This is a genomic window from Bradyrhizobium sp. (assembly GCF_004799405.1).
In the GTDB taxonomy this organism is placed as follows: Bacteria; Pseudomonadota; Alphaproteobacteria; order Rhizobiales; family Xanthobacteraceae; genus Bradyrhizobium.
This window is the reverse complement of record NZ_SSMW01000001.1, coordinates 1-47835: the sequence shown is the minus strand read 5'-3', so window position 1 is coordinate 47835 and position 47835 is coordinate 1. Positions and strand designations below refer to the sequence as shown.

Below are 47835 nucleotides of genomic sequence, written 5' to 3'. Positions count from 1 at the left end.
CTCCGACATCGAGAAAAACATTGCGGAAGCTCAGGCCATCATGCAGAAGCTTGGCTATAGCGATGCCAGCCCGCTGCAGATCAAGATTCAAACCAGAAATCTTCCAACCTATCGCGATCCCGCCGTGATTCTGACCGATCAACTCAAGAAGATCTACATCATCAGCGAACTGGACATTCTCGATACGCCGCGATGGTATGCCAGGCTGGCCAAGAAGGATTATACGATCGGGTTAAACGTGACCGGCGTCAGCGTCGACGATCCCGACGGCAATCTGGTCGAGAACTATTCCTGCAAATCGGAGCGCAATTATACCCAGTACTGCAATGCGGAGGTCGATAGACTGCTTGCCGTGCAATCGAGCGAACTGGACAGGGAAAAACGCAAGAAAATCGTCTGGGACATCGAGCGGCTGCTGGTGGACGACGCGGCGCGTCCGAGCATCCTGTTCGGTGCGGCGGGTAACTGCTGGCAACCCTATGTCAGGAACTTCACCCCGCACGATAACAGCCAGTACAACAATCTACGGTTCGAGGATGTCTGGCTGGACAGGTAGATTGCGTCCTGTTGAAAATCCGCCACCGAAAGGCGATGCCTTTCGGCGCTTTACGACTGCGACTGGATCTGGCGTCCGGCCTGATCGACCTTGACCGCTACCGACAGGGTTTCCATGCCGCCGCCGTAGCGGGTGCCACGCACCGGTGCCGCGCCGAGATAATCGAGACCGATGGCGACACGGGCATGCGCATCGGTGGTGCAGATGGCGTTGGCCGGATCGAACCCGACCCAGCCGAGATCGGGCACAAAAGCCTCCGCCCAGGCGTGACCGGCCTGCTGGTTGACCATGCCGTCGGCGCGCAGGAAATGCCCGGCGACGAAGCGGGCGGGAACGCCGCCACTGCGCGCGCAGGCGATAAAGATATGCGCGTAGTCCTGACACACGCCGCGCTTCAATCCGAAGGCTTCCACCGCCGAGGTGCCGCTGTTGGTGGGGTCTTCGTCGAACATCATGTGTTCGTTGATCTGCATCATCAGCGCATGCAGGAACCCGAGCACGTCGCCTTCGGATTCCGAACTCAGCTCGCGCGAAAATGTCGCCATCGCCGGGTTGACCTCGGTCAACGGCGTCGAGCGCAGGAACAGGCTCGGCGGAAAGCGCTCGTCGGTGCCCTTGAGCACGCCGCCGGTGTCATGGGTCTCGATCAGGCCTTCGACATTGATGGTGAGGTCGGCGATCGGCCCGTAGGTCAGGACATGCGTGACATTGCCGAAGGCGTCCTGGTGCACGTCGAGCCGCGAATCGGTCGAGACATCGATCTGCCACTCGACGACGTATTGCCCGTCATGGCTGCCGGGCGTCATCCGCAGGATTTGAATGACGCCGGAAGCCGGCGGTTCGTAGCGATAGTTGGTGGAATGGGCGATTCGCAGGCGCATGGAGTTTCCGAATCCGATATGGGCGAAGGCTAGCTTTAAATCAGATATTGTTTGGTGATGATTTCGCCGAGCCTTGAGTTATCCGCAATGAATTCCTGGATGAATTCATGCACGCCGTGCTGGAAGATGTCATCCATGTGGCTGTGCTCGAGGCGATTGCGGACGCCGCGGGCGTGGCGCTGCGCGGCGCCCTGGCGACCATAGGCGACGCCGATCTGATCGAGATTGCGCACGAGGTTGCCGTAACAACTGGCCAGCGACCGCGGCAGGGAATCGTTGAGGATCAGAAGGTCGGCGATCAGCCAGGGTTTCAGGGTTTCGCGATAAACCCAGTGATAGGCGGTCAGCGCCGAGACCGAGCGCAGGATCGAGGTCCACTGATAATAATCGAGCGGGCCGCCGACATGCTCGTCCTCGGGCAACAGCACGTGATACTTCACGTCGAGAATGCGGGCTGTGTTGTCGGCGCGTTCCAGATGCAGTCCCAGCCGCGAAAACCAGTAAGTGTCGTTGCGCAGCATGGTCCGGTAGGCCGAGCCGTCGAACCGCAGCGAGGTCTCCTGCACGAAGCGCAGGAATCTCGTCAACTCCTCGCGGGTCGTGGTGCCCTTGCCCCAGGTTTCCTGCAGATCGATCCAGGCCGAGTTGATGGTGTCCCACATCTCGCTGGTCAATGCGGTGCGGACCGAGCGCGAGTTAAGCCTCGCGTTTTCGATGCAGTTGCGGATCGAGGACGGATTGGCCGACGAAAACGACAGGTAATCGACAACGTTGCGCTCGTCGGCTTCCTCGTAAATTTCATAGAAGCTTGCGCTGACGCCGGCGGTCATAAGCGCCGAATCCCATTCGTTGGTCTTGCCGATATAGGTATTCGGCAGCGCGGTGACGCGCAGCGTCGCCTCGATCGTGCGCGCGAGATATTCGGCGCGTTCGACATAGCGGGCCAGCCAATAAAGGTTTTCGGCGGTGCGCGACAACATGCGGGGGTGGTGCTCTCTTGAGGCCTAATCTGCTTGTGCGTCGTCCAAAGTTATTCGTCCAGAATCCACGTGTCCTTGGTGCCGCCGCCCTGGCTTGAATTCACCACCAGCGATCCCTCTTTCAGCGCTACGCGCGTCAACCCGCCCGGCACGATGGTGACATGATTGCTTCCGGTCAGCACGAACGGCCTGAGGTCGACGTGGCGCGGCGCAAGGCCGGCTTCGGTGCAAGTCGGGCAGGTCGATAGCGCCAGCGTCGGTTGCGCGATGAAGCCTTCGGGCTCGCGCTTTAACTTGTCGCGGAAAGCCTCGATCGTCGCCTTGGTGGCGGCGGGACCAATCAGCATGCCGTAGCCGCCGGAGCCGTGGACTTCCTTCACCACGAGCTCAGCGAGATTATCCAGAACGTAGGCCAGATCCTTCGGCTCGCGGCAGCGCCAGGTCGGGACGTTTTTCAGGACCGGCTCTTCGCCGAGATAGAACTTCACGATCTCCGGCATGTAGGAGTAGACCGCCTTGTCGTCGGCGATTCCGGTCCCGACCGCGTTGGCCAGGGTGATGTTGCCGGCCGCATAGGCCGACATCAGCCCGGGTACGCCAAGCGCGGAGTCGGGACGGAAGGTGAGGGGATCAAGGAAATCGTCATCGACCCGGCGATAGATCACATCGACGCGCTTGAGGCCCTCGGTGGTGCGCATGAACACCTCGTCGTTCTTGACGATGAGGTCGCGGCCTTCGACCAGTTCGATGCCGAGCTTGTCGGCGAGAAACGAATGCTCGTAATAGGCGGAATTGTAGACTCCGGGCGTCATCAGCGCCACCGTCGGCTCGGCGGAGGCGCTGAGCGGCGCCACCGAGCGCAACGCCGACAGCAATTCGTTCGGATATTTTTCCACAGGCGAGATGCGGTGGCGGGCAAACAGGTCCGGAAACAGCCGCATCATGATTTCGCGGTTTTCCAGCATGTAGGACACCCCGGACGGGGTCCGTGCATTGTCTTCCAGCACGAAAAAATCTTCCGGATTGACGCGGACGATATCGATGCCGGCGATGTGCACATAGACATCGTGCGGCACGGCCTGGCCGTTCATCTCCGGGCGGAATATCGGATTCTGGAAGATCAGGTCGTCGGGAATGATGCCGGCGCGCAGGATGTCGCGGCCGTGATAGATGTCGCGCAGGAACATGTTGAGCGCGCGTACCCGCTGTTTTAAGCCTTTTTCGAGGATGGCCCACTCTTTTGCCGATATGATCCGGGGGATCACGTCGAAAGGAATCAGCCGTTCCTGGGCTTCGGCGTCGCCGTAGACCGCAAAGGTGATGCCGATCCGGCGGAACAGCAGTTCGGCTTCCTGACGGCGATGTTCAAGGGCGTCCGGAGGCGTCTCCTTCAGCCACCGGGAGAGCTCCTGATAGGCCGGACGGAGATCGCCGTTTGGCCCATTCATTTCGTCGAACGCAACTGCCATATATCCCGACTGCTTTTCGAAGCCACGCAGGACAGTGCATGACCAAAAGGGATGGTAGCAAGGGCCGGGCCAGCGCGATATGCATTCGCCGGGAGCATTTGCTATGGGACGACGGGGGTGGTGCCCGAAAAAACGGCGGCCAGGTGCTTATTTCGGCAGCAAAACCCCGTGACTTCAATGTGTTGCCCGGGCAAGGCTGCGCCTGCGCGTTTTCCGGCGAAATGGAATCCGGTTAACCGCGCCAAACGGACTTATTCGGCGGGGAGAGGTCTATGAGCGATATCGTCACGGCGGGAATCCTGGTGATCGGCGACGAGATCCTGTCCGGGCGGACCAAGGACAAGAACATCGGCTTTATCGCGGAATACCTCACCAATATCGGGATCGATCTCAAGGAAGTGCGCGTCGTCGCCGACGAGGAAGCCGAGATCATTGCCGCGCTGGACGCGCTGCGTCATCGCTACACCTATGTCTTTACTACCGGCGGCATCGGCCCGACCCATGACGACATCACCGCCGACAGTGTCGCCAAGGCGTTCGGCGTCGGTATCGATCATCATCCCGAAGTGGTGGCGCGGTTTCGCGAGCGCTTCCAGGGCGCCGGTGAATTGAACGAGGCGCGGCTGCGGATGGCGCGGATTCCCGATGGCGCCGAACTGATCCAAAGCGCGACCATCCTCGCGCCCGGCTTCAAGATCGGCAATGTCATCGTCATGGCCGGCGTGCCGTCGATCATGCAGGCGATGATGGATATCGTTGCGCCGAAGTTGAAATCCGGGGTGCGGATGTTGTCGGAATCGGTTCGCGCCAACGCGAGGGAAGGCGATATCGGCGGCCCCTTGCGCGAAATCGCCAAGGCTCACCCGGACACCGTCATCGGCAGCTACCCGTTTCAGGACGAGGACAAGAAGCCCAACACCAATCTCGTGGTCCGTTCGCGCGATCCCGACAAGCTCAATGCCGCGATGAATGCGGTGAAGGAAATGCTGGCGGGATTGAACGTGGTCCGCTAGCGGATCGATCGTCGAAGCAAAGCGAGAGCAGCATCGTGGACAAGAATTCTTTTTTCTGGAAAATGGCCGACGGCCGGATACCGCCTCCGCCATGCGCCAAGACGCTTGGCCTCGAGTTTGTCGAAATCGACGGCGAGCGCGGCACCATTGAAACCCGGTTTGAAGCGGTCGAGATCCTGCTCAATCCGGCCGGCAACGTGCAAGGCGGATTTCTCGCGGCCATGCTCGACGATACCATGGGAACGGCACTATCGGCGACGCTCGACCTCGGCCAGTTCGCGCCGACCGTCAATCTCAATGTGCAATTTCACCGGCCGGCGGTGCTCGGTCCGCTGAAGGGCCTTGGCCGCGTGGTGATGCGAGGCCGTGAGATGTGTCATGGCAGCGCCGAACTCTGGCAAAACGACAAGATCGTCGCGACCGCCACCGGCACATTCGTCATTCGCAAGATGCAAGACTAGGGATGCAGGACCAGGAGAGAGATATGGCAGCGGAGGTTCCGGAACTAAGTGCGCAGGAGCGGGCGGGCAAGGCCTTTCCGGTGTCGTGGGATCAGTTTCATCGCGACTGCCGCGCGCTGACCTGGCGGCTGAACGAGGTCGGCCCGTTTCACGCGGTGATCGCGATCACCCGCGGCGGACTGGTACCGGCGGCAATCGTGGCGCGTGAACTCGGCGTTCGCGTCATCGATACCGTGTGCATCGCCAGTTACGATCATACCAAGCAGGGCGAGCTGAAGGTCCTGAAAGGCGTTTCAGCGGACACCGCCAAACTCGGTGGCGGCACCGGCAAGGGACTGTTGATCGTCGACGATCTCGTGGACACCGGCAAGACCGGGCGGCTGGTGCGCGAGATGCTCCCCGACGCGCATTTCGCGACCGTCTACGCCAAGCCGATGGGGCGTCCGCTGGTCAATACCTTCATCACCGAGGTGTCGCAGGACACCTGGATCTTCTTTCCGTGGGATACCGCGTTGTCGTTCCAGCCGCCGATCCGCGACGGCGCGGCGTGAATTCCGGGTGAGGGGGAGCCTCCGCGAGTCGGCGTGCTGAGAAAGCCTCTCACCCCGACCCTCTCCCCGCAAGCGCGGGGCGAAGGAGCAGAGTATAGCGCATGCCGCTGCAAAATCGGGTCACGCCTTTGGGCGAGATTATTGCGACCCCGCATCGTGGGTTGTTCACCGGCAATCGCGGCATCATCCACGATCCCGCGACCAAAACCCTGCTGAGCAAGCGCTGGTCGAGCCCGGCGTGGCTGACATGCGTCTGCGAATTCAGGGGACGTCGGCGCGAGGTGATGGGCGGGCGAAGCTGGACCGAGCTGTTTTTTCTCGATGAGGCGACCGCGTTCGCGGCGGGGCATCGCCCATGCTTTTTCTGCCGCCGCGATGACGCCAACCGGTTTCGCGCCGCGTGGGAACGGGGCAACGGCGTCACGCATGTCAGCGCGCCGGACATCGATGCCGTGCTTCATCGCGAGCGGCTCGCAGGCAGAAAGAAACGGCTGCATGCGCTTCCGACGCCGCTTGGTAAATTGCCTGATGGCGCGATGGTGCAGCAGGGAGCGGAGAGCTACCTGATCGCGCAAGGCCAGGCGTTGCTGTGGTCGCCGGCGGGTTATCGCAAAGCGCAGAACCCGATCGAAGATGCCATGCTGCTGACACCGCCCTCGACGCTGCGCGCGCTGGATGATGGGTATCGGCCGGTGCTACATCCCAGCGCGGTGGCTTAACCTCACCCCAACTTCTGCCGCGCCAGCTTCGCCCCCGCCCCAAGCGCCATCAGTTTCGCTTCGGCGATATCGCGATGCATCGGCGCCATGCCGCAATTGGTGGTGGCGACGATACTGCTCTTCGGCACGAATTTCGAGACCTCGTCGATCACCCTGACGACATCTTCCGCGGTCTCGACGGTGTCGCTGGCGACGTCGATCACGCCGGCCTGAACGATCTTGCCCTTGAGCAGGCCGAGCAATTCCAGCGGCACCCGCGAATTGCGGCATTCGATCGCAACCTGCTGGATCGGGCTCGCCGCAATCGCCGGGAAGATTTCCTCATACTGCCGCCACTCGCTGCCCAGCGTCTGTTTCCAGTCGGCATTGGCCTTGATGCCGTAGCCGTAGCAGATGTGCACGGCCGTGGCGCAGGTCAGCCCTTCGGCGGCGCGCTCCAGCGCCTTGATTCCCCAGTCGCTGACCTCGTCCATGTAGACATTGAAGGCGGGCTCGTCGAACTGGATCACATCGACGCCATCGGCCTGCAACGCCTTGGCCTCCTCGTTGAGAAGCCCGGCAAAGACGAACGCCATCTTGACGCGGTCGCCATAGTATTTGTCGGCGATGGTGTCGATGATGGTCATCGGGCCGGGAAGGGTGAATTTCAACTGTCTCGCGGTGTGGATGCGGGCGACGCGGGCCTCGTCGGTATGGACCCGGCCCTTTAGCCGCAGCGGCGCCACCACCTGCGGCACCATCGCCTTGTAGCGGTCTTTGCGGATTCCCATCTCGACCTTGTGGGCGAAGTCGATGCCTTCGACCTTCTCCAGGAAGCCGTGAACGAAATGCTGGCGCGCCTGCTCGCCGTCGGTGACGATATCGATGCCGGCATCCTCCTGCAGCTTCACCGCCAGGATGGTGGCGTCGCGCTTGGCGCGGGCCAACTCGTCGCCCCTGGATTTCCAGGGTGCCCACAGCGTATTGGGTTCGGCCAGCCATTCCGGCTTCGGCAGCGAGCCGGCGATCGTGGTTGGAAACAGCATGCGCGTATCCCCGGGTTTTCTTGATTGGACGGTCTATCTGCCATGTCCCGAGCACCGCGTACAGGCGATGGCATGGGGTAGAATGCGACGAAAGCAGGGGATAGGATTACCCAGCCTCCCTCCGCGGATGATCCCATGATCGACCTCTATTACGCGCCGACGCCCAATGGCTGGAAAATCTCGATCATGCTGGAGGAACTCGGGCTTCCCTATAAAGTGTTTCCCGTCGACATCCGGGCCGGCGAGCAATTCAAGCCGGAGTTTCTCGCCATCAGCCCGAACAACCGGATTCCGGCGATCGTAGACCAGGCGCCTGCCGATGGCGGTGAGCCGTTTTCGGTATTCGAGACCGGCGCGATCCTGATTTATCTGGCCGACAAGACCGGCCGTTTCCTGCCAAAGGAAACGCGCGCGCGGTCCAACGTCATGCAATGGCTGATGTGGCAGATGGGCGGGCTCGGTCCCATGCTCGGCCAGCACGGGCATTTCGCGCTCTACGCGCAGGAGAAGATCCCCTACGCCATCGAACGCTACCGCGACGAGGCCGCCCGCCTGTATCGCGTGCTCGATGTGCAACTGGGCAAAACCCGGCGCTATGTCGCCGGCGACTATTCGATTGCCGATATCGCCTGCTTTCCGTGGACCATGACCCACAAGGCGCAGGGTTTTACCCTCGACGACTACCCGAACGTCAAGCGCTGGTATGCCGAGGTGCGCGCCCGCCCTCAGGTGCAGGCGGGGCTGGCGATCGGAAAATTCGAGAAGAAGCCGTTCGACGAGGAGGCTCGAAAGAACATGTTCGGGCAGAGAGCGAAGGAACTGAGATCCTAATCTCTCCCCGCGTGCGGGGAGAGGTCGGAATTCGCGGAGCGAATTTCGGGTGAGGGGGACTCTCGACGAGTACGCCTGTTGAGACAGCCCCTCACCCCAACCCTCTCCCCGTAAAGGACGGGGAGAGGGAGCAAGAAAGACAAGGCAACAAAAGGAAACGCCATGATCGAATTCTTCTTCGACTGCTCCAGTCCCTGGACCTATCTCGCCTTTCACAACATCCAGCCGCTGGCAAAGGAGTTTGGCGCCGAGATTTCATGGCGGCCGATCCTGGTCGGCGGCATCTTCAACACCATCAATCCCCAGGTTTATGCCCAGCGCGACAATCCGGTGCCGGCCAAGCTGAACTACCAGAAAAAGGACATGGCGGACTGGGCGCGCTCCGCCGGGCTTGCGATCAAGATGCGGCCGACGGTATTTCCAGTGAACAGCGTGAAGGCGATGCGCGGCTGCATCTGGCTTGGCAAGGAGAAGGTGGTGCCGTTCGCGCGCGCGGTGTTCGAGATCTATTGGGGCGAGGACAAGGACATTTCGCAGGATCCGGTGCTGGCGGAAGTCTGCAAGCGCGTCGGCGTGGACTCGCAAAAATTCTTTGCGGGGATCGCCGAACAGGCGGTCAAGGATCAACTCAAGGCCAACACCGACGAGGTGATGGCGCGCGGCGGGTTCGGTTCTCCCACCATTTTCCTCGACAAGACCGATATGTATTTCGGCAACGACCGGCTGCCGCTGATCCGAGAAGCGCTGCAACGGCGACGGGCGAGCGCGGCCTGATGCCGAAGGCCGTCGTCTGCTGCGAACTCGGGCCGCCCGAGAGTTTGCGTCTGGAAACGTTTACCTCCGCGCCGCTGGCGCAGGGCCAGGTGCGGGTCGCCATTCATGCCGCCGGGATCAACTTTCCCGATATTCTGATGGCGTCCGGCCAGTATCAGTTCAAGCCGCCGCTGCCATTCACGCCCGGGGTGGAAGCGGCCGGCGACGTGACCGAGGTCGACGCTGCGGCAAAAGATATCGCGATCGGCGACAGGGTGATCGTCAAGCTGCGTCACGGCGCTTACGCCGATGAAGCCGTCGTTATGCCCTCACAACTCCACGCGCTGCCGTCGACCTTCGACTATGCCGAAGGCGCCACGTTTCTCGCCGCCCACGGCACCGCGTATCACGCGTTGATCGACCGCGGCCAGGTTCGGCGCGGCGAGGTGCTGCTGGTGCACGGTTCCGGCGGCGGCGTCGGTCTTGCCGCGGTCGAAATCGGCAAGCTGCTCGGTGCGATCGTGATCGCGGCGGCATCGTCGGAAGACAAGCTCGCGGTGGCGCAGGCGAAGGGCGCCGATCATCTGGTGCTGTATGGACGCGAGCCGTTTCGCGACGCCGTCAAGCGCATCACCGACGGCCGCGGCGCGGATGTGGTGTTCGATCCCGTCGGTGGCGAGATTTTCGAGAACAGCCTGCGCTGCATCGCGTGGGGCGCGCGCCTTCTCGTGATCGGCTTTACCGGCGGCATTGGGCTCGCCCGCACCAACCTATTGCTGATGAAGGGCTCCAGCGTGCTCGGCGTTCGCGCGGGCGAAGCGGTGCGGAAAAACCCGGCACTCGGTCAAGAGCGCATGAGAGCGCTGATGGAATGGGCGGAAGCCGGAAAGGTCCGGCCCAACGTCTCGCATCGGCTGCCGCTTGAAGACTATGCCAAGGCGATGCGGCTATTGGTCGATCGCAAGGCGATCGGACGCGTGGCGCTGATGGCGCGCTGAAGGCGGAAAGCCGAATCCTACTTGTACTCCCGCTCATCCCACCACGGGAAATAGTCCGGCATATCCGCCGACACCTTGTTCCTGAAATTCGCCGGGCGTTTTTCCAGAAACGACACCACGCCCTCTTTCACGTCTTCGGAACGCCCGCGGGCATAGATGCCGCGGCTGTCGACCTTGTGCGCTTCCATCGGATCGTCCGCACCCAGCATGCGCCACATCATCTGCCGGATTAGCGCCACCGACACCGGCGCGGTCTTGGCGGTGATTTCGCGGGCCAGCGCGCGGGCGGCCGGCAGCAGTTCGTCCGCCGGCACCACCTTGCTGACGAGACGGCCGGCCAGCGCTTCCAGCGCCGGAAATACCCGCCCGGTGTAGCACCACTCCAGGGCCTGGGAGATGCCGACGATGCGCGGCAGGAACCAGCTCGAGGCTGCCTCCGGCACAATGCCGCGCTGCGAGAACACAAAACCGAACCGGGCATTTTCGGATGCGATGCGGATATCCATCGCGAGCTGCATGGTGACGCCGATGCCGACGGCCGGACCGTTCACCGCGGCGATCACAGGCTTCAGGCATTTGAAGATGCGCAGCGTCACCTGGCCGCCGCCGTCGCGCACGTTCGGGTCGCTGTAGTCGACCTTGCCATTGGCCAATCGTTTCACCGGTCCGCGCCGGGCGTCGCGGTCGAAGGTGTCGGCGCCGGAGGAAAGATCGGCGCCGGCGCAGAACCCGCGTCCGGCACCGGTGACGATGATGGCCCTGACGTCGTCGTCCTTGTCGGCCTGATCGAACGCGTCGATCATTTCCCTCTGCATCGCGGCGTTGAAGGCGTTGAGCTTGTCGGGTCGGTTCAGTGTGATGGTCAGGATTTGTTCTTCGACCTCGTATTTGATGGTCTCGTAGGCCATGGCGATCCCTCCGTCGTTGTTTCTTGGTTGATGCCCGTCATTGCCGGGCCTGGCCCGGCAATCCATCCTTGCGAAGAAGATGGATGCGCGGGTCAGGCCCCGCGCATGAACCGCTGGTTTATGCCGCGCCGTTCTATTACTTCGGCGGCTTCGGCCACGGCTTTTGCGGAACACGCAGGCCCTCGAATGCTTTGGCCATTCCGAGCACCCCGATGTCGTCGAAGCGGCGGCCGACAATTTGCACGCCGATCGGGAAACCCGTTTTGTCGTAGCCGCCGTTGATCGAGATGGCCGGATTTTCCGCCATGTTCCAGGGCACGGTGTAGCAGATGTGCTCGAACGGCCGGTCGGGATCGTTGATCGGTGCTGCCAGTTCGGCGGCGAACTTCACCACCGGCGAGACCGGCGAGACCACATAGTCGATATCGGCGAACAGTTTCGCCGCGGCCGCGCGGATCGCCATGGTGGCGTTGAAGCCCCTGACCACGTCGACGCCACTCAATTTCGCGCCGCGCTCCGCCCAGCTGTGGATATAGGGCAGCGCCTTGACGCGCACGGCCGGTGTCAGCTTGGAAAGATCGTCCCACATCCGCGCGCGCCAGAAATTGTCGAGCCCGTCGAGCATCTCGCGCGTCAGCACGCCGGATACCTCCGTAACGACGGCGCCGGCCGCTTCGAACGCCTTCGCGGCCTTGACAGCAACCTCGCGCACGTCCCGCTCCAGCGCCTGGCCGACGCCGAGGTCGAGCATCAGGCCGATGCGCAATTTGCGCGGGGATTTGTCGAGCGCCTTCCAGTTGATGTCGTTTGGCGGAAGGCTCATGCCGTCGCGGCGATCGGGCTTCGACAGCACGGCCATCATCAGTGCGGCGTCGTCGACGGTCCGGGTCATTGGGCCCGCGACGCGGCCGACATAGGGCGGGTCGATCGGAATTCGCCCGAGACTCGGCTTCAGCGCGACGAGACCGCACCAGCACGCCGGCAGCCGCACCGAACCACCGATGTCGGTGCCGAGATGCAACGGGCCGTAACCTGCCGCGCCTGCCGCGCCCGCGCCGGAGCTGGAGCCGCCGGGATTCTTGCTGAGATCCCAGGGATTGCGGGTGAGGGGGTGAAAACTGGAGAGGCCTGACGACAGCATGCCGTAATCCGGCATGGTGGTTTTGGAGAAGATCACGGCTCCCGCTTCGCGCAGCCGCGCCGCCGGCGGCGCATCCGCCGTCGCCGGCACCAGTGGCGTGCTGGCAGCGCCGAGCGGCACTGGCACGCCCCTGGTGGCGATGTTGTCCTTGATCGTTACCGGGACGCCGTCCAGCAGACCCGTCGGCTCGCCGTTCTGCCAGCGTTCGGTCGATGCCTTGGCGACCGCCCGCGCGCCATCCCGATCTAGGGCATACAGCGCCTTGAGATGCGGCTCCCACGTCGCGACATGTGCCAGCACGTCCTCCAGCACTTCGGACGGCGAAAATTGCCGGGCGCGAAAGCCGGCGACCAGGTCGACGGCGCTAAGGTCGTGTAGCGGCGTGACCGCCTGCTCCGGTGCGGATTTATGCATGGGCATTCACCGGCAGGCGGGTTTCGATGATCCGCGCGAACACGCTGGCCCCGATCGGGAGAACCTTGTCGTCGAAGATGTAGCCGGGATTGTGCACCGGCACCGAGCCGTCGTGGCCGATCCAGAAATAGGCGCCGGGCACCGCCTGCAGCATATCGGCGAAATCCTCGCTGCCCATCCTCCGCTGCGGCAAGGTGGTGACCTTGTCAGGCTTGACCACGGTGCGCGCCACTTCCGCCACCACATTGGAGTGTTCTTCCTGGTTCACCAGCACGCTGAAGAGATCGCGGATATCGACCGCGATCTCGACCTGGAACGCGCTGGCTATGCCGGCGCAGATCGCGCGCATCCGCTCGCGGATCAACACCCGGACCTCGTCGGAAAAAGCGCGGACGGTGCCGCAGAGTTTGGCGTCGCCAGGGATCACGTTGTAGGCGGAGCCGGCATGAATTTGCGTGATCGACAGCACCGCCGGATCGGCAGGGGCGACATTGCGGCTGACAATGGTCTGCAGCGCCTGCCCGAGCGTCATCGCGATCACCACGGGGTCCTTCGAGAACTCCGGCCGCGCGCCGTGTCCGCCATAGCCCGTGATGGTGATGTCGAAGAAATCGGCGCCGGCCATTGCCGGTCCGGGAAGGATCGCCACCTCGCCGAGGTTCAGGTTGGGAGCATTGTGCAGCCCATAGATCTCGTCACAGGGAAATTTTTCGAACAGCCCGTCCTTGATCATGGCGCGCGCGCCGCCGAGGCCTTCCTCGGCCGGCTGGAAGATGAAATGCACGGTGCCGTCGAAATTGCGGGTCTCGGCGAGATAACGCGCGCTGCCGAGCAGCATCGTGGTATGGCCGTCATGGCCGCAGCCATGAAAGGCGCCGGGAACGGTCGAGCGCCAGTTCAGGTTGGTGTTCTCTTCCATCGGCAGCGCGTCCATGTCGGCGCGCAGGCCAATGCGCCTGCCGCCGCTGCCCTTGCCCTTGAGCACCCCGACCACGCCGGTGCCCCCAACGCCGCGGTGTACCTCGATGCCCCATTGCGCGAGCTTGTCGGCAACGATCCCCGAGGTCCGGATTTCCTGAAAGCCGATCTCGGGATGGGCGTGAAGATCCCGCCGGATCGCAGTCAGTTCGTCGGCAAAGCCTTCGATACGGTCGATATTGGGCATGTCTGTTATCCGATGGCAGGAGAGGGGGGGCGAGATCCGACGGCGGGATTGAAGGCGGGTCCGTTCGGCTTGATGCGCAGGCCCGGACGCAACCGCGTCCACGGCAATGCGGCGGCGTCCGCAGGCATCGCGCCGGGTGCGGCGCAGATCAAGAGCTTTTCGGCGATCGGCTCGAAGTCGGCGCGGAAATGCACCGAGCTCTTGTTGACAAGGATCGACTGCTCCGTCGGCTCGATGCCGACATAGCGGTACATCGACTGATCCGCGAGCTGCGCCTTGTGCGAGCTTACGACCACCCTGACATCGCCGATCCGCAAGGCTGCCGACGGTCCCATGTCCATGTCCCGACCGCCGTAATAGGGGCCGGGTGCCACGAATTGTCCGTCGGACAATTTTTCAACGATGAAGGTTTCCTGGTAGGGCGCATCACCCGGGATGCCGGACTTGCCACCGAGTGCGAGCGCGACGGTCGCGCCGACGCCGGCGGCATGCGCGGCCTTTGCCGATTGCGGATCATAGATCACGCCGATCGCAGCTTTGGTTGCTTTATTACGTACCAGAGCCCGCAGCATGCCCGTGGTGTCGGAATCGCCACCGGCGCCGGGATTGTCCTGGGTGTCGGCGATGATGACGGGCTTGCTGGCGTGCTTCGCCAACTCCATCGCGTAGCGCACGCCTTCGTCGGGCGTGTAGATGCGGCCATCGAAATCGTTCTCGTGGCTTTCGACCAGCGCGGCCATCGTATCCGCCGCGGCATCGGCATCGGCTTGCGTCCTGCCATAGGCGAATACGCTCGGCCCGCATCCCGGAAAATCCGCTGCCGGAAAGCCCGGCGCAAACGACAGCGTCGGCACCCGATCGCTCTCCAGCGCAGCGAGCTTGCGGTAAATGCGCCTGGTCGGCTCATCATTGGTGCATTGCCAACTGATCGGAATCAGAAACGGCAATTGCCGGAATGCCTTTGCGAAGCGCTGCTTGGTGTTGAGCAGCAACGCCAGATGCTTGGCGGCGGCGCGGCCGGTATCGGCCATGTCGACATGCGGATAGGTTCGATAGGCGATCAGCGCGTCGGCGTGTTCCACCATCTCCGTTGTCACGTTGGCATGCAGGTCCAGACTGACCACGAGCGGCAGGTCCTTGCCGATCACCCGGCGCACGCGCTTGAGAAGTTCGCCTTCGCCGTCGTCGAGATGTTCCGCCACCATCGCGCCGTGCAAATCGAGATAGACCGCATCCAATGGTCCGGCGGCCGCAATGCCGTCGATCATGACCCTGACGACGCGTTCGTAGGCATCCCTGGTCACGTGCGCGGAAGGGCTGGCGGCGCAGGAAATGGTCGGCACTATTTCCCAGCCATTGATCTCGGCCTGTCCGACAAAACCGGCCAATCCGACATTTATGTTGCGCATGACCCTGAGCACGTCGGCGCCCTGCGCCATCGCAGGCCAGCCACCGCCATGCACGAAATCGCCGTAAGTCGCCTTCGTGGGCGCGAAGGTGTTGGTCTCGTGCAGGAAGCCGCCAACGGCGATACGGGTCATGGATCGCATCTCAACTGAATTTCGCAAGAGAAGTCAAAGCGGCGAGGCGGCAGCCTTGGGTCCGGGCGCAACCGGGCGGAAGTTCGCGAAATCCCACCCCCGTCCGGGAGCGGCGTCAAGCAGTTGTCTCGTATAGGCCTGTTGCGGATTTGTCAGGACTTGCGCCGCCGCCCCCTGCTCGACGATGCGGCCGTGCTGCATCACGGCGACATGGTCGCAGATTTGCGCCGCAACACGCAGGTCGTGGGTGATAAACAACAGGGCGATGCCGAGCCGGGTCTGGATTTCGTCGAGCAGTTCCAGCACTTGCGCCTGCACCGAGACATCGAGCGCCGAGACGGCTTCGTCCGCCACCAGCACGTCCGGGTCGAGCGCCAGCGCGCGCGCGATGGCGATGCGCTGGCGCTGGCCGCCGGAAAACTGGTGCGGATAACGCGATATGGCGTCGACAGGCAGATCGACCAGTTCGAGCAGTTCGCCCGCTTTGGCCAGCGCTTCCGCCTTCGGCATGCCGTAATTGACCGGCCCCTCGGCGATGGTCTCACCGACCGTGATGCGTGGATTGAGGGAGCGATAGGGGTCCTGAAAGATAATCTGGATGCGCTTGCGGTGCGGCTGCAGCAGCCGGCGCGACAGCGAGGAAATTTCACGGCCCGAAAGCCTGATACCGCCCGAGGTCGGATCGATCAGCCGGACGATACAGCGCGCCACCGTCGATTTGCCGGAACCGCTTTCGCCGACGATGCCAAGCGTGCGTCCCTTGCGCAATGTCAGCGTGACATTCTGGGCCGCCGCCACTTCGCGGACGCTCCCGAAGAAGGAACGCTCGCGATAGATCTTGCCGAGTTCGTTGGCCTCCAGCACCACTGGTTCGGTTGACTCCTCGCGCGGCGCGCGGGGGACCAGGCTCGGCACCGCCGAAAGAAGGTTGCGGGTGTATTCCATCGAGGGCGTGCGCAGGATGGAATCGAGCGTTCCGGTCTCGACCAGCCGGCCGTAACGCATCACTGCAACGCGATCGGCGATTTCCGCGACCACGCCCATGTCATGGGTGATGAAGAGCACGGCGGTGCCATGGTCCCTTTGCAGGTCGCGGATCAGGGTGAGAATCTGCTTTTGGGTCGTGACGTCGAGCGCGGTGGTGGGCTCGTCTGCGATCAACAGTTTCGGCTCCAGCACCAGCGCCATCGCGATCATGATGCGCTGGCGCTGGCCGCCCGAGAGGCGATGCGGATAGGACGCGAAGATGCGCTCGACTTCCGGCAGCCGCACTTGTTCCATCATGGCCAGGATGCGCTTGCGCCGCGTACGGGCGTCGAGACTGGTATGGACGCGCAGCACCTCGTCGATCTGGCGGCCGACCGGGACCACCGGATTGAGCGCGGTCATCGGCTCCTGAAAAATCATCGCCATGGTGGTGGCGCGCAACTGGCGGAGGCGCCGGTCGCTGGCGCCGAGAAGTTCTTCGCCAACCAGCTTGACGCTGCCGGCGGAGGGAACCAGCGAACCCTTCTGCAATAATCCCATCACTGTCAGCGACGTGACGGATTTCCCCGATCCGCTTTCGCCGACCAGGCAAAGGGTTTCGCCTTCGCTCACCCTGAGCGAGACCCCGTCGATGATGCGATCGCGACGCGGATTCCTGCCGAGGTCGACCACGAGATCGTTGATGTCGAGAACGACGGCGTCGGTGTTGGGCGCCGCGGTCACTTGCCGCCCTCGCGCCGCTTCATGCGGGGGTCGAGCGCGTCGCGCGCGGCGTCACCGATCAGATTGACGCTGAGGATCGCGATCGACAGCAGCAATCCGGGCCAGAAGATCAGCGACGGCTTGATCTGGAAATAGGCGCGGCCCTCGGCCATGATGTTGCCCCAGGTCGGCGTCTCCGGGCTGATGCCGGCCCCGAGGAACGACAGGATCGCCTCGGTGAGAATCGCGGAAGCGCAGACATAGGTGCCTTGCACGATCAATGGCGCGATGGTGTTGGGCATCAAGTGCCGCCACATGATCTTCGGCAGGCTGGAGCCGACGGAGATCGCAGCTTCCACATAAGGCTCTTCGCGCGCCGACAGCACCACCGAGCGCACCAGACGCGCGACCCGCGGAATTTCGGGGATCGTGATCGCGATCAGGACCGTCATCAGGCTCGCGCCCGACAACGACACCACGGCGATGGCGAGCAGGATGCTTGGGATCGCCATCAACCCGTCCATCACGCGCATCATGATCGCGTCGACCCATTTGAAGAAACCGGAGACGAGGCCGATCACGAGCCCGACGCCGACGCTGACGACGGCGGCGCCAAGGCCGATCAGCAGCGAGATCCGTCCGCCGTAGAGAATCCGCGACAGCACGTCGCGGCCATAGCCGTCGGTGCCGAGCAGGAACTGCGCGCTGGCAGGCTTCAGCCGCTGCGCCGGCACCAGCAGCAGGGGATCATGCGGCGAAAGCCAGGGCGCCAGGATGGCAGAGGCGACCACCAGCGCGAGGCAGATGGTGGCGGCGGCGATGATCGGCGTCGCCGTGAGAAACCCGAGCCCCGGCCGCAATGGCGTGGTGATGGGAATTGACGGCTCGGGAAGGGTTTCGATCGCCATACCTTACCTCAATAGCGGATTCTGGGATCGAGCAGGGTGTAGGCGACGTCGATCAGGAGATTGACCGTGACATAGATACCCGATGTCAGAAGGATCATGGCCTGAATGACGGGATAGTCGCGCGCCAGCACGGCATCGACGGTGAGGCGTCCGATGCCGGGCAGGTTGAACACGCTCTCGGTAACAACGACGCCCGATATCAGGAGTGCGAAGCCGGAGCCGATTACGGTGATGACGGGTACCGCGGCGTTGCGCAGCGCGTGGCGCAGCAACACACCACTTTCACTGATGCCCTTGGCGCGTGCGGTGCGCACGTAATCCTCGTTGAGGACGTCCAGCATCGACGCACGGGTCATACGGGCGATCAGCGCGACATAGATGAACGACAGCGTGCAGGTCGGCAGGATGATGCGTTCGAGAAACGGACCGAGGCCTGCGGAGATGCGCGCAAAGCCCTGCACCGGCAGCCAGCGCAGGTCGATCGCGAAGATCTGGATCAGGACATAACCGATCACGAATACCGGGACCGAGAAGCCGACCACCGACAATGCCATCACGAAGCGGTCGATCCAGGTGCCATGTTTCCACGCCGCGATAACGCCGAGCGGCACCGCGACCAGGATCGTCAGGATGATGGTCGACAGGGCGATCGAGATCGACGGCTCGACGCGCTGGCCGATCATTGTCAGCACCGGCACGTTCGAGATCAGGGACACGCCGAGATCGCCATGCAGCAGCTTGCCGATCCAGGTGATGAGCTGGGTGTAGAGCGGCTCGTTCAGTCCGAGCGAGGTGCGGATGCGCTCAAGTTGCTCGGGCGTTGCGTTGTCGCCGGCGAGGATCGCGGCCGGATCGCCCGGTGTCAGCCGCAGCAGGAAGAAAACGAACAATGCCACCACGCCCATCACGGGAATAGCAGCCAGCACGCGGCGGAACAGATATCCGAGCATCGCTATCCGGTTCTCCGTGGGTGCCTATTGTTCAGCAAATCCTGTGCCATCGTCATCCATCTTCTGCCTGCATGCGCGATCCGTCAAAGTCCCGATTGCCTCACTCCAGCGTCGCCAGCAATCCCGCCATCAGGCGGCCGCGTTCGGCGAGGCTATCGACTTCGATATGCTCGTTGAGGGTGTGCGGATCGGCGCCGCGAACGCCCAAACCATCGAGGGTGGGAATGCCCATCGCACCGGTGAAATTGGCGTCGGAGCCGCCGGCAGCGCTGGCATGGGGAAGCTCCTTGCCCATCGCTTTGGCCAAACCGCGCGCCTTTTCATACAGCGCCATGGTGCGCGCGTCGGGCTCCCACACCGGCCGTGTCACGCCGCGCGTCACCTTGAAGGTGACGTCATTGGCAGTACCTGACAGCGCCAGCATCCGCTCGACGCCGCGATCGAGATCGGGCTGGCGCTTGGCCATGCTCAAGGCTTCGCCCGTGCAGGTTGTGGCTACACAATTGACCCATTGGCCGCCATGCACGATGCCGACGCTGAAGGTGCAATCTTCCGTTGTCATGCCGTCGATGGCGATGATCTGGCGCGCCATTTCGCGGATGGCGGAGCGGCCCGCGAACAGCGCGGCGCCGGCATGACTCGGTTTGCCAATGGCTTCAAGATTGAACCGCGCAATCGCGTAGCGCCCGGTGACGACCCCGTTATTGCTGCGGCCCGGCTCCGGCACCAGCACATACTTGTTGCGCGCGGCTTCCGCCTCGATGATGTCGCGGGTGGAGGGCGTACCGACTTCCTCATCCGGCGTGAACAGGACCGTAATCGGCAGCGGCGTGGTAAAGGAAGCCCGTGCCAGCTGCCGGATTGCTTCCAGTGCAAGGTAGCCGCCGCCCTTCATGTCGAAAATCCCGGGGCCGAAGCACTTGTTGCCTTCACGCCGCCACTGGAGTTTTTCCAGCGTGCCCACCGGATGAACGGTATCGAGATGCCCCGCGATCAGGATGCCGGGTTCGCCTTGTTTTGGATGTGGAAAGCGTGCGCGGACGCAGCCGCCAAACCCTTGCCGTCCGGAGATGCGCTCGATGGAGGCGCCCATGATCGCCATGTCGCGGGCAGCGATGTCGAGCATGCGGTCGACCGCGCCGGCGTCCCAGGTCGGGCTTTCGCATTCCACCCAGGTGCGCAGTCCCTGGAGCATGGCCTCGGAATCGAACGGAAGGTTGGCGGGGTTCATGGGAGTTTTCCTCGTGTTTTCCGGCCTGTTGTCCCGCTCATCATGGCGCATCTTGGCGCCCGCGAAAACCCGATTGACGCGCCGCGCGCTTGGTGCAAGTCTCAAATATCGAAGATTTACAGCGTGTTAGTGCGCCCAAATAACCCACCGCGTGCATAAACAATCACCGGCGTTTGACCGGTTTGACGTCAGGAGAGATCGAATGTTCCACACTTTGCGTTGGCAGCGTTCAGCGATTGCGTCGAAACTCACGCTTCCGGCCATTGCGGTATCGTTGGCGCTGGCGTCACCGGCGTTGGCCGCAACCAAGACCATTACCGCGGTGATGCACTCCGATCTGCGCGATCCCGGCATGATGACCACGGCGTATATCACGCGCGACTTCGGGTACATGATCTACGACACGCTGGTGGCGACGGATTCCAACTTCAAGATCCAGCCGCAGATGGCGGAATGGAAGGTCTCCGACGACAAGCTCACCTACACCTTTACCCTGCGCGACGGCCTGAAGTGGCATGACGGCACGCCGGTCACGGCGGAAGATTGCGTGGCGTCGCTGCAGCGCTGGGGCAAGGTCGATGGCATGGGCCAGAAGCTGATGGACTATACCGCCAGTATCGAAGCCACCGATGCCAAGACCATCACGCTGAAATTGAAGGAGCCCTACGGCCTGGTGCTGGAGTCGATCGGGAAACCATCGTCGATCGTGGCTTTCATGATGCCCAAGCGGCTGGCGGAAACGCCGCCCGGCAAATCCCTTCCGGAGCAGATCGGATCCGGTCCCTTCAAATTCGTGAAGGCCGAGTTCCAGCCCGGCGTGAAGGCGGTGTTTGAGAAGAACACGGACTATGTGCCGCGCAAGGAGCCGCCGAGCTGGACCTCCGGCGGCAAGGTGGTGAAGGTCGATCGCGTCGTGTGGGTCACGATGGCGGACGCCCAGACCGCGGTTAACGCGCTGCAGTCCGGCGATATCGATTTCCTGGAGGTTCCCTCTTACGATATTCTTCCGGTGCTCGCCGCCGACAAGAACATCACGATCGAGACCTCGAACAAGCTTGGCTTTCAGACGATGGGGCGAATGAATTTCCTATGGCCCCCGTTCGACAACGTCAAGGTACGCCGTGCGGCCTTGCTGGCGATGAACCAGAAGGACGTGCTGGACGCGCTGATCGGCAACCCCGAATATTACAAGACCTGCGGCGCGCTTTTCGTTTGCGGTACGCCGCTTGCGACGGATGTCGGCTCGGAAGCGGTGGTGAAGGGCAGCGGGATGGCGGAGGCGAAAAAGCTGCTCGCCGAGTCCGGATATGACGGCACGCCGATCGTGATCATGGCTCCCGGCGATGTCGTCGTGCTGAAGGCGCAGCCGATCGTCGCGGCGCAATTGATGCGCGAAGCCGGCTTCAAGGTGGATGTGCAGGCCACCGACTGGCAGACCGTGGTCAGCCGTCGCACCAACCAGAAGTCGCCGAAAGAAGGCGGCTGGAACATGTTCTTTACCAACTGGGCCGCAGCCGACTTGATGAACCCGATCGTCAACTTCGCCATTGGCGGTAAAGGCAAGAGTGGCTGGTTCGGCTGGGCCGACGACCCCAAGATCGAGCAGCTGAAAGACGTCTTCGTGCGTGCATCCTCAGCGGAGGAGCAGAAGAAGATCGCCACCGAAATCCAGCAGGAAGCCTATGACCAGGTGATCTATGTCCCGCTCGGGCAGTTCACGCAGCCGAGCGCGTGGCGGAAATCGCTCACCGGCGTGCTCGACGGTCCGGCGACGCCGATCTTCTGGAACATCGACAAGTCGGAGTGAGAGGGAGTCACACCGGATAGGTCGCAACGTGCCCAAGCAATAGCTCGCTGACGCGATCCCGCACCTGGTCGGCGGCAAAATGGCCGACGCCCGGTAGCGCTTCGAAACGATAGGGTGCCGAGACGAAATCCCGGGTGCCTTCGGCCGCAATCCGCCCGACGGTGTCGTCGGCATCGCCCCAGATCGAGAGCGTGGGCACGCGGATCGGACCGAGCGGCGAGCGGATCGCGCCGCGCGCGCGATACCAGGCCAGCGCTGCTTCCATCGCCGGCTTGTTGCCGAGTACGCCCAGATGCTTGGTCATCGCGGCGGCCGGAACCCCGTTCGCGGCCCAACGCTCGCGCAGCCATTTGGCGTTGTCGGACAGCACCACGTCGGCAGCGCCGGGTTCGAGAAATGCCTTGTGGTGCCGCGATCGATGCGCCTGATCGCTGTCGGTTACTTGCAGGGCGCGGTTGAAGGCGTTGGGGTGCGGCCGCGACAGCACGGCGAGCGATGCTACCAGCTGCGGAAAGCGATCGGCGAGCGCCCAGGCGATGCTGCCGCCCCAGTCATGGCCGACAAGATGGAAGCGGCGCTCGCCATGGCCTGCAGCGGCGACAATCGCCATCGCATCGTCCATCAGCCGGTCGATATGATAGCTGGCGGTATCGCCGGTGTCCGGCCGCGCGCCCGGCGAATAACCACGCTGACTCGGCGCCAGCGCGCGATAGCCGGCGACCGCAAGCGCTTTGACCTGCGCGCGCCAGCAATGCATCGATTCCGCAAAGCCGTGCAGCAGCAATACCAGCGGTGCATCGGCCTTGCCGGCGGTGAGGATGTCGAAGGTGAGTCCAGGCCCGATCGTGATTTTTTCGAGGGAGGCCATCACGTTGATTTTCCGGTATGCAGACCTTTGGTGCGGGCGGTGGGACTCGAACCCACACGACGTTGCCATCGAGGGATTTTAAGTCCCTTGCGTCTACCAGTTCCGCCACGTCCGCGCCCTTTGTTTCTCAAGGCTTTTCGTGGTTTGGTCAACGAATGTTTTGCAAGGAATCCCTCGTGTTTTGCAAAACAGGTTCTTGCATTGTCCAGCGCGTGGCGAACTTGAGCATTGACTTGCTTCCGGGTGACTCAGAAATGGCCGCTGGTGCGTTTTGGCTTATGTCCGCGCCCATCCCAATTCGAAGTAGGAATATCGAACCGCTGACTCGCTAACGGCCTTGGGCGGCGTTTGCCGCGCGGAATGTTACGTCCGGAAAAGTGGTGTCCGCAGTTTGAGCAAAGAAACCTGATCTTTTGCCCCTCGTCGAATGTTCCCTTGGAAAGGTTGATTGCCATAGGCCAGGATCCACAACGCGGGCACTTGGTCAAAAATGGTTCATACTGAAGCATGGTCCGCCTCAAGAGGTGCGCGCGTGCCCAGCTCCTAATTCCGCTGGAATACCGCGCCGTCCCTGCCACTCCAGGAAAACGGTTTCCAACCGCCCTAGTTCCAGGCACGGGCATGGCGTCGCTGTTTTTTACGAATTAGTGTCCTGCGCACCGCATTGTCGCCCTCATTTTGATCGGTCTCGCGATTTGGTTCGCGGTGGGATCGCCGTTGCAAAACTGAACTGAGGCGGCGTGACACAGAAGGATCATAGGATGAGTGCAAGCGTTAGATTCACCGAAAATGGTCGCCAGGTATGCGGGCCGCAGAGTGCCGGTCGATCGGTGCCAGCGCAGCCTAGCCAGCGCTGCTTGATCGCGGCGGCGGCAGCTTTACTGAATCGTCTCGTGCACGTCTAGGATCGGCACAGACGGGGTGGCCATGACTTCGGGAATAACATCATAGGAAATGTGGACACCACCTTGAGCGTTGAGCTTCACATCTTTGACGTGAAGGGTGGCGCGGACGAGCCGCCCATCGCTCAGAGTGATTTCAGTTACGCCATGCCGAACGGATGCCACGCGGATCGCCGGCGCCGCCGCGATCTTGAATGAAAATAGCTGGATATATCCAAAAGTCATCTTTTCCGCTCTATTCCCCCCTGAAACAAACACGGCCGGTGCCAATCGGTTCCACGGTCTATCAAACGCGATAGGGCCCGGGTTTTGCTGCTTTTCGAGGCATCCGGCCGCGGTGCAAAATCGCCGCCTGGCGGGAATCGTTCCCTGCCAAAAAAAAGAGACCGGGCGCAATGTGGAATGCCCGATCTCTGAGAAGTGGCCGACGATCTATGACCCCGCCGGCTCGTCAGTGTGACTGCAGTTCTGCGACTTCACAAGGTACTATCGACCTCGGCATCTGTGACCGTCCACCCGGACTCATCGGTGGCTAGCCATGACGTTTGTCAGCCACTCATTGTATCGAGCGGTCATCGTGTCGTCCCAACAAGCCGGTGTAAATCGTCCCGCAGAGAAACGATGATCTCAACGTTGTCGCCTGCGAGCCTATTTGGCGCCCAACGCCGGATGCCGCTTTGATAAGGGCCTGTGAAGGTGCCGGGCTTACTGTCGGTGATGACAAAGCCCGCGACGTGGAACTTCATAAGCATCCCTTCAAGCGTGAGAGCAGGCGCGTCAATCACGGCCTTAGCTCTCTTGAAGGCTTCGCCCGCTGCGCTTTCCCATTTACGAAAGGCCGCTTTCTGTTCCTTCGTCGCATTGCCGCCGCTTCCTTCGCTCGAAGTTGGCGTGTCGTGCTTCTTCATTGCCGCGTAAGCATCGCAGAACCTGTCATGGAGTTTGAATAGGTCCGCATCTACTGTTTTGGCGTATCCTGTGATATGCTTCCGTTTAGCTTGGGCCATTGGTTATCCCCTCGTGGCTCGGGTTAGAGCCGGGGCGGAAGATTGGACCCTTCCCCTCGGCTTGCTTTTAAGGTACAACAGAAACCATGGCGAAGTCAATAAAGGTACAACAGAAACGACAACAGAAACGTCCCGGCCGCCCCGCAACCGGCAAAGACCCGCTTTTGACCGTCAGGGCCCCGCTAGAGATCATCGATGCAGTCGACACTTGGGCGGCAAAAAATGGAACGACGCGGTCATCCGCCGTCCGGCAACTCCTGCAGCTAGGGCTGAAGGCAAAGAAATGAAGAACCGAGGGAACAACGTAGCGACTAGGATTGCTCAGAGAGCGCGGAAACTTCGCGCGCACGAAGCCCTCGCCGAGCTGGGGCGGGCGCAAAAGGTTTTCCTGCAGTCCGCCGACAAAGAGAGCGGACGTCATTTGAATGACGACAAAAGCCCCCTGATCGATCTGTTGACCTGCATCATATGTAAGCGGACGATGAATCTGGAGAAAAGCGCTCCCGACGCTGAAGGTAGGGACATCATTCAATATCGTTGTGACCTGTGCAGCAGAATTGAGCGGGTGCGACTATTCCGCCGAAGCCGAGATTCGGCGGGCTGAAGGCGAAGGCCAAATGATGCGGCTTCTCGATATAGCCAATGCGATCTGCGCAATCGCGGCGGCCGCGTTTTGGTTTCTTTCCGCAACGATTTCGGATCGACGCCGCAAGTTCACTGTTGTTAAGGGCGGAAGAACGTAGCGGCTTGGTAGCAATATCCCCAGAGGTGAAAGGCGGGATATCAAAGTGAACGACGCGCCCAGCCTCGCCGTAGGCGCCCCTCTCGACGAATTTCGAGTGGCGGCGCGAGTATTGAGCCGCCATCCCTATGCGACCATCGGGTCGAGATCGGGCTGAAGGCGAAGAGGTGAGCAAGCATCCGCTCCGTTGGGCGCCAGATGAAGATGCTCGGCTTAGGCGTTTGGCGCAGGAGGGTCGAAGCACTGCTGTGATCGCCGAACGGTTGAAGCGCACCACAGGGGCCGTACGCAATCGCGCGCAGACCCTTGGGATCCGGCTGAAGGCGAAGGGGAAATGACGAGCGCGCGAATTATCTCGCTTTCGCCTCCCAACAGGCGCAGCCTTTGCGGCGGCACGGGAGATCGATCATGGACGGCAATATATTCAACACCAACGGCGTCCTCGTCGCCGTGGTTACGGGTCCCGCAATTTTCGATTGCAGGGGCCGCAAGCTTTACGATCTTCGGGGCCTTAACATTTATAAATTGAACGGCGACCTAGTTGGCCATTTGTCGGACTCAAAAGGCGCCGAGAGGCATCTGGACAAAGCCACGGACCGGCTGTTTCCAACCTCCTGATTTGCCGATTTGACAATTCCCCGCTGTGGAGAAAACTTTCCCCGGCGCCCATAGGCGACGGGATGTGAGCAATTGCGGGGGAAGCGACTAGAGCGGGAATGGGAGATCATCCGCAGCCGCGGCCCTAGATCGTTTAACTTGTCGTAAGATCAGAGCCATTGTTAGGACGAAAACCAAATTCCGCAAGGCTCGTGACAATTCGCAACCGATTCTCACTTGGGGGGATAGAAATGATGCGTTTTTGGATTCTGATGTTTGCGACTGCATCGATGTTTTCTCTATCGGCTCACGCGCAGACGCTAAGTTTCGGAATCGGAAGCGCCAGTTGCGCTACCTGGAAGTTGAATGCCACCAGGGACTTCGAAGGAAAGACGTGGATACTAGGCTTTTGGTCAGGATTGAACGCCGCCGCTGACAAGGCCAACTTCGTTGGCATCGATACGGACCCCCCCGGCCATTCTAGCCGAGATCGCGCTGATCTGCGCCAAATCCCCATCGATGAAGCTACAAGACGCCGCCCACACCCACTATTTCAGAGTTAGAGCAAAAGACGGGCCGAAGGCGACCATGGCTCCATCTAGATGACGCTTCATCCGCCGACGCGCCTATGCATAGTTGCGTGCTATCACTATAGCTTGACAGCTGTAATGTCAGGGTGTATATAGGCGTTACTCCTGATTTGCCACCCGTGTGAATTTCGGTCCGGCTTTTCTCGGCAGTCCTCCCCCAGATCGCGGATGGGTTCGCGGTGGATTGGATTGCGAGAAAGCTCCATGACGGACAAAACTGCGGCGCGCCGTTTCCAGACCTATTGCAAGCCCGCTGCCCAGAAGCGTTGCCGCCCCTTATCGAGAGGGCCGCGCAACGGCAGTGTATGTCCCCTGCCGAATACATCCGCCGCAGCGTGTTTGAACGCTTGAAGGCGGACGGTATCGATGCCGGCGCATCAATGGTGGCGTAAGGGGAATGAAAAGCCCCCCAGCCTTGACGCGAGATCAAGAATCGAATGCGGCCGTCGCTTCGCCTTGCAGCGACGGCGTTAGATTTGATGAAATAAACGCACTCGGATTACCCGCGTCGCTCGATGGTGTTATCTGCGCTGAGTGGACCAGCAAGGAGGAAATGCCACCGCCGCGGTGGTCGCGGTATCGCGATATCCCCCGAGACGAACTAAACGTTCTGTTTGCCAGGATAAGGGACGTGGCTGAATCTAAGCCGGCCCAACCAACCGATGAGCGCACGGCACAAGCCCTTATGAAATTGTCCGACCGCGATCTGCTGGCGAAGATGTTTAGCGTCGGCGCATGGAGTGTGTAGCCATACCGCTGCTGCGGGGTGTCATCGCCTGATGCGACTAATTGCTTTTGCCCTCGGGGTTCTCGACCGGCGCGCCAATGAGCTTGCGCTTAGCGGGCTGGAGATCAATCGGTTAGCCGGCTTGCCTGCCGGACCATCTCGATTGATTTACCGCAATGCTGATAGGGAACCCGTGCAATAGATTTGATTTATTCAATCGAACAGTCAGAAACTCGATAGCGTGGTGGGCAAAGACGTGATTGCCGAGATGGCCAGCACGTGTATGTTCATACGAACGCGCCTGATCGCGAGGACCATCACCGGCATTTACGACAAAAAGCTTCGCCCTTTTAAGATCGGTTCAACTCCGTTCGCCGTGCTCGTCGTGATCTACCAAATAGAGCCTGCTACCCGCGCGGAAATTGGGCGCATTCTTCATCTGGATCCATCCACCCTGACGCGAAGCCTTAAGGAGATGCTTTGTGCGGGCTGGGCAGAAGAAACTAAGGAGGGAGCAGACGGTCGAAGCAGGCCGATTGTATTAACAAGCGCGGGTAGGGACCTGCTGCACAAGGCAGTGCCAGCATGGCAGTCGGCGCAAGATCAGGTGAAGGTTTTGCTTGGGAAGGACGGCGTAATCGCCACGATGGACGTCGCCAACCGCATCATGAAACCGACAGCCATAGGTATCGTCGGCATTTAGCCGCCCGGCGGTATCGCGCGCTATTTCAGATCGCCCGCGCGGGCTGCGTTTGTCAGGCATTTAGCTTTCGTGCATGATCCCCTCACCGGGGGGTTGTCGGTCATGCGTCTACAATTGGCGGGTGTTTTCTGCGCTTTATCTACGCTTATGGTGGCTGGGTGCGCCTCTCAAACCGGCGTAGTCCCAAACGGTCCGGGCGGCTACTTGATCGCGAAGCAGGCGGCGACGGGCCTTCCTGGGCTCGGCAATCTCAAAGCCGAAGCGATGGCGGAGGCCAATCAATATTGCCAGAGCCAGGGCCGCGAGTTTCTTTTGACCAATGAGACGGAAACTCAGCCTCCATTATGTGCTCGGCAATTACCCGAGAGCGGAAATTGGTTTCCAATGTGTCCCGCCGCAGTCTCCTAGACGCTAAATAGTTGGATAAACGGTGCGCCCGAGCCCAGCAGCCCCAACAGAGTTATTCCCGGCCGGCCATGAACTGCACCACCATGGCAATGGGCGGGTGCATGTCCTCGACGAACTGCCAATAACCCCGCCAAGTAATGTTCGCATGAGTTGATCGCGCCCGCAAAGCGGGGTCCGGATGAGGGTAATCTCCGAACCCCTAACACCCACCGGAACTGCACCCCCTCGGGTTCGTTCGGCGGACACTAGGTAAATAACTAGTCGATCAAATCGGCGGCCATATTGATCTTGAACAAGTTCCGCCAACTGAGGCGGCCCGGCGGGGCCGTAAGTACCCGCCGTGCCTAACCAAGCGAGCGGGGGAAGCCAACGTCACTTGGTTATCTTCAGACTATTCAAAAATGCTCCAATTCAAAATAGGCCACTGCGATTTTCAAATTAGGCCACCTAGGGTCAAAAACAGGCCAGTACCGGTTTTTTGGACATTTTCTCCCTCGCTCTCGAGGGGACGGGACTAGGGCATTGCTGGAAAGCCCCTACCATCTTGCGCCCTTGACTGCAGTGAACTTGCGGTGCCAGTCCGAAATCTTTCCGGACAGAAACCAAAATACGGCGGCAACGATTGCGGAGATCGCATTGCCTATATCGAGCAGCCGCATCATTTGCCTGTTGCCTTCAGCCCCGACAATGCTCGGCGGTTAAGCGTCAGGCCGAGCCGGGTTGCCGACTTTAAGATTTTATCGGGTTGACGATGCAAACGCTCAGCAATGACTTCGAGGGTTAGCGACGATTTTGAAAGCTCGATCAACTCACGGTCGTGCTTCATTGACCAAGCCGCGCCCTTATTCATCGTCGGAGCCATTTATTTTCGTGCCCTTCACCCTCAGCCCGAGTCTCGACCAGGCGGCTCACTTCGGAGCAGCAAGGGGCACCTCGACCTGAGCGCTGGCAGCGATCAGCAGCTTCGAGGGCGTGTGGAATGCGACCACCAGAATGAAGGCGACCGCAAGACCGTATGCCAGGACCGCCATTTTCGGATTGTGCATCGATCAGCCTCCGGAAAAATGATCATTGAGCACCCCGGGACCCATGGCAAGGATTGTCCGTGGTGCGTTGCGATGATGACGCCTGCGGCGGCGATCCGGCGGGTCCCAGTCGGCAGGCCGGGGCAACGGCAAGAGCGTTTTGACGCGGCCAATGCGTCACTAGTCGAGAAGCGGGTTTTCGACCGATTGCCGCTTGCCATGCTTCTTCAACAGATCATTGAAAGCCTCGACTGCCAGGGCGTTTAGCGTGGTGTCCTTTTCCACCGCCAGAAGCCTCAGGGCGCGCCAGCCATCGGTATTTATGCGGGTCAATACAGATTTGAACGACCCGGGGTCGCGGGCGGTCGGTCCGGTGGTCTTTGGCTTGCGGCCCATAAGCCCCCCCTGATGGATTGCCGGACGAGCCTATGCGGGGAGACCGACTGAATCAAATATGCAACATGACAGCCCGAAAGGCCGGTATCGTACTTTGGCGCTCGCGGCGTGATCCAAAGCAATCGGGCCTCACGGCCGTTTCGGATTCTCTCGCGGGCCGCCTGGCTTGGCCGGTATTTCTCTGGCCTCTTCTTCGGCCAGCAGCTTGCGAATGATGTTCCGCTTTTCCTCATCTTGCTCCACTTCAAGGAGCTTTTGGTAGCGGCGGATATTCTCGTTGTGAATATAGCGTTCCATGTGGTGCTTACTTCTTGATGCTTGGTATGCCGTCGATCCAACCCCTCCAGATGGCGGACTTAATCGGGTCATCCGGTGCTCGGACTTTGCCGACTTGTGACTTTGGACAGCCTTCACACCAGGGGAACTCAAAGGCGCAGAACTCATCTTGCGAACAGACGCCGGTAACGGCCGCAATGCGACATGCGAATGGAGCGCGGTTTGAATGGACCATGGATGCAGTTCCCCGATGGAACTTTTGGCATGTCGGGTTCCCGACATAGTGGTCAAAATTGCTCATTCTTGGAAATTTAACGAATTAGGACACCCACCAGATTCAAATTAGGACACTGGGTTCAAATACGGACAGCACCCGTGCTGTTGTGCTTGCACAGTATCAAGAAATGGTGTTAACTTCCGATAACGCTTCTTCTCGGAAGTAAAGGAACCCGGCGCATGTCAACGTCCCTACAACCCTGCATGGCGTCCGCGTCTCCTATGCCGCCGGGTTGTCCCGTGAAGGCGCGAGCACTGGCGACGTGGCTGCTGCCCTTGGGGACCGATCAAACCGGATGGGGGAGCACTACACCCGACACGTCGAAAACGAGGCCAAAGTTATCAGGGCATTCGAGAGCAAAAACAAACGATGAAATGTTTGGTACTGGCCTCTTTCTGTCCCTGCGAGGTTAAATGGTCCCTTTTGATTTTTGGAGTGGTCCGTTTTGAAACTCAGACTGCGGCTACACGCGGCAGCAGATAACGTACCGTCATTCCAGCAGGGTCGTCCCGCTCGCAAACAATCACGTCGCCTATCTTTATTTCCGGTATTATGGCGCAAACGCCACAAGCAGTTTAAGCTGGCGTCACCATGTCAGACATTCCAGACGACGATTTAGAGTACCTTAGCCGCCTGTTGATGGATGCCACCGAAACGGATGAACTTCGCTCGGAAATCGCGAGTCTCCTAGGAGTGGATGACGACACATGCCCCGAGCCGAAATCCTATCAAAGCAGGCCATCTTTACACTGACCCAGCTTCACGCCGAGTTGGGCGGCAAGATGCAGGACAACAAACGCGCCGCCCAGACCGCCTCAGTTGGTGGCCTTACTTAGGCGACCTAAGTTCACCCAAAAACCATCCGAGCACATCGGAATGCATCGGGTCGGTCGCCAGGACTTTTTCAACATGATTGCACTTAACGCACTCAAACGTGCGTGAGTCGAAGTTCAGGCGTCCCGGCATGATGCGCGAAAGCATCATCGTGCCTTGGCACTTTGGGCAGACATCGCTCTCAATCGCGATCGGTGGGATTGTGGCTGTGTAGTTTAAATCGGGCATTGCATTCCACCTTGGATCAGGCGGGAGCGCAAAACTCTCAGTCACCGGTAGATGCCGAAGCGGGCGGTGATGGAACCATCCCTATACCCGATGGGTTCCGGCAGCGAGTCAAATCGGAATTAGGCCACTACTGATTTCAAATTAAGCCACTGAGGGTCAAAACAGGCCAGCACCAAATGTTTTGCAAATCTCGTTTTGTCCTATCGGTTTCCATTAGGTTTAAAGGGTTTGTTTGCGAAAGAAGTTGAACAACTTCAATGGCGGCAACGCATTTTAAGTCCCTTGCGTCTACCAGTTCCGCCACGTCCGCTTTTGGTCACGAGATCAGAGGCTTAGCGCGTTTCCTGGCCAAGTGGAATTAACCTTGCTGCCGGAAACGCGCCTATCAATAGTGGAGCCCGCATTGCAAGGCAAAGCCTCAATGCCGACATCTGCCCGCTTTACCCAACCTCAATGATGTCGGGTTACCAAGGTCGCATGCTCGCTCGTATTTCCTCGTTCAGGCTGTTGCTGCGCGCGGCCTTGGCGGCGGCGCTGCTCGGGCCTGGGTTTGGGCTGGCAGGTTGCGCGAACATGAGCGACAGCCTGACGTCGGCGTTTGCCGATCCGGCCAAGTTCGATCTGTACGACTGCAAGCAACTGGAAGTCGAGCGTACGAAGCTCGCCACCCGCTCGGCTGAATTGCAGCGCCTGATGGCGAAAGCCGAAACCGGCTTCGCCGGTCCCGTGGTCACCGAACTGGCCTATCGCAACGAGTACATTGCAGTCCGCGGCCAGACCCAGGTTGCCGACGAAGTCTGGCGGCGCAACAAGTGCGTCGCTACCGGCCCGGCTTCGGCCGGACCTGCGCCGCCTGAAAATGCCAAAGGCGAGCATCCACGGATGCGGTCCGGCGGCGCGGTCTATTAGAGGCAAACCTCCAAAGGGATCGCGGGCTCACCCGCCGGATCGCTTCACGAACGCCAGCCGTAAATCCAGTTCTGCCGCGCCAGCATGCGCTTTCCGCCCATCGCCTTGATCGCAAGGTCCCGTGCATAGGCCGCAACGCCCCTGAGATGATAGATTTGTCCCGATTTCTGTGCGGTGCGCTGAACTCGCATCACCCGCGAGCGGCGCATCCGGGCGTAGCGTTGCAGCGCGGCCGCAACGGTCGGGCCGCCTTCATTTCGCGATTGGCCAAGGCATTTGGCCAGCACCGCCGCATCCTCGATCGCCATGCCCGCTCCCTGCGCGGCGAACGGCAGCATGGCGTGAGCTGCGTCCCCCAATAGCGCGATCGGACCATTGGTCCACTCGCCGCGATCGGGGACCGTGAACAGTGCCCATTTCCGCCAGTCGTCGACGGCGCCGACCATCATCCGCACCGTCCCGGGCCATTGTGATGACGCGAATGCATTCTTGATTTCGTAGGCATCGCTGGCGGCGCTCCAGCCCGGCCGGTTCCAGGTTCCCGGCACAACGGCGACGACGTTGATCTGGCGTGCGCCCGAGATCGGATAGGCGACAAGATGCGCGTTCGGTCCCATCCAGAGCTGGACCCGCCGCGAAGTATGTTCGCGCGGCAAACGCGTTGCGTCGAGTGTCCCGCGCCAGGCGATCAGCCCTGAGAACTGCGGCTGCACTTCCGGAAATAAATGGTGCCGGACCGTGGACCAGATCCCGTCGGCGCCGATCAGCGCCACCGCCAGTTCCTGCTGGCGCGTCATCCCGCTGCGCTGGACCACGGTGAGGCCCTTTGCATGGGCCACCACGTCTTCGAACTGGCAGCCCAATCGCAATTCGATATCGGGATTGTCACTGACATGGGCTTGCAGCGCCGTTTGCAAATCGGCGCGATGCACCACCCAATAGGGGGCACCGGCGCTAAACGTCGCGGCTTCTCCGAGCGGCAGGCGGACGACTTCACCGCCGCTGCGCGCGCTCATGATGCTGATGGCGTCGGGCGTGATGGCACGGGCGGCCAGCCGCGGTTGCAATCCGAGATCGATCAGCACCCGGCTGGCATTGGGCGATAGCTGCAGACCGGCGCCGGCTTCCTCGAGACGTTCGGCCCTTTCCAGCACAATGACGCGAAAACCCTGGCCTGCGAGCGCCAGCGACGCCGTCAATCCTCCAATCCCGGCGCCGGCAACGACGATGGTGCGCGAAGCGGCCACCGCTCGATCAGGCAACCTTGTCTTTCAGCACGCATTCTGGCGGTCGGGCTTCCCCGGCCTTAAGGTCGGCGGCATAACGATAAAGCGTCGAGCAATAGGGGCAGATGATCTCGTTATCATTGCCCAGATCGAGAAAAACATGCGGATGATCGAAAGGCGGATTGGCGCCCACGCACATGAATTCCTGAGAGCCGATCTCGATGACCGAAACGCCGGCATCATTGTGAAAATGGGGAACGGCATGGTCCGACATAGTCTTCACCCTCGGTCGCAATGAGGCGGATGCAATCAACAACGTGCCGCGGCGGCAAATGCCGCTCACCATACTGACCGGTGCAGTTGATTCCTAGAAGCCCCGACCGTTCATTTGCTCATGCAAATTCGACACAATCTTGTCGTCCCAGAGAAGCCCTTCTTTCGTCGGGGACGTTGTGTCTTAAAAACGGCACACCACCTTTTGGAAGCGAAAACGTCTGGGATTTTCCGAATGAAACGGACGCAGATTGGTTTGGCTCTCGCCGCCACGGCGGTGTGTGCGGTAGCGGGCACATGGCTGTGGCCGCATGCCCGCGACGCCGCCGCCATCCTGGCGGCGCAGGACGATCCCGCGGAACTATCCGACCTTCAGCTCAATTCTGCTCTGCGGAATGACCGCACGGTCATCGCGGAGAATATCGAGGCGGCATTGGCTGCAAAAGACGCCGATCTGGCGGAGAGCTTTGTCGATCTGGCCAGGGCGAAAAATATTTCGCTGGAGGACGAACTGTTGCGGCGCATTGCCGATGCCGTCGCCGAGCAAAAATCGTCGGCGCATTTCGTAAAGCGCTTTGCCACCGGCCTGGTCACTGGCAACGCCGACGATTTCGCCAGCCTGTCGGGCACGGTCGCCGGTGATCTCTTTGTGTTCGGCGACATCCGAGACGTGGTGCGGGAAGGCAAGCACCTCGCCATGGGCGAGGATACCGATCGGCTGGTGCTTGGCCTCGCGACCGCAGGCCTTGCGGTGACGGCCGCCACCTACATCTCGGTCGGCGGCGTGGCGCCGGTGCGGGCCGGTCTTACGCTGGTCAAGGATGCCCGCAAGGTCGGACGGCTGGGCGAAGGGCTTACGGAATGGGCCGGCCGCTCGGCGCGCGATATCGTCGACGCGCCGGTGCTGGAAAATGCGGTTGTGTCCGGCTCGGTGATGCGGCCGGGTGAAACCATCAGCGCGATACAGGCTGCCTTCCATGCCGAAAAGGCGGGTGGGCTGGTCCGCCTGGCCAAGGACGTCGGACGCGTCAGCGAAAAGGCCGGCATGCGCGGCGCGCTCGATACGCTGAGGATATCGGAAGGCCCGGAGGATGTCGCACGAGCAGCACGGCTCGCAGAGTCCAGGGGCGGCCAAACCCGCGCTGTCCTGAAAGTGCTGGGCCGCGGTGCATTGCTGCTGGTGGCGGGCGCGTTCAATCTCACGCTGTGGATATTCGGCGCGCTGCTGGCGCTGTTTGGATTTCTGTCGTCGATCAAGGCCACCGCCGAACGCTTGACCATGTCATGGCTGCTGCGCAAGAAGGCGCGGCTGTTGCGAAAGCAATTGGCGGCCGCCGCCCTGGCGTCCGACGTACCTCTGGCGGGGCCCGTCGCGCAAGGCTAGCTTTGCGATCAGCCCTCGATCACCCAATTCCTTGCCAAAAATATGGAACGACCGATGCCGAGTTTTTACAACGGCGCTGTTGAAATTGCCTATCTCGACGAAGGCGAGGGCGCCCCGATCCTGCTGGTCCACGGCTTCGCATCGACCAAGGACGTAAACTGGGTCTATCCGACCTGGGTTTCCGAGTTGAGGAAAAACGGCCGCCGCGTCATCGCGCTCGACAATCGCGGTCATGGCGACTCCGCCAAGCTCTACGACCCCGCGGAATATGAGATCGGCACGATGGCCGGCGACGTCATCGCGCTGATGGATCATTTGAAGATCGAACGCGCCGATATCATGGGCTATTCGCTGGGATCGCGGATGACGGCGGTGCTGGCGCGGAGCCAGCCGCAGCGGTTGCGCGCGGCGATTCTTGGCGGCATCGGGATCGGCCTGATCGAGGGCGGCGGTCCTGGCGAAAATGTCGCTGCCGCGCTGGAGGCGGCTTCGCTTGAGGATGTAACCGATCCGGTAGGACGCACGTTCCGCGCCTTTGCGGATCAGACCCGTTCCGATCGCCTGGCGCTGGCGGCCTGTTTGCGCGGCTCGCGGCGATTGATGACCCGGGACGAGGCCGCAGGGATATCGGTGCCTGTGCTGATAGCGGTCGGTACCTCGGACGAAATCGCAGGCTCGGCCCCGGCGCTTGCCAAGATCATCCCGGGCTCGCAAATACTCGACATCCCCAACCGCGATCACATGCGGGCGGTTGGCGACAAGGTCTACAAAGCGGGCGTGCTGGATTTTCTTTCACGGCAGAAGTGAATTCTCGGCCCGCTCGCCGTCGGTGAAATGCCTGACGGCGGCAATCAGGACCACTAGTGTGGCGATCCAGGCTATCCGCGCGCCGTATCGATCATGCGGCCCCGATATCACGCCGCAGACAAGGGCATTGCCGAGCATGGCCAGCGTGACCGTCGCGGCCAGCGGCGCGAGTTCGTCGAGCCGCCGGCGCCATATGGAGGTTGCGAAGATCGCAACGACCAGCAGCATCGATGCCAGCGCGACGGGAATGTGGATCCAGTTGATCGCCGCAAAATTGATGTCCCAGTGCTGTTGATGCGCCGATCGCATCGGCGCGAGCTGTGCCGGCAGATAGTGCTCGATGATGCCGTAGCTATGGGGAATCCAGCCGTTGGTGCCTTCTCCGGTGGCGACGTGAACCAGCTGTTGCGCGGTGGCGACGATGGCGGCCTCGGTCTGCCAAAGCGGATATTCGGTGAGCGAATGCTGCACGATGAAGCCCATCTCGTCATTCATGCCCTGAAAGCGGCCGAGCGTATTGAACATGCTCTCGCCCCACAGGAACTGATCGGCCGTGGCCGGCAATTCGTTGCGGTACGGACAAAGCTTCAGCTTTTGCTGCGGACAATGATCCCTGAGATAGCGCGTGACGATACCGTCCTGCAGCATCCGGGCGAATGCGACGCCGTAGCCACCGGGCGTCCATGCCAATTGTCCCGACAGTGCGAAATTCGCCGCCAACAGCATCGCGGCGCCGGCGATGAGTGTCAGGCTGCCCCGCACCAGCGCCGCGACGGCAATCCGTACACCCAGGAAAGGCCGCACGATCCAGCCGGCGCAGCACAGCCCAAGCAGCACCGCGAGTGTGGCGCTGTGGGTTGCCGCGGCGAAGGCGGTAAACGCAAACAGCGACCATCTTTCGACGGTGGAAATCCTGTCGTCATGCAGGACCAGGATATAGAGCGACAGCACCGACAGCCCGGCAAAGATGTCGGTCAGCAGCATGCTCGCGAGCCAGGGCAGCGCCGTGGTCAGGATCAATGACAGGCTGATGGCCACCAGCCGGAATGGCCCGGCCATGCCGAATACGCGCAACGTCAACTGCAGGATCCACAGCGTCGCAAGCGCCTGAATCCCAAGGTTGACCCAGAAGTACGAACCTTCGCCGAAATGCAGATAAAGGCCGAACACCGTCGAGCGGCTGGGGACCAGATAGCCTTCGTACCACCGGGCCAGATAGCCGCCGGTGTCCCACTGGAGCAGCGGATAGCCGTTCCATAGCGCCGGCGCGATCAGGAGAAAGGGCAGGGCGGCAACCGCGATCCAGGCCGACGTCGATTCCGCCACGCGGGCGCGTAATGTCTCCGTACTGATGTCGCTTCCTCCCGTTTTGGGCCAACATGCCCGGACTGATCGCCGTTCCGAAATCCACAAATAGTTGGAGGCCGGACGGCTTGATTTCCTCGAATTTCCGACCACCTTGAGACGAAGCTTTAAGGCAAAGGAGGTTTCGGCTGGCGTGAAGAACCGTTTTGCTTCAATGTTTTAGCATGCATTCGAAGCGAAAGCCGGCGTTCACCTTTGCTGAAGCCGTCCAGGACAGCCGTCCGTCCCTCGTGCTATAATGCATGATGGAACAACCGAATTGGTGAGAGCAGCACATGGCCATGCATCAGATCACTCCGCAGGGTGCGAAGCTTTCGGCGCTCGATCCGATCTGGGATCGCGTGCGCTCCGAGGCGGAAGACATCGTTCGCCGCGAACCGGAACTCGCCTCCTTTATCTATTCGACCGTGCTGCATCACGAACGGCTGGAGGATGCGGTCGTGCATCGTCTCGCCGAGCGCCTCGACCATTCCGCGCTGTCGGGTGATTTGATCCGCCAGGCCTACGACGAGGCGCTGCGCGACGATCCCGATCTCGGCAACGCCTTCCGCGCCGACATGGTGGCGGTCTACGACCGCGATCCCGCGACCTCACGCTTCATCGATCCCTTGCTCTACTTCAAGGGCTTCCATGCCATCCAGACCCACCGGCTGGCGCACTGGCTCTATAAAAAGGGCCGCAAGGACTTCGCGTATTATCTGCAGAGCCGGTCGTCGGCGGTATTCCAGACCGACATCAATCCCGCGGCCAGGATCGGCCGCGGCATCTTCCTCGATCACGCTACCGGCTTTGTGGTGGGCGAGACCGCTGTAATCGAGGACGACGTCTCGATCCTGCACGGGGTCACGCTTGGCGGCACCGGCAAGGAAAACGAAGACCGCCATCCCAAGATCCGCCGCGGCGTCCTGATCGGGGCGGGTGCCAAGATTCTTGGCAATATCGAGGTCGGCCAATGCGCACGCATCGCCGCCGGTTCCGTGGTGGTCAAGCCTGTGCCGCATAACGTGACCGTGGCGGGCGTTCCGGCCAAGATCGTCGGCGAGGCCGGCTGCGCCGAGCCGTCACGCACCATGGATCAAATGATCAACGCGATCGGACTTTGATTTCCCGGCCGTTTCAATCGGTGTAGTATTTCTGCGGATACGGCTGGCAGTTCGCTTCGTCTCGTCCTAAAATTTCTTCGAAACCACAATCGTATTGGAGACTGCCGTGGACGTTCAGGAAGTCAGGAAACTCGACGCCTATCTCAAGCGCCTGTTCGGCAATCCCAAAATCCGCGTAGTGCCGAGGCCGAAAAAGGACGATTCGGCCGAGGTCTATATCGGCGATGAATTCATCGGCGTGCTGTTCGTCGACGACGAGGATGACGATCGCTCGTTCCAGTTCCAGATGGCGATCCTCGAAGACGATCTGGTCGAGCAGGACTGACGGCCCCTCATGGCGAGGAGCGCAGTTGCGCTGCGTCTTAGAACCATGAACTGCGGCCCATCCTTCGAGGCGCCGCGCAAGGGGCGCGGCTCGTCAGGATGAGGCCTATCCTCCCGATCCATGCAGTTGCACCGTCAGCCGGTCCATCGCATTGGCTACGTCGTGCCATTGCGCGAGCCAGCTTCGCGGAAAGCGGAAGGTCAGGTCGGCGCCGTCGATACGGCGCTCGCTCAGGCACATGCCGGGGGTCATGGCGTCGCGCGTGCAGCGTGCGTTGAGGCTCGGCGTGTTGGCAAAAAACAGATCCTCATTGCTGTAAGGTGTGCCGTCCCGGAATGCGCGCATCGTCAATCCGTCTTGTCCGGGGATCGAGGCCTGTTCGAGGTAGCGCGGATAGATCGTACGGAAGCGGGTGTCCGGCGCCAGCGAGTCATGATGCGCCGATATCGACAGGAAGATCCGGTCGATCGGCTGTACCGCTTCGTCCAGGGTATCCGTGCTGACGTGCTTCGGTGCGTCGGGAGCCTCGAGCGAAGGATAGGCGAAGCTGAGATCGACGCGTTCCTGTGGCCCGGAGTGGCGCTGGATTTTCATGCGGATCGCCGCGGTGGGCACGTTGAAGAGCGTCGCGCCGATACTCACCGGCAGCCGCGCCGGACTGCTTGACGCATCCGGTTCCCAGGTCGGCCACAGCAGATAGGCGACCAGGGCAATGGCGCCGGCAGCGATCGTGCTCGCCAGCAGAAGCGGCATCATGTGGCCATGGCGAGGCCGGCGCGTACCGCGCCCATTGTACTGGGCCGTCGAAAACAATGTCATCAGCGGAGCACCGCGAGTGGGCCTTCAAAGGCTCGGTCGAATCACCGTCCGAATATGCCACGGGCAGACGGATTTCCGCACGGCTGAAGACGTGGCTTGCCATGCGCGATCGGCGGTTCCGGTCCGCCTTGTTAACCCTTCCTTAAGGATGATGTGGCGGGCAGCGGCCAAATTTGCCAAGCATTGGTCCTTGTCTGTAGCGGAAGAGTGCCGATGTCGCCCGATGCGTTGAATTCCCTGTTTTCCCTTTGCATCGGCTTTGCATTGGCTGGCGCTCTCACCAGTGGCTATCAGGCGCTGGTGCAGCGCCCCGCGGGTTTCGGATTGCTGCAGGAGGGTGCGGCCCCCAAGACGTTCGCCGCCGTGCCGTTCCTGGTGTTTGCCGCGCCCTTCATCATCATGCGCAACACGCTGCGCGGCGCGCGGATCGAACGCCGCCGCTTCGAATTCGTGATGATGGCGACGGTCCTGGCGGGGTTCTGGAGCCTGATGTCCGGCACGTTTTTCCTGATGACGCTGCGTGCGGCCGGGCTGCTGGCCTGATCGACACGTCTATGCCAAAGTCTCCGCGAAACGGAGAACGATAAGGCATGGCGATCTATGAACTCGACGGGCAGGCGCCGGATCTTCCCGGGGACGGAAACTATTTCATCGCCGACACCGCCACGGTGATCGGCAAGGTTCGTTTGCTAAGTTCAGCCAGCGTCTGGTTCGGCGCGGTGCTGCGCGGCGACAACGAATGGATCGAGATCGGCGAAGGCTCCAACGTGCAGGACAACTCGACCTGCCACACCGACATGGGCTTTCCGCTGAAAATCGGCAACGCCTGCACCGTCGGGCATAACGTCATCCTGCATGGCTGCACCATCGAGGACGGCGCGCTGGTCGGGATGGGCTCGATCATCATGAATGGCGCCAGGATCGGCCGCGGCAGTATCGTCGGCGCGGGATCCGTCATCACCGAGGGCAAGCAGTTTCCCGAATATTCCATGATCATCGGCGCACCGGCGCGGGTGATCCGCACGCTCGATCCCGCGCAAGTCGAAAAGATGGGAGGTGCTGCTAAATCCTATATCCGGAACGGACCGCGGTTCAAAAAAGGCCTTAAGAAAATCGGCTGAGGACGCGCGCGCTTCAGCTACCCTCGGACTCCTCGGCCTCCGCCTCGCCGGCGGCTTCTTCATGGCCGGCAGCCCACAATGCATGTTGTTCGGTGCCGTCCCGGTATGGGTTGCCTTCGGCCGGAATGTTCTTCCGGGCGGCTTGCTGGCCTTGTTCGAATGGATCGGGATCGGTGGTCATGATTTCGGTTTCCTTGATGAGATCGGTGTGACCGAGGCTTTCGACAAGGATGCGCTTTTCCGGAGCGCGTCCTTGAGATCGATGGGAATGCCGTGTTTCCTGAGCAGGTCGGCGAACGCTTCATCCGCCAGCTCCTGGATGGTCGCCATCCGGTCGCGCCCCAACTGCTTCAGCTTGTCGAAGGTGTCGTCGTCGAAGGCGATCAATTTACGCACGCGTCATGTCTCCCGCGCTGGCGCCTCGACAATATTCAAGCCGGCCGGCCAAAGATAGTTCCGCAGGTTCAATCGCGCGCGGCGGATTGGGCCGATGCGAACACTGCCATGACGAACCGCAAATCACCAGGCTGCGAGAGGCCGGCCGATATCGGGGGCTTGCGGGCCAATCCTGCGAAAAAAACAAGGCCGCCGGCGGAATATGACGCTCAAGCGGCCTTGCCGTGCCCGGATATTGAAATCGGCTTGCGCCATCCGGTAGGTGCATTGTTGCCCAGTCCGGAATGGGCGAATGTGATCTGGTTCACAATCGGGTCGCGGCGCGCTGTTAAGAGGAGAATCCGCTTCATCGATAGTACCGGCGCCCGGCTTGGCGTCGATCACGCCATTTCATGTTTTCTGAGATCGCGGACATGGTCGAAACGGCTGGCTTGCGGATCGGTGCCGCTCGCCGGAATTTCGGGAACGGCGGCCTCGGCCAGAATCTCGACGGTGATATCGTCGACGGCTGAATCCGCGATTTCGTGAATGAAGCAGATGTTTTTATATTCGCCGGACGCGACGCGCGAGACGACTTCGCGCCGCGTGATCTCGGGATCGACCACGGCTTCGCGTCCGCGCCGCCCGTAATCGATCATCACAACGAAGTACTGCATGGGAACTCTCCATCGCGCGGGGCCGGTTGCCGCCCCAATGGAGTTATTTCCGGGAATCAGAATCAAATCAAGTACAAAATTCTGAAAAAGAGAAATTAGGGGGCGACGTTCCGAGCTCGGACCCTGGGCCGGCGCGAATCACGTCACGCGCTCATTTCGATGCCTTGGCCGCCTTGCGCGACCGGGTGGCGGTCTTGGCCCGCAACCGCGCGATCTGGCCTCTGGGGAGCGTAACGCAAATCTCCCCGATCCATTCCAGCTTAACCCCGTTGATCGGCTTAGCGTTGAAGCTGGTGAGGTTGACGAGGCTGGAGGATTTCCCCCGCTCGATGGTCTTGAGGTAACGCTCGCCGGTCTTGAGCCTGACGGCGGCTTCTTCCCCGTAGAAGCTCGCCAAGGGGTGACGCTGCTCCCTGTACACCACGATGATGTCGCCGCTTTCGTATTTCGGCAGCATGGAATCGCCGGCCACTTCAAAGGCGATGGTTTCCTCCGCAAACGGGAACGGCAGTTCGACGTCGCCCAGACCTTCGGGGGGAACCTGCTCGTGTTCCGGCTCGATCACCGCGCCTGCGCCGACCCGACCCATGATCGGCACCGAATTCAGCTCCAGATAGTCCGTGATGGGCTGGATTTCGCTGGCCTTGATCAGGCGGATTCCCGACAGGATCTCCGAAACCGCGCCCGGACGGACACCCATGACCTTTGCCAGGCCGCCCTTGCTCTTGCCCGTCTTCTTCAGTCCCCGTTCGATCATCTTGGCGTCCAGCATGGCAGCATCCTTTACGAATTTCAGAAGACCTATATTCCGAATTGCAGAAGCAATAGCAATTCCGATTATCGTAAATAACGCTTGACTTAGTTTTCGGAATATAAGAAATATGACGGGAGCGACCCGGACCATGGTGGCCCGCATTATTGGGAATTTGGCAAAAAGGCGGGGAAACGCATGCAATCCAACTGGGCGCCGGCGCATTCGAAGGCATTGTGCGAATATTTCGCGAGGGGAATGTCCTTTTCCGCTATCATCTACGCCATCAACGTGAAATTCAAGACGTCCTATACCCGCAGCGCAGTGCTCGGCCGCGCCACGCGAATGGCACTTGCTGGCGCCCGCCAATCGCGGGGCGGGACCGCGTCGGCTTCGATAACCGAAACGACAAGGCTTCATCGAATCCATGAGCGCGCCAACTCGAAACCCTGGCGGCCGCCACCGGTCTTCAAAGCCACCGAGACCGCCCCGCTTCGTTGCGCCGACGTCGTCCCGCGTCGTCTGTCGCTGCTGGAGCTCGAATGCGACGACTGCCGCTACCCCTATGGCGGCGACGAGGAGGGTGAAGCCATCACCTTCTGCGGTCATCCGCGGCATCCGGGCTCGAGTTACTGCGCGGCGCATTTTGACCTCAGCGTCGGCCCCGGGACGGCGTCGGAAAGGGCGGCCGACCGGATCCTGCTGACGATCGTGGAGCGCCATGAAAGGTCGACCGAATCGACGTTGCCGCAATGCTTTTTCGGATATCCGTCGTTTTAGGGAGTACATCAGCATGGCACGCGCCAGACGCAACAAACCCCACAACCCGGCGAAGGTTCACGACCGTCGCGCCCGCGATTTACTGCGAAACGCGGAAGTGGCGGCGGTCGAGGTCGACGATCCCCTGGGGCTGGAGCCGGGCGACAAGATCGTCACGCTGCGCTCGATCCGTAACGATCCCTTGGGCAGGCTGCACGCGCATCGTCACATCGACGAGGCGCAATACCAGGGCGGGCGGGCCTTTCAGAACGACTGGGAGCGAGCCGAGCGCGGTCCGCAGGCGGTCGATCCCACCCGGGAATATGTCGATGGCGCAAGGATGCGCGAACCGATCACCGAAAGCCAGCGCAAGGCCGTGCTGCGGCTTAACCGCGTTGAGCGCGAACTCGGCGCCGACGGCTCGGCGCCGGTGCACGAGGTGCTGGTCCTCGGACTGACCATGGAGCAGATCGGCCAGCGCCGCAGCGCGCCCGGCCAGCGCTGGATCGACTATTTCGCCAAGCGGTCTCGCGAATGCCTGGACCGGCTGGCGCTGATCTATGGATTTGCGACGGAGCGGAACTAGCTTTGCCGGGGGCTGGGCAACCCCCCGCGGACTTGAGCCGACACTGTCCTCACGTCGTCCGGCGCACGCCCGGATTGAGTTCTTTTACCGAGACGCACGCGCATATCGCCGCGCGTTGCGGGGCGTCCGCGGGACGTGAATGACCGCTCTTGAGCTTTCTGTTGTGCCTACGGCTTCAGCGACAATCCCGTCGCCGTCTCAAGTTCGGCTATCGCTTGCGGCGCACTGAGCACCTTGATGGTGGTCATGCCCATCTGGCGCGCCGGCTTCAGGTTGACACCCAGATCGTCCAGATAGACGCAATGTTCGGGATCGACACCGAGTGCGGTGACCATCATCTGATAGATGCGGGGATCGGGTTTCCTGAGACCGTTTTTTGCAGACTCGATGACATGATCGAACAGCGCCATCACCTCGGCGATATAGAGCGAGCGACCGGCCATGCTGCCAATGGCGTTGGCGGGAAGGTTGTTGGTGATGCAGCCGGTCTTGAACCGGGCCTTCACACGCCGGAGTGCTTCGACCATCTCGGGCCGCAAATCCCCCGATAGCAGCGGCAACACGTCCTTGCCTCGAACTTCCGCGCCCAGAGCGCGCGATTCCGCCGCGAACAACTGATCGAATGCCTCAAGGTCCACTTCGGCGCGCTCGAACCTGGCCCAGGCATTTTCCCAATGATTGGTGGCGTTGGTGCGTCGGATGATGTCGGCGGGCAGCCCGCGCTCGATCTCAAATCGGGCAAATGCCTCGAAAGGTGAACTGGTGAGCACACCGCCGAAATCCCAGATCACAGCTTCGATCATGGTTCCCCACCACCGCCGACCTGGTGACGGCTAACACAGCGTGTCGGCGCGGACCAGCCCGCGTGGTCACGATGTTTTCCCTGGTTTGTCCTGAAAATGCGCCGAGCTCTGACGTTTTCGGCCACAATCGAAAACGACGATCTTTCCATGAAAACGCTCGCCGTCATCACGATTCTCGCGCTGCTCACGATTTCCGGAGCGGCCTGGACCGATCAGGTTCTGACCCACGGTCAGCAGATGGCGCAAGGCGCGGATTGAGGTTGCCCTTACGGGGCCATTGGGGGACGACAGTCATGCTTTCACTGGATCAATTCTTAAGGTTCATCAGCGTACCGGCCGTCATCGCAGCATTCCTGATCGCTTCGCAGGTTTCGGGCGGGATTTCCCGCCCGGCGCAACAATACTCGATCGGCGAATAGCAGCTTAAAATAACCGGCACGATGAACTTACCGGTCGTTTCTGCTGCCATGCAACGGAGCATTTATGCAGCGTGCCCGGTCACGGGCTCTATATTTTTTAGCTGATTTCCGATTTCGCGTTCCGCGATTTGAACGTCATAAGCATTTTGCAGGTTCAACCAAAGTGCCGCCGTAGTCCCGAACGCTTTCGACAATCGAAGCGCCGTATCTGCGGTGACGCTGGTTTCTTCGCTAGCCAGCCGTTCGATGCGGGTTCTCGGTACGCCACAAACCCTGGCCAATGCCCCAGCCGACATTTTCAGTGGGATCAGGAATTCCTCCCGTAAAACCTCACCGGGGTGCAGTGGAGCGAGTCTTCTGGATTTTTTTGCCATTTTTCAAACCCCTGATCGTCCGGTCATTGCTAATGATAGTCGGTAAATTCGACGTTGGTCGGTCCTTCGTTCGTCCAGATGAAGCAGATACGGAATTGGTCGTTAACGCGGATCGAGTGCTGTCCGGTCCTGTCGTCTTTCAGTGCTTCCAAACGATTGCCGGGCCTTGAGATCACCCAATAAAACCGCCGCATCCAGGTAACGGAGCTTGCGGCGGACAATTTTGATCAGATCTGCCGGAAAGCCTTTGCGCACGACACCGTTGAAAGCATCCTCGGTCTGACTATCCCGGAAGCTCTTGATCATTTCAGATATGTATCATACCATGATACACGCGTCAATTGCTGCAGGAGCAGGCGGCAAGGCGTTCAGAACGGTCCTGCGCCAAAGCTGAACGGCTGGACCACGTCGTAGGCGGCTTTCGTCAGCGGCACCGCGTAGTTGACGGTCAGCGCACCGAACGGCGAAGCCCAGGTCAAACCCACCCCGACCGAAGAACGCACGATGTTGGCGTTGGCGACCTGCAACGATTGTGCGGAACCTGGAAATGTCGTCGGTCCGCCGTAGTGAAAGACGCTGCCGGCGTCGACGAAAGCCGAAGCCTTGAGGCCGTATTCCTGGGGTATGCCGGGAATGGCGCTCTGCAATTCCGCCGTCGTCGCCCAGTACATGCTGCCGCCGACATTATCCATGGTGGTGCCCGGCGTGAGGTCGCGTGGCCCGAAGCCGTAGGGCGCAAATCCGCGCACCAACGTCGGGCCGCCGAAGAAGCTGTTGAGCAGCGGCACCTGCTGTCCTCCCCAGCCGGTGATGTAACCGCCCTGGGCGCGGACCAGGCTGACGACGTCATCGTTGATCGGTGTGTAGTACCGCGCATCCTCGGTGGTGCGCAGGAATTTCACGTCGCCGCCGAGGCCGGCGAGATCCTGAGTGAGTTGCGATTTGATGCCGCTGCTCGGGTTTTTATTGTCGTCCAGCGTGCTGTAGGTGACGGTATCGCCGACCGCGGACACCCACTGCGGACCGGCGAGTGCGGCTTGCTGGATCGCCAACGAAGGAGCGGCGGCCAGCGAAGTCGGATCGAGCGTTACGTCCTGATTGTAGATCGAATAGCGATATTGCACTCCGATCTGCTCGGTCAGCGGCGTGCCGAACTGCATCGTCGCGCCATAGGTTTGGGTACCGTAAGACTGGTACGGGCTCGCATCACTCTGCCTGCCGTAAAGCTCGATGCCGGCCGAGACGCGGGTGCCGAGGAAATACGGCTCCGATGCCGACAGATCGATCCCGCGCGCGTACTGGCCGTAGGTCACGGAAGACTTCAACGCCACGCCGGTGCCCAGGAAGTTGCTGTCGCCGAGCTTGACCTCGCCAAGCCAGCCGTCGGTCGTCGAGTAACCCCCGGCAATATTGAAGTCACCGGTCGACTGCTCGGTAACCTCGACATCGAGAATGACACGATCCGGCGCCGAGCCCGGTAGCGGCGAAATCTTGACCGACTTGAAATAGTTCAGGTTCTTGAGGTGCCGCTCGGCACGATCGATCAGCGTCTTGTTGTAGGCATCGCCTTCGGCGATGTCGAATTCGCGCCGGATCACATAGCCGCGGGTGCGGATATTGCCATGAATCTCGATGCGCTCGACATAGGTCCTCGGGCCCTGGTCGATGACGAACGCGACGCCGATGCGACGCGCGCCAGGATCGCGCGCGGGGCGGGGGAGGACCTGTGCGAATGGATAGCCGAGCTTCGCCAGTTCGGTCGAGACTATTTCGGTGGTCTTGTCCAATGCATTGCCGTTGAACACGGCGCCGCTACGGACGCCGAGCAGGGGACGAAGCTTTTCGGCATCAAGCCCCGGCACGTTGCTGACGACGCTGATGTCGCCGAAACGATAGAGCGGGCCTTCGTCAATCGCAAACGTCAGCGTAAATCCCTTTGTTGCCGGATCGTACTCGGCCTTGGCCGCGGGCACACTGGCATCGGCATAGCCCTTGCTGCGATAATACAGCCGCAGCTGCTCGCGATCGGCTGCCACGCGATCGGGGTCATAGACATCGCCGCCGGTCAGAAAGCTCAGCACGTTGGTCGCGGAGGTCTTGATCACGGCGCTGAGCTGACGCTTGCCGAAAACCTGATTGCCAACGAAGTTGATTTGCCGGACCGTGGTCTTGCCGCCTTCCGTCACCA

At 61.2% G+C, this 47835-nt stretch carries 52 protein-coding genes, 1 tRNA gene and 2 pseudogenes; 20 read left to right on the top strand and 35 right to left on the bottom strand.

The features are described 5' to 3' along the window. Positions 1-556: pseudogene (locus tag E7813_RS00275) on the top strand (peptide ABC transporter substrate-binding protein); the annotation flags it as partial. Positions 557-606: 50 nt separating this feature from the next. Here the strand turns inward: E7813_RS00275 and E7813_RS00270 are convergent. Genes E7813_RS00270 through E7813_RS00260 form a run of 3 tightly spaced genes read right to left on the bottom strand, consistent with a single transcriptional unit; the run spans position 607 to position 3886 of the window. Next, positions 607-1437, bottom strand: coding sequence for a transglutaminase family protein (locus E7813_RS00270; RefSeq protein WP_291569698.1), 831 nt, complete (start codon positions 1435-1437; stop codon positions 607-609). A 35-nt stretch (positions 1438-1472) separates the two neighbouring features. Next, positions 1473-2417: an alpha-E domain-containing protein gene (locus tag E7813_RS00265; RefSeq protein WP_291569696.1), complete on the bottom strand. Its 945-nt coding sequence runs from the start codon at positions 2415-2417 to the stop codon at positions 1473-1475. A gap of 50 nt (positions 2418-2467) precedes the next feature. Continuing rightward, on the bottom strand, positions 2468-3886 hold the full coding sequence (locus E7813_RS00260) for a circularly permuted type 2 ATP-grasp protein (RefSeq protein WP_291569694.1): 1419 nt from the start codon (positions 3884-3886) through the stop codon (positions 2468-2470). 272 nt (positions 3887-4158) lie between these two features. On the opposite strand from E7813_RS00260, the gene E7813_RS00255 reads away from it, so the two are divergent. From E7813_RS00255 to E7813_RS00240, 4 genes are all read left to right on the top strand, one after another. Beyond that, entirely contained in the window at positions 4159-4899 is a 741-nt protein-coding gene (locus E7813_RS00255; protein ID WP_291569692.1) for a molybdopterin-binding protein, read from the top strand. A gap of 35 nt (positions 4900-4934) precedes the next feature. Then, positions 4935-5360, top strand: a complete 426-nt coding sequence (locus tag E7813_RS00250; RefSeq protein WP_291569690.1) for a PaaI family thioesterase — start codon at positions 4935-4937, stop codon at positions 5358-5360. Between the two features lie 23 nt (positions 5361-5383). Then, positions 5384-5911 carry a xanthine phosphoribosyltransferase gene (gpt, locus tag E7813_RS00245; protein WP_291569688.1) on the top strand — a complete coding sequence of 176 codons (528 nt, stop codon included), beginning with the start codon at positions 5384-5386 and terminating at the stop codon, positions 5909-5911. A gap of 101 nt (positions 5912-6012) precedes the next feature. Further along, positions 6013-6630: a hypothetical protein gene (locus tag E7813_RS00240; protein ID WP_291569686.1), complete on the top strand. Its 618-nt coding sequence runs from the start codon at positions 6013-6015 to the stop codon at positions 6628-6630. Between the two features lie 2 nt (positions 6631-6632). Here E7813_RS00240 and E7813_RS00235 read toward each other — a convergent pair whose 3' ends face one another. Then, positions 6633-7655 (bottom strand): methionine synthase, encoded by a 1023-nt coding sequence (locus E7813_RS00235; protein WP_291569685.1) that lies wholly within the window; start codon positions 7653-7655, stop codon positions 6633-6635. A gap of 135 nt (positions 7656-7790) precedes the next feature. On the opposite strand from E7813_RS00235, the gene E7813_RS00230 reads away from it, so the two are divergent. The 3 genes from E7813_RS00230 to E7813_RS00220 all read left to right on the top strand — a co-directional run bounded on the left by E7813_RS00230 (position 7791) and on the right by E7813_RS00220 (position 10237). Further along, positions 7791-8486: a glutathione S-transferase N-terminal domain-containing protein gene (locus tag E7813_RS00230; RefSeq protein WP_291569683.1), complete on the top strand. Its 696-nt coding sequence runs from the start codon at positions 7791-7793 to the stop codon at positions 8484-8486. Positions 8487-8648: 162 nt separating this feature from the next. Beyond that, positions 8649-9260: a 2-hydroxychromene-2-carboxylate isomerase gene (locus E7813_RS00225; protein WP_291569681.1), complete on the top strand. Its 612-nt coding sequence runs from the start codon at positions 8649-8651 to the stop codon at positions 9258-9260. Then, positions 9260-10237 (top strand): NADPH:quinone oxidoreductase family protein, encoded by a 978-nt coding sequence (locus tag E7813_RS00220; RefSeq protein ID WP_291569679.1) that lies wholly within the window; start codon positions 9260-9262, stop codon positions 10235-10237. The genes E7813_RS00225 and E7813_RS00220 overlap by 1 nt, the downstream gene beginning before the upstream one ends. 17 nt (positions 10238-10254) lie before the next feature. On the opposite strand, the gene E7813_RS00215 is transcribed toward E7813_RS00220, so the two are convergent. The 8 genes from E7813_RS00215 to E7813_RS00180 form a co-directional block, all read right to left on the bottom strand. Then, positions 10255-11145 (bottom strand): crotonase/enoyl-CoA hydratase family protein, encoded by an 891-nt coding sequence (locus E7813_RS00215; protein ID WP_291569677.1) that lies wholly within the window; start codon positions 11143-11145, stop codon positions 10255-10257. 136 nt (positions 11146-11281) lie between these two features. Beyond that, positions 11282-12700: an amidase gene (locus E7813_RS00210; RefSeq protein ID WP_291569675.1), complete on the bottom strand. Its 1419-nt coding sequence runs from the start codon at positions 12698-12700 to the stop codon at positions 11282-11284. After that, the gene (locus tag E7813_RS00205) at positions 12693-13865 is read right to left on the bottom strand and encodes a M20 aminoacylase family protein (protein ID WP_291569673.1); all 1173 of its coding nucleotides are present in this window, start codon (positions 13863-13865) and stop codon (positions 12693-12695) included. Before E7813_RS00205 ends, E7813_RS00210 begins: the two co-directional genes overlap by 8 nt. Before the next feature lie 5 nt (positions 13866-13870). Then, complete coding sequence (locus E7813_RS00200) at positions 13871-15406, bottom strand: M81 family metallopeptidase (RefSeq protein ID WP_291569671.1); 1536 nt, start codon at positions 15404-15406, stop codon at positions 13871-13873. A 33-nt stretch (positions 15407-15439) separates the two neighbouring features. Next, positions 15440-17116: an ABC transporter ATP-binding protein gene (locus tag E7813_RS00195; RefSeq protein WP_291569669.1), complete on the bottom strand. Its 1677-nt coding sequence runs from the start codon at positions 17114-17116 to the stop codon at positions 15440-15442. Continuing rightward, positions 17113-18003 (bottom strand): ABC transporter permease, encoded by an 891-nt coding sequence (locus E7813_RS00190; protein WP_291569667.1) that lies wholly within the window; start codon positions 18001-18003, stop codon positions 17113-17115. The genes E7813_RS00195 and E7813_RS00190 overlap by 4 nt, the downstream gene beginning before the upstream one ends. 8 nt (positions 18004-18011) lie before the next feature. Further along, positions 18012-18953, bottom strand: coding sequence for an ABC transporter permease (locus E7813_RS00185; protein ID WP_291569665.1), 942 nt, complete (start codon positions 18951-18953; stop codon positions 18012-18014). 100 nt (positions 18954-19053) lie between these two features. After that, complete coding sequence (locus E7813_RS00180; RefSeq protein WP_291569663.1) at positions 19054-20184, bottom strand: M20/M25/M40 family metallo-hydrolase; 1131 nt, start codon at positions 20182-20184, stop codon at positions 19054-19056. 202 nt (positions 20185-20386) lie between these two features. On the opposite strand from E7813_RS00180, the gene E7813_RS00175 reads away from it, so the two are divergent. Then, positions 20387-21991, top strand: a complete 1605-nt coding sequence (locus tag E7813_RS00175; RefSeq protein ID WP_291569662.1) for an ABC transporter substrate-binding protein — start codon at positions 20387-20389, stop codon at positions 21989-21991. A gap of 7 nt (positions 21992-21998) precedes the next feature. On the opposite strand, the gene E7813_RS00170 is transcribed toward E7813_RS00175, so the two are convergent. The 6 genes from E7813_RS00170 to E7813_RS00145 all read right to left on the bottom strand — a co-directional run bounded on the left by E7813_RS00170 (position 21999) and on the right by E7813_RS00145 (position 25634). Further along, positions 21999-22859, bottom strand: a complete 861-nt coding sequence (locus tag E7813_RS00170) for an alpha/beta hydrolase (protein WP_291569660.1) — start codon at positions 22857-22859, stop codon at positions 21999-22001. A gap of 28 nt (positions 22860-22887) precedes the next feature. Continuing rightward, positions 22888-22974: transfer RNA gene (locus E7813_RS00165), tRNA-Leu, on the bottom strand. A 763-nt stretch (positions 22975-23737) separates the two neighbouring features. Further along, positions 23738-24031: a hypothetical protein gene (locus tag E7813_RS00160; RefSeq protein WP_291569658.1), complete on the bottom strand. Its 294-nt coding sequence runs from the start codon at positions 24029-24031 to the stop codon at positions 23738-23740. 302 nt (positions 24032-24333) lie between these two features. After that, positions 24334-24768, bottom strand: coding sequence for a hypothetical protein (locus E7813_RS00155; RefSeq protein WP_291569657.1), 435 nt, complete (start codon positions 24766-24768; stop codon positions 24334-24336). A gap of 67 nt (positions 24769-24835) precedes the next feature. After that, the gene (locus tag E7813_RS00150) at positions 24836-25300 is read right to left on the bottom strand and encodes a hypothetical protein (protein WP_291569655.1); all 465 of its coding nucleotides are present in this window, start codon (positions 25298-25300) and stop codon (positions 24836-24838) included. Then, the gene (locus E7813_RS00145; protein WP_291569653.1) at positions 25293-25634 is read right to left on the bottom strand and encodes a hypothetical protein; all 342 of its coding nucleotides are present in this window, start codon (positions 25632-25634) and stop codon (positions 25293-25295) included. The genes E7813_RS00150 and E7813_RS00145 overlap by 8 nt, the downstream gene beginning before the upstream one ends. 2034 nt (positions 25635-27668) lie before the next feature. Between E7813_RS00145 and E7813_RS00140 the strand changes: the two genes are divergently transcribed. Further along, positions 27669-28127 (top strand): MarR family winged helix-turn-helix transcriptional regulator, encoded by a 459-nt coding sequence (locus E7813_RS00140; RefSeq protein WP_291569651.1) that lies wholly within the window; start codon positions 27669-27671, stop codon positions 28125-28127. 944 nt (positions 28128-29071) lie between these two features. Here the strand turns inward: E7813_RS00140 and E7813_RS00135 are convergent. From E7813_RS00135 to E7813_RS00115, 5 genes are all read right to left on the bottom strand, one after another. Continuing rightward, positions 29072-29197, bottom strand: a complete 126-nt coding sequence (locus E7813_RS00135) for a hypothetical protein (protein WP_291569649.1) — start codon at positions 29195-29197, stop codon at positions 29072-29074. Beyond that, positions 29194-29397: a hypothetical protein gene (locus E7813_RS00130; RefSeq protein ID WP_291569647.1), complete on the bottom strand. Its 204-nt coding sequence runs from the start codon at positions 29395-29397 to the stop codon at positions 29194-29196. Before E7813_RS00130 ends, E7813_RS00135 begins: the two co-directional genes overlap by 4 nt. Before the next feature lie 46 nt (positions 29398-29443). Next, on the bottom strand, positions 29444-29581 hold the full coding sequence (locus E7813_RS00125) for a hypothetical protein (RefSeq protein ID WP_291569645.1): 138 nt from the start codon (positions 29579-29581) through the stop codon (positions 29444-29446). A 159-nt stretch (positions 29582-29740) separates the two neighbouring features. After that, positions 29741-29956 carry a ribbon-helix-helix domain-containing protein gene (locus E7813_RS00120; protein WP_291569643.1) on the bottom strand — a complete coding sequence of 72 codons (216 nt, stop codon included), beginning with the start codon at positions 29954-29956 and terminating at the stop codon, positions 29741-29743. Between the two features lie 129 nt (positions 29957-30085). After that, positions 30086-30253, bottom strand: a complete 168-nt coding sequence (locus E7813_RS00115) for a hypothetical protein (protein ID WP_291569640.1) — start codon at positions 30251-30253, stop codon at positions 30086-30088. 1795 nt (positions 30254-32048) lie between these two features. Here E7813_RS00115 and E7813_RS00110 point away from each other — a divergent pair. Next, positions 32049-32480: a twin-arginine translocation pathway signal gene (locus E7813_RS00110; protein WP_291569638.1), complete on the top strand. Its 432-nt coding sequence runs from the start codon at positions 32049-32051 to the stop codon at positions 32478-32480. 44 nt (positions 32481-32524) lie between these two features. On the opposite strand, the gene E7813_RS00105 is transcribed toward E7813_RS00110, so the two are convergent. Next, on the bottom strand, positions 32525-33727 hold the full coding sequence (locus tag E7813_RS00105; RefSeq protein ID WP_291569636.1) for an FAD-dependent monooxygenase: 1203 nt from the start codon (positions 33725-33727) through the stop codon (positions 32525-32527). Positions 33728-33734: 7 nt separating this feature from the next. Then, entirely contained in the window at positions 33735-33980 is a 246-nt protein-coding gene (locus E7813_RS00100; protein WP_291569700.1) for a zinc-finger domain-containing protein, read from the bottom strand. A gap of 234 nt (positions 33981-34214) precedes the next feature. Here E7813_RS00100 and E7813_RS00095 point away from each other — a divergent pair, with 234 nt between their 5' ends. Then, on the top strand, positions 34215-35363 hold the full coding sequence (locus E7813_RS00095) for a hypothetical protein (protein WP_291569634.1): 1149 nt from the start codon (positions 34215-34217) through the stop codon (positions 35361-35363). A gap of 54 nt (positions 35364-35417) precedes the next feature. Continuing rightward, complete coding sequence (locus E7813_RS00090) at positions 35418-36170, top strand: alpha/beta hydrolase (RefSeq protein ID WP_291569633.1); 753 nt, start codon at positions 35418-35420, stop codon at positions 36168-36170. Here E7813_RS00090 and E7813_RS00085 read toward each other — a convergent pair. Beyond that, entirely contained in the window at positions 36156-37496 is a 1341-nt protein-coding gene (locus E7813_RS00085) for a hypothetical protein (protein WP_291569632.1), read from the bottom strand. The two genes, E7813_RS00090 and E7813_RS00085, sit on opposite strands and share 15 nt — an antisense overlap. Positions 37497-37810: 314 nt before the next feature. Here E7813_RS00085 and cysE point away from each other — a divergent pair, with 314 nt between their 5' ends. Then, complete coding sequence (gene cysE / locus E7813_RS00080; RefSeq protein WP_291569631.1) at positions 37811-38638, top strand: serine O-acetyltransferase; 828 nt, start codon at positions 37811-37813, stop codon at positions 38636-38638. Between the two features lie 106 nt (positions 38639-38744). Continuing rightward, complete coding sequence (locus E7813_RS00075; protein ID WP_291569630.1) at positions 38745-38963, top strand: DUF3126 family protein; 219 nt, start codon at positions 38745-38747, stop codon at positions 38961-38963. 105 nt (positions 38964-39068) lie between these two features. On the opposite strand, the gene E7813_RS00070 is transcribed toward E7813_RS00075, so the two are convergent. Continuing rightward, positions 39069-39782 (bottom strand): hypothetical protein, encoded by a 714-nt coding sequence (locus E7813_RS00070; protein WP_291569628.1) that lies wholly within the window; start codon positions 39780-39782, stop codon positions 39069-39071. Between the two features lie 213 nt (positions 39783-39995). Between E7813_RS00070 and E7813_RS00065 the strand changes: the two genes are divergently transcribed. Together E7813_RS00065 and E7813_RS00060 are read left to right on the top strand one after the other, a co-directional pair. Then, positions 39996-40325, top strand: a complete 330-nt coding sequence (locus tag E7813_RS00065) for a hypothetical protein (RefSeq protein ID WP_291569626.1) — start codon at positions 39996-39998, stop codon at positions 40323-40325. A 47-nt stretch (positions 40326-40372) separates the two neighbouring features. After that, positions 40373-40903 carry a gamma carbonic anhydrase family protein gene (locus E7813_RS00060; RefSeq protein ID WP_291569624.1) on the top strand — a complete coding sequence of 177 codons (531 nt, stop codon included), beginning with the start codon at positions 40373-40375 and terminating at the stop codon, positions 40901-40903. A gap of 13 nt (positions 40904-40916) precedes the next feature. Here E7813_RS00060 and E7813_RS00055 read toward each other — a convergent pair whose 3' ends face one another. The 4 genes from E7813_RS00055 to E7813_RS00040 all read right to left on the bottom strand — a co-directional run bounded on the left by E7813_RS00055 (position 40917) and on the right by E7813_RS00040 (position 42727). Further along, positions 40917-41084, bottom strand: a complete 168-nt coding sequence (locus E7813_RS00055) for a hypothetical protein (protein WP_291569623.1) — start codon at positions 41082-41084, stop codon at positions 40917-40919. Continuing rightward, the gene (locus tag E7813_RS00050) at positions 41081-41299 is read right to left on the bottom strand and encodes a hypothetical protein (RefSeq protein WP_291569622.1); all 219 of its coding nucleotides are present in this window, start codon (positions 41297-41299) and stop codon (positions 41081-41083) included. Before E7813_RS00050 ends, E7813_RS00055 begins: the two co-directional genes overlap by 4 nt. Before the next feature lie 380 nt (positions 41300-41679). After that, entirely contained in the window at positions 41680-41955 is a 276-nt protein-coding gene (locus E7813_RS00045) for a hypothetical protein (RefSeq protein WP_291569621.1), read from the bottom strand. 151 nt (positions 41956-42106) lie between these two features. After that, positions 42107-42727, bottom strand: coding sequence for a S24 family peptidase (locus E7813_RS00040; RefSeq protein WP_291569620.1), 621 nt, complete (start codon positions 42725-42727; stop codon positions 42107-42109). 177 nt (positions 42728-42904) lie between these two features. Between E7813_RS00040 and E7813_RS00035 the strand changes: the two genes are divergently transcribed. Together E7813_RS00035 and E7813_RS00030 are read left to right on the top strand one after the other, a co-directional pair. Continuing rightward, positions 42905-43486 carry a GcrA family cell cycle regulator gene (locus E7813_RS00035; protein WP_291569619.1) on the top strand — a complete coding sequence of 194 codons (582 nt, stop codon included), beginning with the start codon at positions 42905-42907 and terminating at the stop codon, positions 43484-43486. A gap of 13 nt (positions 43487-43499) precedes the next feature. After that, positions 43500-44051 (top strand): hypothetical protein, encoded by a 552-nt coding sequence (locus E7813_RS00030; protein WP_291569617.1) that lies wholly within the window; start codon positions 43500-43502, stop codon positions 44049-44051. Positions 44052-44218: 167 nt separating this feature from the next. On the opposite strand, the gene E7813_RS00025 is transcribed toward E7813_RS00030, so the two are convergent. Then, positions 44219-44854: an HAD-IA family hydrolase gene (locus tag E7813_RS00025; RefSeq protein ID WP_291569615.1), complete on the bottom strand. Its 636-nt coding sequence runs from the start codon at positions 44852-44854 to the stop codon at positions 44219-44221. Between the two features lie 293 nt (positions 44855-45147). Here E7813_RS00025 and E7813_RS00020 point away from each other — a divergent pair, with 293 nt between their 5' ends. Then, entirely contained in the window at positions 45148-45273 is a 126-nt protein-coding gene (locus E7813_RS00020; protein WP_291569613.1) for a hypothetical protein, read from the top strand. 62 nt (positions 45274-45335) lie between these two features. Here the strand turns inward: E7813_RS00020 and E7813_RS00015 are convergent, their stop codons facing one another. From E7813_RS00015 to bamA, 3 genes and pseudogenes are all read right to left on the bottom strand, one after another. Beyond that, a complete protein-coding gene (locus tag E7813_RS00015) occupies positions 45336-45647 on the bottom strand; it encodes a HigA family addiction module antitoxin (RefSeq protein ID WP_291569611.1) in 312 nt (103 codons plus the stop codon). Positions 45648-45676: 29 nt separating this feature from the next. Next, positions 45677-45953 (bottom strand): annotated as a pseudogene (locus E7813_RS00010) (type II toxin-antitoxin system RelE/ParE family toxin). Positions 45954-46015: 62 nt separating this feature from the next. Then, positions 46016-47835 (bottom strand): outer membrane protein assembly factor BamA (bamA, locus tag E7813_RS00005; protein ID WP_291569609.1); only part of this gene is annotated, 1820 nt, incomplete at its 5' end.

Excerpts from the sequence above, each read along its gene's own strand:
- E7813_RS00110 (WP_291569638.1), top strand. The coding sequence starts at position 32,049 with ATGCTCGCTCGTATTTCCTCGTTCAGGCTGTTGCTGCGCGCGGCCTTG.
- E7813_RS00130 (WP_291569647.1), bottom strand. The coding sequence starts at position 29,397 with ATGGCTCCGACGATGAATAAGGGCGCGGCTTGGTCAATGAAGCACGAC.
- E7813_RS00055 (WP_291569623.1), bottom strand. The coding sequence starts at position 41,084 with ATGACCACCGATCCCGATCCATTCGAACAAGGCCAGCAAGCCGCCCGG.
- E7813_RS00220 (WP_291569679.1), top strand. The coding sequence starts at position 9,260 with ATGCCGAAGGCCGTCGTCTGCTGCGAACTCGGGCCGCCCGAGAGTTTG.
- E7813_RS00200 (WP_291569671.1), bottom strand. The coding sequence starts at position 15,406 with ATGACCCGTATCGCCGTTGGCGGCTTCCTGCACGAGACCAACACCTTC.
- gpt (WP_291569688.1), top strand. The coding sequence starts at position 5,384 with ATGGCAGCGGAGGTTCCGGAACTAAGTGCGCAGGAGCGGGCGGGCAAG.
- E7813_RS00120 (WP_291569643.1), bottom strand. The coding sequence starts at position 29,956 with ATGGGCCGCAAGCCAAAGACCACCGGACCGACCGCCCGCGACCCCGGG.
- E7813_RS00210 (WP_291569675.1), bottom strand. The coding sequence starts at position 12,700 with ATGCATAAATCCGCACCGGAGCAGGCGGTCACGCCGCTACACGACCTT.
- E7813_RS00045 (WP_291569621.1), bottom strand. The coding sequence starts at position 41,955 with ATGCAGTACTTCGTTGTGATGATCGATTACGGGCGGCGCGGACGCGAA.
- E7813_RS00255 (WP_291569692.1), top strand. The coding sequence starts at position 4,159 with ATGAGCGATATCGTCACGGCGGGAATCCTGGTGATCGGCGACGAGATC.
- E7813_RS00205 (WP_291569673.1), bottom strand. The coding sequence starts at position 13,865 with ATGCCCAATATCGACCGTATCGAAGGCTTTGCCGACGAACTGACTGCG.
- E7813_RS00135 (WP_291569649.1), bottom strand. The coding sequence starts at position 29,197 with ATGATGCGGCTGCTCGATATAGGCAATGCGATCTCCGCAATCGTTGCC.
- E7813_RS00180 (WP_291569663.1), bottom strand. The coding sequence starts at position 20,184 with ATGAACCCCGCCAACCTTCCGTTCGATTCCGAGGCCATGCTCCAGGGA.
- E7813_RS00260 (WP_291569694.1), bottom strand. The coding sequence starts at position 3,886 with ATGGCAGTTGCGTTCGACGAAATGAATGGGCCAAACGGCGATCTCCGT.
- E7813_RS00095 (WP_291569634.1), top strand. The coding sequence starts at position 34,215 with ATGAAACGGACGCAGATTGGTTTGGCTCTCGCCGCCACGGCGGTGTGT.
- E7813_RS00125 (WP_291569645.1), bottom strand. The coding sequence starts at position 29,581 with ATGCACAATCCGAAAATGGCGGTCCTGGCATACGGTCTTGCGGTCGCC.
- E7813_RS00225 (WP_291569681.1), top strand. The coding sequence starts at position 8,649 with ATGATCGAATTCTTCTTCGACTGCTCCAGTCCCTGGACCTATCTCGCC.
- E7813_RS00240 (WP_291569686.1), top strand. The coding sequence starts at position 6,013 with ATGCCGCTGCAAAATCGGGTCACGCCTTTGGGCGAGATTATTGCGACC.
- E7813_RS00270 (WP_291569698.1), bottom strand. The coding sequence starts at position 1,437 with ATGCGCCTGCGAATCGCCCATTCCACCAACTATCGCTACGAACCGCCG.
- E7813_RS00030 (WP_291569617.1), top strand. The coding sequence starts at position 43,500 with ATGGCACGCGCCAGACGCAACAAACCCCACAACCCGGCGAAGGTTCAC.
- E7813_RS00115 (WP_291569640.1), bottom strand. The coding sequence starts at position 30,253 with ATGGAACGCTATATTCACAACGAGAATATCCGCCGCTACCAAAAGCTC.
- E7813_RS00170 (WP_291569660.1), bottom strand. The coding sequence starts at position 22,859 with ATGGCCTCCCTCGAAAAAATCACGATCGGGCCTGGACTCACCTTCGAC.
- E7813_RS00040 (WP_291569620.1), bottom strand. The coding sequence starts at position 42,727 with ATGCTGGACGCCAAGATGATCGAACGGGGACTGAAGAAGACGGGCAAG.
- E7813_RS00190 (WP_291569667.1), bottom strand. The coding sequence starts at position 18,003 with ATGGCGATCGAAACCCTTCCCGAGCCGTCAATTCCCATCACCACGCCA.
- E7813_RS00065 (WP_291569626.1), top strand. The coding sequence starts at position 39,996 with ATGTCGCCCGATGCGTTGAATTCCCTGTTTTCCCTTTGCATCGGCTTT.
- E7813_RS00090 (WP_291569633.1), top strand. The coding sequence starts at position 35,418 with ATGCCGAGTTTTTACAACGGCGCTGTTGAAATTGCCTATCTCGACGAA.
- E7813_RS00035 (WP_291569619.1), top strand. The coding sequence starts at position 42,905 with ATGCAATCCAACTGGGCGCCGGCGCATTCGAAGGCATTGTGCGAATAT.
- E7813_RS00155 (WP_291569657.1), bottom strand. The coding sequence starts at position 24,768 with ATGGCCCAAGCTAAACGGAAGCATATCACAGGATACGCCAAAACAGTA.
- cysE (WP_291569631.1), top strand. The coding sequence starts at position 37,811 with ATGGCCATGCATCAGATCACTCCGCAGGGTGCGAAGCTTTCGGCGCTC.
- E7813_RS00015 (WP_291569611.1), bottom strand. The coding sequence starts at position 45,647 with ATGGCAAAAAAATCCAGAAGACTCGCTCCACTGCACCCCGGTGAGGTT.
- E7813_RS00025 (WP_291569615.1), bottom strand. The coding sequence starts at position 44,854 with ATGATCGAAGCTGTGATCTGGGATTTCGGCGGTGTGCTCACCAGTTCA.
- E7813_RS00020 (WP_291569613.1), top strand. The coding sequence starts at position 45,148 with ATGCTTTCACTGGATCAATTCTTAAGGTTCATCAGCGTACCGGCCGTC.
- E7813_RS00145 (WP_291569653.1), bottom strand. The coding sequence starts at position 25,634 with ATGGCGGCTCAATACTCGCGCCGCCACTCGAAATTCGTCGAGAGGGGC.
- E7813_RS00235 (WP_291569685.1), bottom strand. The coding sequence starts at position 7,655 with ATGCTGTTTCCAACCACGATCGCCGGCTCGCTGCCGAAGCCGGAATGG.
- E7813_RS00060 (WP_291569624.1), top strand. The coding sequence starts at position 40,373 with ATGGCGATCTATGAACTCGACGGGCAGGCGCCGGATCTTCCCGGGGAC.
- E7813_RS00100 (WP_291569700.1), bottom strand. The coding sequence starts at position 33,980 with ATGTCGGACCATGCCGTTCCCCATTTTCACAATGATGCCGGCGTTTCG.
- E7813_RS00175 (WP_291569662.1), top strand. The coding sequence starts at position 20,387 with ATGTTCCACACTTTGCGTTGGCAGCGTTCAGCGATTGCGTCGAAACTC.
- E7813_RS00185 (WP_291569665.1), bottom strand. The coding sequence starts at position 18,953 with ATGCTCGGATATCTGTTCCGCCGCGTGCTGGCTGCTATTCCCGTGATG.
- E7813_RS00230 (WP_291569683.1), top strand. The coding sequence starts at position 7,791 with ATGATCGACCTCTATTACGCGCCGACGCCCAATGGCTGGAAAATCTCG.
- E7813_RS00070 (WP_291569628.1), bottom strand. The coding sequence starts at position 39,782 with ATGACATTGTTTTCGACGGCCCAGTACAATGGGCGCGGTACGCGCCGG.
- E7813_RS00265 (WP_291569696.1), bottom strand. The coding sequence starts at position 2,417 with ATGTTGTCGCGCACCGCCGAAAACCTTTATTGGCTGGCCCGCTATGTC.
- E7813_RS00215 (WP_291569677.1), bottom strand. The coding sequence starts at position 11,145 with ATGGCCTACGAGACCATCAAATACGAGGTCGAAGAACAAATCCTGACC.